At 67.4% G+C, this 53,642-nt stretch carries 64 protein-coding genes and 1 tRNA gene (2 of these 65 cut by a window edge); 38 read left to right on the top strand and 27 right to left on the bottom strand.

Features of this window, described 5'->3' with window-relative positions; genetic code table 11:
- From AB4070_RS06930 to AB4070_RS06855, 16 genes are all read left to right on the top strand, one after another.
- Positions 1–744 carry the 3' portion of a phage portal protein family protein gene (locus tag AB4070_RS06930; protein ID WP_441979461.1) on the top strand. The gene continues 684 nt to the left of window position 1, outside the view, so the window shows 744 of its 1,428 coding nt (coding positions 685–1,428); its start codon lies off the left edge, out of view; its stop codon occupies positions 742–744.
- Positions 741–1,949 carry a head maturation protease, ClpP-related gene (locus tag AB4070_RS06925; protein ID WP_441979460.1) on the top strand — a complete coding sequence of 403 codons (1,209 nt, stop codon included), beginning with the start codon at positions 741–743 and terminating at the stop codon, positions 1,947–1,949. Before AB4070_RS06930 ends, AB4070_RS06925 begins: the two co-directional genes overlap by 4 nt.
- Before the next feature lies 1 nt (position 1,950).
- Complete coding sequence (locus AB4070_RS06920; protein ID WP_441979459.1) at positions 1,951–2,316, top strand: capsid cement protein; 366 nt, start codon at positions 1,951–1,953, stop codon at positions 2,314–2,316.
- 14 nt (positions 2,317–2,330) lie between these two features.
- On the top strand, positions 2,331–3,245 hold the full coding sequence (locus tag AB4070_RS06915; RefSeq protein ID WP_441979458.1) for a phage major capsid protein: 915 nt from the start codon (positions 2,331–2,333) through the stop codon (positions 3,243–3,245).
- Entirely contained in the window at positions 3,245–3,580 is a 336-nt protein-coding gene (locus tag AB4070_RS06910; RefSeq protein ID WP_441979457.1) for a hypothetical protein, read from the top strand. Before AB4070_RS06915 ends, AB4070_RS06910 begins: the two co-directional genes overlap by 1 nt.
- Before the next feature lie 20 nt (positions 3,581–3,600).
- Positions 3,601–3,957: a hypothetical protein gene (locus AB4070_RS06905; RefSeq protein ID WP_441979456.1), complete on the top strand. Its 357-nt coding sequence runs from the start codon at positions 3,601–3,603 to the stop codon at positions 3,955–3,957.
- Complete coding sequence (locus AB4070_RS06900) at positions 3,957–4,298, top strand: hypothetical protein (protein ID WP_441979455.1); 342 nt, start codon at positions 3,957–3,959, stop codon at positions 4,296–4,298. The genes AB4070_RS06905 and AB4070_RS06900 overlap by 1 nt, the downstream gene beginning before the upstream one ends.
- Positions 4,298–4,582, top strand: a complete 285-nt coding sequence (locus AB4070_RS06895; RefSeq protein WP_441979454.1) for an HK97 gp10 family phage protein — start codon at positions 4,298–4,300, stop codon at positions 4,580–4,582. The genes AB4070_RS06900 and AB4070_RS06895 overlap by 1 nt, the downstream gene beginning before the upstream one ends.
- A complete protein-coding gene (locus tag AB4070_RS06890) occupies positions 4,579–5,004 on the top strand; it encodes a hypothetical protein (protein ID WP_441979453.1) in 426 nt (141 codons plus the stop codon). The genes AB4070_RS06895 and AB4070_RS06890 overlap by 4 nt, the downstream gene beginning before the upstream one ends.
- A 64-nt stretch (positions 5,005–5,068) precedes the next feature.
- Complete coding sequence (locus tag AB4070_RS06885; RefSeq protein ID WP_441979452.1) at positions 5,069–5,839, top strand: hypothetical protein; 771 nt, start codon at positions 5,069–5,071, stop codon at positions 5,837–5,839.
- Positions 5,840–6,088: 249 nt separating this feature from the next.
- Positions 6,089–6,466, top strand: a complete 378-nt coding sequence (locus AB4070_RS06880; protein WP_441979451.1) for a hypothetical protein — start codon at positions 6,089–6,091, stop codon at positions 6,464–6,466.
- Entirely contained in the window at positions 6,463–6,822 is a 360-nt protein-coding gene (locus tag AB4070_RS06875; RefSeq protein WP_441979450.1) for a hypothetical protein, read from the top strand. Before AB4070_RS06880 ends, AB4070_RS06875 begins: the two co-directional genes overlap by 4 nt.
- 15 nt (positions 6,823–6,837) lie before the next feature.
- Positions 6,838–10,176, top strand: a complete 3,339-nt coding sequence (locus AB4070_RS06870) for a phage tail protein (RefSeq protein ID WP_441979449.1) — start codon at positions 6,838–6,840, stop codon at positions 10,174–10,176.
- A gap of 11 nt (positions 10,177–10,187) precedes the next feature.
- A complete protein-coding gene (locus AB4070_RS06865; RefSeq protein ID WP_441979448.1) occupies positions 10,188–10,961 on the top strand; it encodes a hypothetical protein in 774 nt (257 codons plus the stop codon).
- Between the two features lie 14 nt (positions 10,962–10,975).
- Complete coding sequence (locus AB4070_RS06860) at positions 10,976–12,046, top strand: hypothetical protein (RefSeq protein WP_441979447.1); 1,071 nt, start codon at positions 10,976–10,978, stop codon at positions 12,044–12,046.
- Positions 12,036–12,713, top strand: a complete 678-nt coding sequence (locus AB4070_RS06855) for a hypothetical protein (RefSeq protein ID WP_441979446.1) — start codon at positions 12,036–12,038, stop codon at positions 12,711–12,713. Before AB4070_RS06860 ends, AB4070_RS06855 begins: the two co-directional genes overlap by 11 nt.
- Here AB4070_RS06855 and AB4070_RS06850 read toward each other — a convergent pair.
- Positions 12,710–13,138, bottom strand: coding sequence for a DUF732 domain-containing protein (locus AB4070_RS06850; RefSeq protein WP_441979445.1), 429 nt, complete (start codon positions 13,136–13,138; stop codon positions 12,710–12,712). The two genes, AB4070_RS06855 and AB4070_RS06850, sit on opposite strands and share 4 nt — an antisense overlap.
- A complete protein-coding gene (locus tag AB4070_RS06845) occupies positions 13,135–13,278 on the bottom strand; it encodes a ribbon-helix-helix domain-containing protein (protein WP_441979444.1) in 144 nt (47 codons plus the stop codon). Before AB4070_RS06845 ends, AB4070_RS06850 begins: the two co-directional genes overlap by 4 nt.
- Before the next feature lie 52 nt (positions 13,279–13,330).
- On the opposite strand from AB4070_RS06845, the gene AB4070_RS06840 reads away from it, so the two are divergent.
- From AB4070_RS06840 to AB4070_RS06810, 7 genes are all read left to right on the top strand, one after another.
- The gene (locus AB4070_RS06840; protein ID WP_441979443.1) at positions 13,331–13,786 is read left to right on the top strand and encodes a hypothetical protein; all 456 of its coding nucleotides are present in this window, start codon (positions 13,331–13,333) and stop codon (positions 13,784–13,786) included.
- Between the two features lie 10 nt (positions 13,787–13,796).
- Complete coding sequence (locus AB4070_RS06835; protein ID WP_441979442.1) at positions 13,797–15,152, top strand: glycosyl hydrolase family 28-related protein; 1,356 nt, start codon at positions 13,797–13,799, stop codon at positions 15,150–15,152.
- Positions 15,153–15,161: 9 nt separating this feature from the next.
- Entirely contained in the window at positions 15,162–16,625 is a 1,464-nt protein-coding gene (locus AB4070_RS06830) for a right-handed parallel beta-helix repeat-containing protein (RefSeq protein WP_441979441.1), read from the top strand.
- Between the two features lie 24 nt (positions 16,626–16,649).
- The gene (locus AB4070_RS06825; RefSeq protein ID WP_441979440.1) at positions 16,650–17,927 is read left to right on the top strand and encodes a hypothetical protein; all 1,278 of its coding nucleotides are present in this window, start codon (positions 16,650–16,652) and stop codon (positions 17,925–17,927) included.
- 163 nt (positions 17,928–18,090) lie between these two features.
- The gene (locus tag AB4070_RS06820; protein WP_441979439.1) at positions 18,091–18,945 is read left to right on the top strand and encodes a hypothetical protein; all 855 of its coding nucleotides are present in this window, start codon (positions 18,091–18,093) and stop codon (positions 18,943–18,945) included.
- Positions 18,942–19,433 carry a hypothetical protein gene (locus AB4070_RS06815; protein WP_441979438.1) on the top strand — a complete coding sequence of 164 codons (492 nt, stop codon included), beginning with the start codon at positions 18,942–18,944 and terminating at the stop codon, positions 19,431–19,433. Before AB4070_RS06820 ends, AB4070_RS06815 begins: the two co-directional genes overlap by 4 nt.
- 2 nt (positions 19,434–19,435) lie before the next feature.
- Positions 19,436–19,771, top strand: a complete 336-nt coding sequence (locus AB4070_RS06810) for a hypothetical protein (RefSeq protein ID WP_441979437.1) — start codon at positions 19,436–19,438, stop codon at positions 19,769–19,771.
- 57 nt (positions 19,772–19,828) lie between these two features.
- Here AB4070_RS06810 and AB4070_RS06805 read toward each other — a convergent pair whose 3' ends face one another.
- Together AB4070_RS06805 and AB4070_RS06800 are read right to left on the bottom strand one after the other, a co-directional pair.
- Positions 19,829–20,104 (bottom strand): hypothetical protein, encoded by a 276-nt coding sequence (locus AB4070_RS06805; protein ID WP_441979436.1) that lies wholly within the window; start codon positions 20,102–20,104, stop codon positions 19,829–19,831.
- Between the two features lie 9 nt (positions 20,105–20,113).
- Positions 20,114–20,437 carry a hypothetical protein gene (locus AB4070_RS06800; protein ID WP_441979435.1) on the bottom strand — a complete coding sequence of 108 codons (324 nt, stop codon included), beginning with the start codon at positions 20,435–20,437 and terminating at the stop codon, positions 20,114–20,116.
- A gap of 655 nt (positions 20,438–21,092) precedes the next feature.
- Between AB4070_RS06800 and AB4070_RS06795 the strand changes: the two genes are divergently transcribed.
- Positions 21,093–21,491 (top strand): VOC family protein, encoded by a 399-nt coding sequence (locus tag AB4070_RS06795; RefSeq protein WP_441979434.1) that lies wholly within the window; start codon positions 21,093–21,095, stop codon positions 21,489–21,491.
- 40 nt (positions 21,492–21,531) lie between these two features.
- Here the strand turns inward: AB4070_RS06795 and AB4070_RS06790 are convergent, their stop codons facing one another.
- Positions 21,532–22,164, bottom strand: a complete 633-nt coding sequence (locus tag AB4070_RS06790) for a hypothetical protein (RefSeq protein ID WP_441979433.1) — start codon at positions 22,162–22,164, stop codon at positions 21,532–21,534.
- A gap of 115 nt (positions 22,165–22,279) precedes the next feature.
- Here AB4070_RS06790 and AB4070_RS06785 point away from each other — a divergent pair, with 115 nt between their 5' ends.
- Positions 22,280–22,558, top strand: coding sequence for a hypothetical protein (locus AB4070_RS06785; RefSeq protein WP_441979432.1), 279 nt, complete (start codon positions 22,280–22,282; stop codon positions 22,556–22,558).
- A gap of 30 nt (positions 22,559–22,588) precedes the next feature.
- Here AB4070_RS06785 and AB4070_RS06780 read toward each other — a convergent pair whose 3' ends face one another.
- Positions 22,589–22,912: a DUF7882 family protein gene (locus AB4070_RS06780; protein WP_441979431.1), complete on the bottom strand. Its 324-nt coding sequence runs from the start codon at positions 22,910–22,912 to the stop codon at positions 22,589–22,591.
- Positions 22,913–23,094: 182 nt separating this feature from the next.
- On the opposite strand from AB4070_RS06780, the gene ppk2 reads away from it, so the two are divergent.
- Together ppk2 and AB4070_RS06770 are read left to right on the top strand one after the other, a co-directional pair.
- Positions 23,095–23,943 (top strand): polyphosphate kinase 2, encoded by an 849-nt coding sequence (ppk2, locus tag AB4070_RS06775; protein WP_441980556.1) that lies wholly within the window; start codon positions 23,095–23,097, stop codon positions 23,941–23,943.
- 65 nt (positions 23,944–24,008) lie between these two features.
- Positions 24,009–24,962 carry an aldo/keto reductase gene (locus AB4070_RS06770; protein ID WP_441979430.1) on the top strand — a complete coding sequence of 318 codons (954 nt, stop codon included), beginning with the start codon at positions 24,009–24,011 and terminating at the stop codon, positions 24,960–24,962.
- Here the strand turns inward: AB4070_RS06770 and AB4070_RS06765 are convergent.
- The 5 genes from AB4070_RS06765 to AB4070_RS06745 form a co-directional block, all read right to left on the bottom strand.
- Positions 24,925–25,644, bottom strand: a complete 720-nt coding sequence (locus AB4070_RS06765; protein WP_441979429.1) for a response regulator transcription factor — start codon at positions 25,642–25,644, stop codon at positions 24,925–24,927. The genes AB4070_RS06770 and AB4070_RS06765 overlap by 38 nt on opposite strands.
- Entirely contained in the window at positions 25,641–26,915 is a 1,275-nt protein-coding gene (locus AB4070_RS06760) for a sensor histidine kinase (RefSeq protein WP_441979428.1), read from the bottom strand. Before AB4070_RS06760 ends, AB4070_RS06765 begins: the two co-directional genes overlap by 4 nt.
- A gap of 9 nt (positions 26,916–26,924) precedes the next feature.
- Entirely contained in the window at positions 26,925–27,740 is an 816-nt protein-coding gene (locus AB4070_RS06755) for an ABC transporter permease (protein ID WP_441979427.1), read from the bottom strand.
- Positions 27,737–28,648, bottom strand: coding sequence for an ABC transporter ATP-binding protein (locus AB4070_RS06750; RefSeq protein ID WP_046746540.1), 912 nt, complete (start codon positions 28,646–28,648; stop codon positions 27,737–27,739). The genes AB4070_RS06755 and AB4070_RS06750 overlap by 4 nt, the downstream gene beginning before the upstream one ends.
- A 96-nt stretch (positions 28,649–28,744) precedes the next feature.
- Complete coding sequence (locus AB4070_RS06745) at positions 28,745–29,371, bottom strand: SOS response-associated peptidase family protein (protein WP_441979426.1); 627 nt, start codon at positions 29,369–29,371, stop codon at positions 28,745–28,747.
- 104 nt (positions 29,372–29,475) lie between these two features.
- Between AB4070_RS06745 and AB4070_RS06740 the strand changes: the two genes are divergently transcribed.
- Positions 29,476–30,387 carry a DMT family transporter gene (locus tag AB4070_RS06740; RefSeq protein WP_282847397.1) on the top strand — a complete coding sequence of 304 codons (912 nt, stop codon included), beginning with the start codon at positions 29,476–29,478 and terminating at the stop codon, positions 30,385–30,387.
- 1 nt (position 30,388) lies between these two features.
- Here the strand turns inward: AB4070_RS06740 and AB4070_RS06735 are convergent, their stop codons facing one another.
- A complete protein-coding gene (locus tag AB4070_RS06735) occupies positions 30,389–30,952 on the bottom strand; it encodes a nitroreductase family protein (RefSeq protein WP_058631000.1) in 564 nt (187 codons plus the stop codon).
- The gene (gene msrB, locus AB4070_RS06730) at positions 30,949–31,353 is read right to left on the bottom strand and encodes a peptide-methionine (R)-S-oxide reductase MsrB (RefSeq protein ID WP_017828933.1); all 405 of its coding nucleotides are present in this window, start codon (positions 31,351–31,353) and stop codon (positions 30,949–30,951) included. The genes AB4070_RS06735 and msrB overlap by 4 nt, the downstream gene beginning before the upstream one ends.
- A gap of 71 nt (positions 31,354–31,424) precedes the next feature.
- Here msrB and AB4070_RS06725 point away from each other — a divergent pair, with 71 nt between their 5' ends.
- The 4 genes from AB4070_RS06725 to groL all read left to right on the top strand — a co-directional run bounded on the left by AB4070_RS06725 (position 31,425) and on the right by groL (position 35,076).
- On the top strand, positions 31,425–32,417 hold the full coding sequence (locus tag AB4070_RS06725) for a DUF2332 family protein (RefSeq protein WP_441979425.1): 993 nt from the start codon (positions 31,425–31,427) through the stop codon (positions 32,415–32,417).
- 9 nt (positions 32,418–32,426) lie between these two features.
- Positions 32,427–32,684: a DUF3263 domain-containing protein gene (locus AB4070_RS06720; RefSeq protein WP_058631002.1), complete on the top strand. Its 258-nt coding sequence runs from the start codon at positions 32,427–32,429 to the stop codon at positions 32,682–32,684.
- 81 nt (positions 32,685–32,765) lie between these two features.
- The gene (locus AB4070_RS06715) at positions 32,766–33,332 is read left to right on the top strand and encodes a LytR C-terminal domain-containing protein (protein ID WP_282847386.1); all 567 of its coding nucleotides are present in this window, start codon (positions 32,766–32,768) and stop codon (positions 33,330–33,332) included.
- Between the two features lie 124 nt (positions 33,333–33,456).
- Complete coding sequence (groL, locus tag AB4070_RS06710; RefSeq protein ID WP_441979424.1) at positions 33,457–35,076, top strand: chaperonin GroEL; 1,620 nt, start codon at positions 33,457–33,459, stop codon at positions 35,074–35,076.
- Positions 35,077–35,139: 63 nt separating this feature from the next.
- Here groL and AB4070_RS06705 read toward each other — a convergent pair whose 3' ends face one another.
- The 3 genes from AB4070_RS06705 to AB4070_RS06695 form a co-directional block, all read right to left on the bottom strand.
- The gene (locus AB4070_RS06705; protein ID WP_441979423.1) at positions 35,140–35,427 is read right to left on the bottom strand and encodes a WXG100 family type VII secretion target; all 288 of its coding nucleotides are present in this window, start codon (positions 35,425–35,427) and stop codon (positions 35,140–35,142) included.
- 122 nt (positions 35,428–35,549) lie between these two features.
- A complete protein-coding gene (locus AB4070_RS06700) occupies positions 35,550–37,244 on the bottom strand; it encodes a sensor histidine kinase (protein ID WP_441979422.1) in 1,695 nt (564 codons plus the stop codon).
- A 61-nt stretch (positions 37,245–37,305) separates the two neighbouring features.
- Positions 37,306–37,998 carry a response regulator transcription factor gene (locus tag AB4070_RS06695; protein ID WP_017828926.1) on the bottom strand — a complete coding sequence of 231 codons (693 nt, stop codon included), beginning with the start codon at positions 37,996–37,998 and terminating at the stop codon, positions 37,306–37,308.
- Positions 37,999–38,161: 163 nt separating this feature from the next.
- Between AB4070_RS06695 and AB4070_RS06690 the strand changes: the two genes are divergently transcribed.
- A complete protein-coding gene (locus AB4070_RS06690) occupies positions 38,162–39,214 on the top strand; it encodes a CPBP family intramembrane glutamic endopeptidase (RefSeq protein ID WP_441979421.1) in 1,053 nt (350 codons plus the stop codon).
- A 10-nt stretch (positions 39,215–39,224) separates the two neighbouring features.
- Here AB4070_RS06690 and AB4070_RS06685 read toward each other — a convergent pair whose 3' ends face one another.
- Genes AB4070_RS06685 through AB4070_RS06675 form a run of 3 tightly spaced genes read right to left on the bottom strand, consistent with a single transcriptional unit; the run spans position 39,225 to position 42,898 of the window.
- Positions 39,225–40,865 carry a DNA repair helicase XPB gene (locus tag AB4070_RS06685; protein ID WP_046746549.1) on the bottom strand — a complete coding sequence of 547 codons (1,641 nt, stop codon included), beginning with the start codon at positions 40,863–40,865 and terminating at the stop codon, positions 39,225–39,227.
- A 37-nt stretch (positions 40,866–40,902) separates the two neighbouring features.
- Positions 40,903–42,612, bottom strand: coding sequence for a helicase-associated domain-containing protein (locus tag AB4070_RS06680; RefSeq protein WP_441979420.1), 1,710 nt, complete (start codon positions 42,610–42,612; stop codon positions 40,903–40,905).
- Between the two features lie 10 nt (positions 42,613–42,622).
- Entirely contained in the window at positions 42,623–42,898 is a 276-nt protein-coding gene (locus AB4070_RS06675) for a hypothetical protein (protein ID WP_046746551.1), read from the bottom strand.
- A gap of 118 nt (positions 42,899–43,016) precedes the next feature.
- On the opposite strand from AB4070_RS06675, the gene AB4070_RS06670 reads away from it, so the two are divergent.
- Together AB4070_RS06670 and AB4070_RS06665 are read left to right on the top strand one after the other, a co-directional pair.
- Complete coding sequence (locus AB4070_RS06670; protein ID WP_045263389.1) at positions 43,017–43,397, top strand: cold-shock protein; 381 nt, start codon at positions 43,017–43,019, stop codon at positions 43,395–43,397.
- Positions 43,381–43,989, top strand: coding sequence for a DUF3027 domain-containing protein (locus AB4070_RS06665; RefSeq protein WP_441979419.1), 609 nt, complete (start codon positions 43,381–43,383; stop codon positions 43,987–43,989). Before AB4070_RS06670 ends, AB4070_RS06665 begins: the two co-directional genes overlap by 17 nt.
- A gap of 10 nt (positions 43,990–43,999) precedes the next feature.
- On the opposite strand, the gene serC is transcribed toward AB4070_RS06665, so the two are convergent.
- Complete coding sequence (gene serC, locus AB4070_RS06660) at positions 44,000–45,112, bottom strand: phosphoserine transaminase (RefSeq protein WP_441979418.1); 1,113 nt, start codon at positions 45,110–45,112, stop codon at positions 44,000–44,002.
- 101 nt (positions 45,113–45,213) lie between these two features.
- Between serC and AB4070_RS06655 the strand changes: the two genes are divergently transcribed.
- From AB4070_RS06655 to AB4070_RS06645, 3 genes are all read left to right on the top strand, one after another.
- Positions 45,214–45,915, top strand: coding sequence for a metal-dependent transcriptional regulator (locus AB4070_RS06655; RefSeq protein WP_045263392.1), 702 nt, complete (start codon positions 45,214–45,216; stop codon positions 45,913–45,915).
- A gap of 360 nt (positions 45,916–46,275) precedes the next feature.
- Positions 46,276–47,031, top strand: a complete 756-nt coding sequence (locus tag AB4070_RS06650) for a M23 family metallopeptidase (RefSeq protein ID WP_282847394.1) — start codon at positions 46,276–46,278, stop codon at positions 47,029–47,031.
- A gap of 309 nt (positions 47,032–47,340) precedes the next feature.
- Complete coding sequence (locus AB4070_RS06645) at positions 47,341–47,838, top strand: HNH endonuclease (RefSeq protein ID WP_045263393.1); 498 nt, start codon at positions 47,341–47,343, stop codon at positions 47,836–47,838.
- A 68-nt stretch (positions 47,839–47,906) separates the two neighbouring features.
- Here the strand turns inward: AB4070_RS06645 and AB4070_RS06640 are convergent.
- The 7 genes from AB4070_RS06640 to AB4070_RS06610 all read right to left on the bottom strand — a co-directional run.
- Positions 47,907–47,979 (bottom strand) — tRNA-Arg (locus AB4070_RS06640).
- 40 nt (positions 47,980–48,019) lie between these two features.
- The gene (locus AB4070_RS06635) at positions 48,020–50,206 is read right to left on the bottom strand and encodes an MMPL family transporter (RefSeq protein WP_441979417.1); all 2,187 of its coding nucleotides are present in this window, start codon (positions 50,204–50,206) and stop codon (positions 48,020–48,022) included.
- 33 nt (positions 50,207–50,239) lie between these two features.
- Positions 50,240–51,133: a prenyltransferase gene (locus AB4070_RS06630; RefSeq protein ID WP_441979416.1), complete on the bottom strand. Its 894-nt coding sequence runs from the start codon at positions 51,131–51,133 to the stop codon at positions 50,240–50,242.
- Positions 51,130–51,474, bottom strand: a complete 345-nt coding sequence (locus AB4070_RS06625; RefSeq protein ID WP_441979415.1) for a lycopene cyclase domain-containing protein — start codon at positions 51,472–51,474, stop codon at positions 51,130–51,132. The genes AB4070_RS06630 and AB4070_RS06625 overlap by 4 nt, the downstream gene beginning before the upstream one ends.
- Positions 51,471–51,818, bottom strand: coding sequence for a lycopene cyclase domain-containing protein (locus AB4070_RS06620; protein ID WP_441979414.1), 348 nt, complete (start codon positions 51,816–51,818; stop codon positions 51,471–51,473). Before AB4070_RS06620 ends, AB4070_RS06625 begins: the two co-directional genes overlap by 4 nt.
- Positions 51,818–53,419, bottom strand: a complete 1,602-nt coding sequence (gene crtI / locus AB4070_RS06615; RefSeq protein ID WP_441979413.1) for a phytoene desaturase family protein — start codon at positions 53,417–53,419, stop codon at positions 51,818–51,820. The genes AB4070_RS06620 and crtI overlap by 1 nt, the downstream gene beginning before the upstream one ends.
- Positions 53,416–53,642, bottom strand: the end of a protein-coding gene (locus AB4070_RS06610; protein WP_441979412.1) for a phytoene/squalene synthase family protein. The gene runs 682 nt beyond the window's last position; the window shows 227 of its 909 coding nt (coding positions 683–909); the start codon falls outside the window, past its right edge — the gene reads right to left on this strand; it ends in the stop codon at positions 53,416–53,418. Before AB4070_RS06610 ends, crtI begins: the two co-directional genes overlap by 4 nt.

The raw sequence follows: 53,642 nt of genomic DNA, 5'->3' as shown, positions 1-53,642 counted from the left end.
CCCATCCCCGAAGGCATGCCATACGACGAGGCGCTCAAGTGGATGGATGAGCAGATTGCCCGCGGCGAGGAGATCGCCAAGGCGGCGCGGTCAGGCGAAGCAGCGGGCGCCGCTGTTGCCCATGGAGCATCGCTCGCATTCGTCGGGGTGACCGGCAAGTTGCCCGACACTGAGGGCCCGATCCGGTACTACGACGAGCAGATCGCCCGCGCGGTCTTGGCGCACTTCCTCAACCTGGGCACCGAGACCGGATCCTGGGCGCTCGGGTCCACCTTCGCGAACTTCTTCACCGACTCGCTCAACGCGGTGGCGCAGCAGGTCGCCGACGTCTTCAATCAGCACGTCATCGAGGATCTCGTCGACCTGAACTGGGGCGAGAACGAGCCCGCTCCGCGCCTCGTGCCGACCGCGATCGGCGAACAGCAGCCGGTTACCGCGGAGGCCATCAAGGCGCTTCTGGATGCCGGCGCGCTCACCAAGGACTCGGCGCTGGAGGAGTTCCTGCGGGCGAAGTACGGCCTCCCCGTGATGGCGACCGACGACGTCGGAGAGACCGACACCGATGCGGAGCGGGCACTTAATGCCGTCGCCGCGGCCCAGAAGGGCTACCTCGCCACCGACAAGCCGCCGCTGCGGCAGGAGGAAGTCCGCGAGCTTGTTCGTCGTGCCGGTGCTGACTGGCTGACGGGCGATGGTCCGGACATCAGTCGCATTCCATCGTCTGAGCCTGAGGAGGCCGCATGAATCCGTTCCGACCCGCAGGGCGCGCGAGCGTCGAGCGGACCCCCATCCGTGCTGAGCTGCCGGCCTCGAAGACGTCGGGGCAGACAGCGACGCTCCGGCTCTACGATCCGATCGACAGCTGGGGGGAGTGGTGGGGAGTCTCCGCGAAGGAGTTCGCCCGCGTGCTCGACGAGCTTCCCGACGACATCACCGAGATCCGGCTGCTGATCAACTCGCCTGGCGGCGAGGTCTTCGAAGGCATCGCGATCATGAACGCCCTTCGCTCGCACCCGGCGAAGATCACGGCAGTCGTCGAGGGCATCGCCGCATCGTCAGCGTCGTTCATCGCCGCGGCCGCCGACGAGCTCGTGATGATGCAGAACAGTCAGCTCTACATCCACAATGCCTGGGCCATCGTCCTTGGCGACGCGGCAGACATGCGCGATGTGGCTGACGAGCTCGAGACGTCCTTCGACCGCAACATCGCGAGCGTCTACGCGGCGAAGACCGGCGACTCGGTCGAGCACTGGCTCGCCGAGATGGACAAGGACCGCTTCCTGACCGCCGAGGAGGCCGTTGCCGAGAAGCTCGCTGACCGGATCGAAGGCGTCGGCGACGCTGCGGCCGCAAAGGCGAAGTTCGACCTGTCGGTGTTCGCGCGATCGGACGGCCGCCGCGCCGCCGCGCGAGCCGACTCTCAGACCCCGGACTCGACCGAGCCGGGTACCCCCACCAAGAAGGAGGCGCTCACGATGAGCGACACCATCAAGGCTGGTCTCAGCGAGCGGCTCGGCGTGACCGATGCCGATGCCACGGATGAGACGCTGCTCGCAGCTCTCGACGAGGCGCTCAACGAGGCCGCCGACACCACACCCGCACCCGCTACCGCAGCGCTGCCCGAGGGCGCGATCGTCGTCGACCGGGCAGCGTACGAGGAGATGCAGCGCGGCGCCGCGTCCGGGCAGACCGCCCTCGACACGATCAACGCGCAGCGCCGCGACGGCGTCATCACCAAGGCGCTCAAGGAGGGGCGCATCGCCCCCTCCGCGAAGGACGGCTGGCGTGCCCAGCTGGACAAGGACGAGACCGGCATCACCGCGCTGCTCGAGTCCTTCCCGAAGAACACCGTGCCCGTCGAGGAGATCGGCGAGTCCGACACCCTCAGCGGTGCGCAGGGCTCGCTCGCCGCGAAGGCCGGCTGGACCACGACCAAGAAGGAGGCCTGAGATGGCTGACTACCTGCCCAAGCACCTGCCCGGCCAGGCGGTGACGTTCACCGCATCTGCCGACGTCACCGGCGGTCGCCTCGTGTCGCTCACCGGCGCCTACTCTGTGGGCCCCGCCGGGGCCGACTCGGCAGCCGTCGTCGGCGTCGCCGGCTTCGACGCGAAGTCCGGCGAGTCCGTCACGGTCTACACCCGCGCCGGCGGCGTCCAGCGCCTCACCGCGTCGGGCGCGATCGCCGCCGCGGCGAAGGTCTCCTCGGCTGCTGCCGGGAAGATCCAGACCATCGGATCCACCACCAACCCCATCGGCCTCGCACTGCAGGCCGCCGCCGCCGACGGGGACGTCATCGACGTCCTGTTCATCTGACAAGGAGACACGACATGGCGTCGTACACATACCCCGTCGCCCGGACGTCGGGCGGCCTGACCCCCGCGGAGACGCACCTGATCCTCCAGGATCCGGAGCTCATCGCGGCACGAGTCGCGGATCTCGCCGATCAGCGGTTCATCGGAGACTTCCTCCTCGCCTCACGTTTCGAAGCGCGTGGCGGCGGAATCTTCTACGAGAACGGCGAGGAGATCTTCCCCGCCGACGCATCCGCCTCGGTCGGCCCGAACGGCGAGTACCCCAAGACGGTGCTCACCTCCGGCGAGATCACTGCCGCGAAGACCGACAAGCGCGGTCTCGAGACCGACATCACTGACGAGCGCATCGCGCGCTTCGGTCAGGGCACGCTCGACCGTGCACTGACGAAGCTGGCGAACGGCGTCATCCGCGATGTCGACCGGGTCGCGATGGCTGTCGTCGCGTCGAAGATCACCGACACCTTCGCCTCGCAGGCGTGGACCAGCATCGCGAACGTCATTGCAGCCCTCACGGCGGCGAAGGCGAATCGCGAGGACCTTGCCCTCGGTCTTGACCTCGACACCGTGGCGCTCTCGGGCGACCAGTGGGCCAAGGTCATGGCGCTGTTCGCTGCCGCAGGCGTGCTGCCCCGCGAGGACGGCAACCCGATCGTCAGCGGACAGTTTCCGACCAACCTGCTCGGCTACACGTGGGTGACCTCGCCGAACATCGTCGGATCCGATCCGCTGCTCGTGGACCGCGAGCAGCTCGGCGGCATGGCCGACGAGGACCTGCAGTCGCCGGACTACGTCCGCTCGGGTGCGTTCAACGTCGAGACCTACACCAACCGCAACAAGACGGACTCGTACACCGTGCGCGCCCGTCGCGTCGTGGTGCCGGTCGTCATCGAGCCGCACGCCGGCCTCCGCATCACGGGGACGACCCTCTGATGGCCGCGGCGAAGAAGGTGCTCAGCGTTACCGGTGCCGTCGCGGTGCTGCGCCTGGAGGACGGTTCCGACCGCTATCTCTACAAGGGCGCGCACGTCGACAAGGGGCTCTATACAGACGCGTCGATCGAGCACGTGAGCGGCCTCGGCCTCGTCACGGAGATCGAGGTCATCGCCGAAGAAGATGCCGCGGTGGAGATTCCCGAGGGCGACCCGTCCGAGGACTGGTCGGGCAAGCAGCTCGACGCGTTCGCGGAGGCGAAGGGCATCGACCTCAGCAAGGCGAAGAACAAGGCCGACAAGGTCGCCGCGATCACCGCGGCCACTCAGGCCTGATCGAGAAGGGGGGCGATGGAGTGATCACGCCTGAGGACATTCCTGGTGTCGAGGAAGATGTGGCGCGGCGGATCATCGTCGCGGCGCTCTCCATCGCCCCCTGCATCGACTCGTTCGCCGACGGGTCGGAAGAGAAGAAGAACGCACTCGCGATCCTCCGAGGAGTCGCGAAAGAAGCACCGGAGCCCGGTACCCGCCGAGTGCGCGGCCAGCGGGTCGGTTCTGCCGGCGTCGACTACTGGGACGCGGAGACCTGGCTACCGCAGGACCGCGCCGATCTTCGATCGCTGTGTGCGGCAGCAGTGACGCCGGGCCTTTCTCGTGGGAGCTTCCCCACAGAACGGCCCATCAGTCGCCTGTGGCCGGAGGCCTACTGATGCGGTACCTCGACTCGTTCACCCGCCAGCGGGCCGAGCGGATTACCGACCCTTACAACCCAGACGCCGAAGTCGACGACTGGGAGGATCCTTACGAGCTGCCGCTCGAGGGCTACTTCGAAACGCAGTCCTCGTCAGAGCAGATCGACGCAGGACGCGAACAGGTCATCACGCTGCGCACTCTCGTACTCAAGGATCCGGATGCCGACGTGCGCCGCGGCGATCGCATCGTCCAGGGCGAAAAGGTGTGGACCGTGCAGGGCTTCCCCGACGCGCCCCGCAACCCGTTTACGAACTGGCGCCCGGGGCTGTGGGTGCGTCTCATCGAGGGGGTGGGCTGATGGCCAAGAACACCCGCTTCGAGGAGAACCCGCGATTCTTCGAGACCGTCCTCCGACAACCGCGCGTCGAGCGTCTCGTCGACGACATCGGCGACGCCGCTCTCGCAAACGCGCAAGCAGCCGCGCCCGTCGACACGCAGGCGTACCGCAACGGCCTGCACATCGAGCACCACGACAGCCGGTACCGTCGCACGACCCGCGTCGTCGGGTCCGACGAGAAGACAATGCTGATCGAGTCGCAGACCGGTAACCTCGCCCGCGCCTTGAAGGGCGCGAAGCGATGAGAGTCCGGCCGCCCAACTACGTCGCTTGGCTGATCGACTACGTCCGCACCGAAGTGCGCAAAGACAACGAGTACGCCGCGGCCGAGGTCGGCAACAAGGAACCGGGCGATCTCACAATCCAGCGGAAGGCTCCGCTGATCGTCATCCGCGACGACCCGGGCAGCCGCCGCGACTGGACAACGTTCGATAGATCGATCGGCGTCACCGTCCTGTGGGGTCCGAAGCAGAACGACAAGCCCGCGATGGATCTCGCGCTGTTCGTCGCCTCGATCGTCTTCGACACCGACCTGCCGCTCGTCGACGGATCCCCAATCGCGTCAGTCGAGATGGACGGCTGCAATGGCCCCTACGCCGTGCCCGACCGTCTCGACGTGGCTCGCATTTACCTGACCGCGCAATACGTGGTCGCCGGCTCGTTCTGAGCCACCTGAACCACCAACCGCTCCCGGCACCCGTCGGGGGCTCTCTCACCATAAGGAGAAGCAGATGACTGCTGATGAGCAGGGAAATGACCTCGGAGCGGTCGGTGTACCGATCACGGGGATGGCTGCGTTCGCGCAGCTGGACGCCGCCAACGTCCTGACCAAGGTGGAGCTGGGCGCGAGCCCGATCGTGCTCCCCGCCGCGTACCGCAAGCTCGGCCTGTACAAGGTCGACGGCGGCCCCGCACCCGGCCGCGAGACCGAGGATCCGATCGAGTTCTTCCAGATCGGCTACACCCTCGCCGGTCAGGGAACGCGCACGGTCGTGATCACGCTCGCCGAGCAGAACGCGAACGTGCAGCGCCTCATCGAGGGCGCGGAACCGGACGAGAACGGTGTCATCGAGGTGTCGGCCTCGCTGCCCGACAACCGGTTCATCCTCTTCACCCTGACCAAGTACCGCAACCGGCTCGAGAAGCGTCAGCTCGGTGTGGCCTCGGTCACCTCGGTGGAGCTCGACCAGCAGGAGCGCGGCTCCGTCGAGGGCGCGGCCGTCACGTTCACCTGGGCTGAGCACGACCTGTTCAACGGTGCTCCGTTCTGGCAGTACGGTCCTGCGGTGCCTGGCTCGACGCCGGCGCCGACGGGTGCGACGGCGGGCACGCCTGGCGCGTTCGTCCCCAACGGTGCGACGGTCCCGGCGAACATCACCGCGCTGCGCGCGCTCGGCAACCTCGGTCAGACGACCGCCTGGACCACCGGGCAGTACATCGTGATCGGAACCGGCCAGGTCTCCTGGGATGGCACCGACTGGAAGACCGGCGCGGCCGCCTGAGCCACGCCCTGAACGACTGGCCGGGGCGCTATCGGGTCGCCCCGGCCAGTCCAACACCCGAACCCGAGAACCGAAGGAGCACCAATGACTCCGTGGGATCTGATCGTGTGGGCGTTCGCCGGAGGCGTCGCCGTCGTGATCTTCAGCGTGGGAGTCGCCATCGCCACGGCAATGGTTTCTGCCGCCCGCGCCCTCACCAAGTAGTCCGCTCAACTCAACCCGACAACCCCGATGAAGGAGACCGCCATCATGGCAACCACCAAGACCCCGCCGGCGCCGACGCCCGAGTACGACTTCGACAGCTGGAACGATGACGTCGAGGAGAAGGCGATCGAATCGCTCAAGCCCGACGTGCGTTACATCATCGTCGAGAAGAAGTTCGTCGGACGGTTCGTCGACGGCAGCATCGTTGAGATCCCGTTCAACCTCTCCGTCGACGACATCAACGAGCTTGAGCAGGTCGCTGCTGGCGACCCCATCGAGCAGCTCAAGCACCTGCTGACGAAGCTCGGCGGCAAGGAAGTCGCCGCGAGCTTCACGAGGCACAATATCGCCGAGACGATGACTCTCGCGACGAAGTACTTCACCATCCTCCAGCGCATCGCTGGAGCGTCCCTCCCGGAATGATCGCCGTCGCCCAGGTCATCCGCGATCACCGCCGCGTCATCGCCCGCACGTTGCGGGAAGAGGCCGGCGTTGGTCTGTCCGATCTGGGCGACGGCTTGTCATGGGGTGAGGCGAAGATCCTCATTGAGGAGTACGCCTCCGACCCCGCTACTCATTTCGGTGCCGAGCTGGCCGGGTGGTCCTATCCGGCATCGACTCGGGAGCTGATCACGCTCGTCGCGACCATCCGGGACGAGAAGGCCGTGAAGAAGCTCATGCCGTGGGCTCTGCAGACGAAGACCGGCCCGAAGGCCACGCCCGACGAGGTCGCGGCGGCCGAGGCTGAGCTGGAAGCGGACATCGTCTTCTCCAGCTGACGAGGGGGTGTGCAGATGTCCGATGAGGTCGGCTCCGGTCACGTATCGATCTTCCCGGTGATGACGGGCTTCAAGGGCAAGGTCGCACGCGAGACCGAGCAGGCAGGCGCGGCCGGAGCGAAGACCTTCAACAAGGGCTTCAAGGGCGCAGGCACGCTCACAGGCCGCACCCTCGGGCGTGAAATGCAGCAGTCGCTGAACTCATCGACCGCAGGTCTCGGTGCCGATGCTCTGAAGTCCCTGAACCGTGAGGTCGCCGCGGCATCCAGCGTCCTGTCCCGTGCGCGGCTGAAGCAGCAGGACGAGGCGGGCAAGGTCCGCGTCGCCGAGACGAAGCTGCAGGAGGCGATCGCCAAGTCCGGCGCTGAGTCCTCGCAGGCTGTCGCCGCGGAGGAGCGTCTCGCCGCGGCCCGTCGCCGCCAGGTCTCCGCCGCTGACGCGGTCACGGCAGCGTCAGCGCGACTCGCGTCGGCGCAGACGGCGGTCGTGAATGCGACCTCCGCTCTTGCTCTGTCGTCCGCGCGCGCTCACTCGAGCCTCCGCGGCGTGGCGGGCGCTCTCCGCGACGGCTGGCAGAACGCCGCTGCGGCCCGGTCAGCCTTCACGGGCGTGATCGGGTCGCTCGCGGGCATCGTGCGCGCCGCCGCGGACATCACCGGCATCACCCGCATCGCGCGGCTGATGGCGGCGCAGGTGTCGCGCGCGTTCACTTCGATGGCGACGATGGTCGGCGGCGGTCTCGCGAAGGCGTGGGCGGCGTCGAAGTCGTGGCTCGGCTCTGTCGCCAACACGGTGCGGGGCGCGTTCGCTCCGATCACGCAGTACGCGGCCGCGCTCGGCGTCCGTCTGGCCTCGCCGTTCGTGAAGCTCGGGTCCCGCGTCTCGTCGTGGATGAGCCCGGTGACCTCGCAGGTCGGTGCCCTGTTCTCGAAGCTGAGTGCCGCTGCAGGGCCTGCCGCATCCCGGCTGCTCTCGTCCTTCGGACGGGGCGTCGCGGGCATCGGCGGCATCACGGCGCGCGCCTTCACCTCGGTCGTCTCTGCAGCGGGCTCCGCTGGCGCGGCGGCCGGGCGGGCCCTCGGCTCAGGAATCCAGACGGTCGCGACCGGAGCGGTCACCGTCGCGGCCGCCAGCATCGGCATCGCCCTCGGCAAGGGTTTCGGTCGTCTCACGGCGATCGACACCGCGCAGGCGAAGCTCCGAGGCTTCGGCAAGGACGCCTCTGAGATCAAGTCGATCATGGCCGACGCGTCCGCGTCGGTGAAGGACACCGCGTTCGGACTCGGCGAAGCCGCGACCGTCGCGGGTGCCGCAGTCGCCGCCGGCATCAAGCCCGGCCAGCAGCTGCAGTCGCACCTGAAGAGCATCGCGAACAACGCCTCCGCGGCGGGGCTCACGATGCAGGAGATGGGCTCCATCTTCAACAAGGCTGCCACTCAGGCCAACGGTGTCCAGAACGATGTGATCGGTCAGCTCGCTGACAAGGGCATCCCGATCTACCAGGAGCTCGGCAAGCAGCTCGGCGTCACCGCGGGCGATGTGTTCGACATGGCGTCCCGTGGCGAGATCGACTTCGCGACGTTCTCGAAGGCCGCGACCGCGGCCGCGGGGACTGTCGCGGACGAGATGGGTAAGACCGTCCCCGGGGCGACGAAGAACTTCTTCGCCGCGATGGGCCGCATCGGTGCGAACGCGCTGGGGGGACTCGAAGAGGGCTCGTTCTATTCGAAGCTCGGCCCGCTGATCAACTCCGTCACGCAGGCTCTCGGGCCGCTCGAGGCGCGCGCGGTCGGTGTCGGTCAGGCGTGGAACTCGTGGGTCGGTCCGGTCATGGACCGGATCGCCGGATTCTTCACCGCGATCGGTGACGGTAGCAGCACCGCGGTGGAGAAGCTCAAGGGCTTCCTGCCGGTCCTCGCTCCGCTCGCGGGCGCGTTCGCTGCCCTCGGCGCCGGCGGGCTCGGCGGTCTACTCGCACGGCTCGGACCTCTCGCTTCGCTGCTTCCCGGTCTGACCGGGGCGCTCGGCCTGCTGGGTGGTCCGCTCGGGATCGCCGCGGCCGCACTCGGTGCGTTCGCGGTTTCCGGTGGAGATGTCAGCGGGCTGGTGTCCGGTCTCACGGCCATGGTCGGTAGCGCGGTCGCAGCCCTGCCCGGGCTGGTGCAGCAGTTCGCCACGTTCGTGCCGCAGATCGTCTCGGCGATCCTCGGCCAGATCCCGGCGCTGATCTCGGCGGGCATCGAGCTGGTCACGGTGCTGATCGACGGCATCGTGCAGTCGATCCCGATGCTCGTGGCCGGCGCGCTGCAGCTCGTGCAGGGTCTCGTCGACGCTGTCATCACGAACCTGCCCGCGATCATCGACGGTGCGATTCTGCTCGTCTCGTCCCTCGTGGCCGGGCTGATCCAGGCGCTGCCGTTGCTCGTGCAAGGCGCGTTGCAGCTCGTGTCCGGTTTGCTCACGGCGATCGTCTCGGCGCTCCCGATGATCATCGACGGCGGCATCCAGCTGCTGCTCGCGCTCGTGCAGGGACTCATCGAGGCGTTGCCTCAGATCGCTCTCGCGACGCTCGAGGTCGTGATGGGCTTGCTCACCGCGATCATCGAGAACTTGCCTCTGATCATCGAGGCCGGCATACAACTGCTGCTCTCTCTGATCACCGGGCTCGTAGCGGCGCTGCCGCAGCTGATCACCGCTGCGATCGATCTCGTGCTGCAGCTCATTACGGGTCTGCTGACGATGCTCCCGCAGCTGATCGAGGCCGGCATCCAGCTGGTCGTTTCGCTCATCACGGGGCTGATCAAGGCGATCCCACAGATCATCGCGATGCTGCCGCAGATCGTCTCGGCGATCTGGGACGGTCTCGCGGGGGTCGACTGGCTCGACCTCGGCGCGCAGATCCTCAAGGGCATTATCGATGGTCTGTTCAGCATGGTCGGATCTCTCGGCGATGCTGTCGGTGACATCGTCGGCACGATCACCGATTTCTTCCCTCACTCGCCTGCGAAGCGCGGCCCTCTCTCGGGCGCCGGGTGGCGGCGGCTGAAAGAGTCCGGCGCGGCCACGTTGGAGCAGTTCAACGCGGGCGCGAAGGACGAAGCGGGCGGATTCGGTGACGCACTGGTCGATGCCGCGGCGTCGGCGTCGAGGCGGGCGCAGCTGACGATGACCTCGGCATCAGCGACCGTCGAAGCCGCTGATGCTCCGCGCCGTCCGGGCGTACCTGGCGACGAGCCGGCGAGCGCGGGCACGCACATCGAGCAGCACAATCACTTCGATCACGAGGATCCGGCAGTTGCCGTCGAGATGGCCGGGCAGAAGCTCGCGTCGCTCGCCAGCAAGGGCCGTGCATGACGGGAGCGATGATGAGTCAGCTACTCGAGATCAACGCGGCCGGCCGGGAGATCCTCGGTCGGCCGCGTGACCTCGCCAAACCCTGGGGGCTCTTCGTCAAGAGGGCCGGGTTCCAAGGGTGGGAGGGCCTTCCCGCCGGTCGGCGGGAAGCCTTGGCCCGGGCGGTCGAGCACGGCGAACACGACGTGCCCACCTACCTCCCGGCGCGAGTGGTCACGATCGACGGGTGGGTGCTCGCGCCGAACGTCGAGGACCTGCAGCACGAGTCAGATTCCTTGACGGGTATAGGCGCTTCCGGCGATCGTCTCAGAGTGCAGATTCAGCACCGAGGTTCGACGCGGTTCGCTGATGCGCGGCGTGCTCTCGCCGAGGTCAGTGATGATCGGGGACAGTGGACCGGCCGCGTGCTGCGCGCACCGTTCCAGCTGCAGTTCGTGTTCGCTGACCCGCGTCGGTACGGCGAGACCAAGTCGTTCCCGCAGACAGGCGCGGCGACAACGATCTCCGCTGCGCACTATGGCAACTTCCCGGCGTTCCCGGTCATCGAGATCCCGGCGGCGCCGGCGGCATACACGATCACGTCCGCGGGGCGAGTGTTCGCAGTCTCGGGGGCGACCGCCGGCGGTACGCACACGGTGGACCTCCGACGCGGTCGCGTCTATCGCAACGGTGTCGAGATGCCCGGTGTCGGGCACGGCGCCCTGTGGGCCATCCCGCCTGGAGTCGCCACCGCATTCACTCTCACCACCGCTGGGCGGGTGAAGGTCACGAACACCTACGTCTGATCGGAGGGCACCGGATGCTGACTCTCTGGTCGCACTACTCGATCACCGGCGACGAGATCGGCAGGGCATGGCCCAAGGACGATGCGAGCTGGGCGATGAACCTCAGCGGGACCGGGCAGTGCACGTTTTCGTTCCGTGTCGACGATGCCGATACCGGCTTGACCCGCGCGGACATCGATCGGCTGTTCACCCCGAACAGCCGATCCCTGTCCCTGCGGTGGGGCGACGCGGATGTCATCGGCGCGTGGAAGATCGACGACTGGGACTACGACGAAGACACGGGCACACTCACCGTCACCGGCGTGCAGATTCGCGGTGAGGCGAAGTGGCGCATGACGTACGGCGTCAACGCCTTCGAGCTCGGCACGCTCACTGTCACGAACCGCTCCGCAAGCGGCGCGGTCCGCGCTATCCTCGCGCGCTTCATGCAGTGGTCAGCGGAGTGGTTCTACCCGATCGACCTGCCCGCTGACGGCGCCGGCACGATCACCGCGACGTGGGAGTTCTGGAAGAAGTTCACCATCGAGGATCTGCTCACCCAGATAGAGGAACTCGGTTACGAGATCGTGCTGCGGCCGTATCTGACCGCGGGGCGGCAGCTTCGCTACGAGACTCTCGTGGCGGCGAAGGTCAGCATCGGGGCGAGCTACTTCCACCTGCAGGCGGAGAAGTCGCCACTCGGCGGGGTGGGGTACAAGCTCAGCGGTGCCGAGCAGCTCACCGGCGGCCAAGGCATGGGATCGGGCACGGGGCAGGACCAGCCCGTCGCCTGGGCAGGTGGCGGGCCATTCTTGATCCCGATCCGTGACGCCAAGCGCACCTTCCCCGACCTCGCCGGCACCCAGCTGCAGGCTGCCACGAATGCGTGGTTCGCGGCAGCGCGGAACCCGATCGTTCAGTGGCGGGTGCAGTCGTTCACCGCTGACGACGAGTTCCCTGCAACGCTCGCGACCGTCGGCCGCGGATGGGTCTTGGAATCGTCCGGGCATCCGGTCTTCCCGGACGGATCTCAGACGCTTCGCGTGATCGCCTGCTCGGGATCTTTCAGCTTTCAGATCAGCGTGGAGGTGCAGAATGCTGCGTGATCTTTCCGACGTCTGGGGGTGGCTCCAGCGGATCCTCCGCCGCCTCGATCGAGTCGAGTCCGGAGCGATGCTCGAGAACGCGTCCATCACGAACGGGCGACTCCGCATCATCGGGGGAACGCTTCGCGTCGACTCTGGCGGCCGCGTGGAAATCGTCGGCACCCTGTCGATCGACGGCACCACCACAGTCACGGGAAACTTCAAGGTCACGGGCCCGTGGCGGCTCGAAGGCGACGGCACGATCACCGGCAACGTCGTCAGTACCGGCACGCTCACATGGAACGGGCCGTGGAACCTCAACGGGGCCGGAAAGATCGCCGGCAACACCGACCTCACCGGTGACCTCAACGTCACAGGCGGAGGGAAGATCAAGGCCGGGAACGTGACGATCGACCCGTCATCCAACGGCGGATCAGTGAAGTTCGGATCCGGACCCGAGGTGTACGCCGCCGGGAGCGAACTCTCGCTCTACTCCGGCATTGGATCCTTCATCACCCTGAACGGATCCTCCGCGAAGCTCAACGGTCCAGGTGCGAGATGGGTTGAAGTCACATCGGCAGCAATCCGTGCGGTGGGCCTTCCGACGATTCTTCGTGCCAACGCGAATAACGCCGTCGTCGGCACGGTGTGGGCCGACGCTTCGGGGAACCTTTTCCGAGTCGTTTAGAGGGTCTCGGGGCAGTAGACGACCTGAGCACCGTTCCGGATCGTCAGGCTGTCCATGTAGTAGCCGGAAACGGCGGGAGTCTCTCCCTCCACGACTCGGACGTCCTCCGGTGCGACACCTGAGAGCACCTGCTCGCAAGCCTGATGCCCGGCCTCTACCAGGCTCGAGTCGCTCGCGTCACCGATCTGCGTCTCGGGGAGAAGCTCTGACCGGACGTAGTCGAGGAAGCGCTGGTCATCGCCATCAACGCCTGGAGCTTCGGCGACGAGCGGCTCGGAAGTCACCACGGGGGCTTGTTCTGCGGACTGCTGAACGGCCGTGTCCGCGTTGTCTGTGGCGCTCCCAGTCGCATCCGCTCCTGCGGCGCACCCTGCAAGGGCGAGCGTGAGAACGGCTGCAAGAGCCGCGACGGCGTAGAGCTTCATGACTGGTTCTCCTTGACGTAGTGGATGAGCGCACGGCGGATGACGACGGAGACGTTCTCGCCGTTCGCCTTCGCCACTTCGGCGGCCTTGTCCCAGATCTCGTCTTCGACCCTGACGGTCCGGTTTTTCGTGTTCCCCATGGAGCCGAGTGTATGTGCACTGTATGTGCAGTGTCAAGATTTTGGAGGGGCCATGGCTCTCATTACTGGTGTTCTCGCGGACTACGAGCGGAAGGCGCTCGCGACGTCGGCGATCGACCGGCATCCGGTGATCGAGTTCCATCCCTCGGGGCCCGGCCTGAAGAGGGCTGGCGGCGTCGTCTTCGCCACCCGCGTGGTGAGCGCCCTGCCGGCCGTCTCGACAGGGGCATGGGAGGCCGATCTCGAACTCACCTCGTTGATTCAACCTGAGGTCTGGTACGAGGTCCTCGTTACATGGCTCGATGACGCTGGGAACTTCGTCTCGGTCGACCGGCTGCCTGGTCGCTTGTACGTCGATTCGCCCGGCCTGTTCGTGGATAAGTATCGGTCGGAGAACGCGCCGTGGTACGCGTGGGTCGACGCGGATGCCGTCATACCGCCCGAGGGGGCGCACCTGGGTGACTGGGTGCTCGATCCCGTGAGTGGCGACCTGTTCCGGGTCGCGTGAGGAGCGCATGATGGCTGTTCTTGTTCCGATCGGGAATCTCAAGGGGCCGAAGGGCGACAAGGGCAACCCTGGCAACCCAGGTATCCCCGGGATGGGCGGTCTGCCCGCTGACGGGGCCGTCGCCGGATTCGTCGGCACGACGTCGGCAACCCGGGACGCGATGCGGGATCGCGACGTGCTTCGCAACGTGCGTGAGTTCGGCGCGCAGGGCGATGGCACGACCGACGACACGGCAGCGTTCATCGCCGCGCTGGCGGCGGGGTCCGTCATGATCCCCGCGGGCACATATCTCATCACTGCGACGATCGACGTTGCCGACGGCCGCACCATCCAAGGCGAGTCCCGTCACTCCGTGACCCTGCTGCACGGCTTCAATGGCGACATGTTCACCCTCGGGACGAACGCGAAGCTCGCAGACTTCACCGCCAACGGTCAGGGTGCGACGTTCACTGGGCGGGGAATGACGGTCTCAGGCAATCGCGCCGCGCAGATGCTGACGAATCTAAAGGTGATCGACTTCGAGGATCCCTGTCTGTACTTCGGAACGAGCGCCGGCTCCCGCGCCATGGTGTCCGGGTGTGAGATGTGGCGTGTCAACGCCTCCACAGGCAGCGGTCGCTTCGCCGTGGTAATCGACCCGGCCCAGCAACTCCTCGCTGTTCCGCGGAAGTTCATCGGCCTCGAGACGGGCGGGCAGTGCGCGATCGATTTCGGTGGATCGAACAACACCGAGGTCATCGCATCGATCCTCGGGGATCTTGGGTTCGACTCCGGCGAAGCGCGCGGTGTGAACATCCTCGGATCCCGGCTCCTCAACGACCTCTACCTCACGGTCGATGGTCACGGCGTCACGATCACCGGATGCGACGTGCTCCCGCAGATCACGATTGCTCCGGGCGCAGACGGCATCGTCATCGGACCGAACGCGTACAACAATCTGCCAGTGATCGACTCCTCCGGAAACTCCCGCAACCAGGTGACGCACCACATGGTCTCCTACTCACCCGAGCTGTCTTCCGGCGGCACCGCGCCAACCCTCGGAAACGGGACGCTGACGGGGAAGTTCTCCCGCTCGGGTGGCCAGGTGCGGGCCGTGCTGAACCTGTTCGTCGGGTCGACTACGAACCTCGGCTCCGGCGAGCTGCGAATCTCACTCCCGACCAAGCGTGGCGACGCCACGGTCGAGACGGTAGGGCGCGCTCGCATCCAGATCGGCGCCACCCAATACTTCGCCGACGGCGACATCCCGGGCGCTGTCGACTATGTGCGGCTGTTCCGCGACGGGTCCGGGTCGGTCACGGCCACATCGCCGGCGACTTTCGCCGCGGGTGACCTGATCCGTTTCGGATTCACCTACAACGTTTAGGAGACCACGATGGCCACACTCGTCCCGATCGGAAACCTTCGTGGCCCCATCGGCCCACAGGGCGTCCAGGGCATCCCCGGAACGGGCGGCCTCCCAGCCGACGACGCGGTCGCCGGCTATCTGTCGACCCCGGGCACGTCAGAGACGCAGCGGGTGGCGGACGCCCGGTACGGAGCGACGATGCACGCCCCCGCGCACGGTGTCGTCGGCGACGGGGCCGCCGACGACGCACCGGCCCTGCAGGCACTGCTGAACACGGCCGCGGCGGTCGGGGCGTCAGTGACCCTTGGCGCCGGGACGACGGTGCGGATCGCATCGACCATCACCCCACCGTCCGGAACGCGCCTGCACGGCAACGGCGCGACCGTGGCGAAGGCTACGACCCTCGCCGCGATCGCGTTCATCATCTCGGCGAAGCAGAACATCCTCGTCGAGAACCTCCGAGTCAACGGCAGCAGGTCGGCGTTCGTATCGTCAGAGCATCAGCACGGCTTCTACATCGTGAACGGCTCCGAGTGCGTCACCCTCCGGGACGTCGAGGTGTACGACTGTAACGGCGACGGCATCTACGTTGGCGACCAGACTGCCCCTTCGAGGAACATCGTCCTCGAGAAGGTCGACAGCCACGGCAACAACCGCCAGGGCATGTCTATCAGCCATGTCTCGGGGTTCAAGGCGACGAACAGCAGATTCACTGCCACCTCGGGAACCAACCCGCAGGGCGGCGTGGACGTCGAGCCCAACGCCGATGGCGTCGTCTGCGAAGACATCCAGTTTGTGAACTGCACCTTCGCAGGGAACGGGCACTTCGGGTTCGTGTTCGCAGGTCGCACCGCACCCACCGCGCGACAGGGCGGTGTCGAGCTCGCCGCTTGCACCGTAATAAGCAACGGCACCGTCGCCGACACGTTCGGTGGGGGAGTGAACCTCCGTGCCGCCCGCGACTTCACGATGACCGGCGGGACGATCCGGGGCAACCAGGGCCCAGGCGTGCTCATCGATTGGACGACGAGCAGCCGGGGTATCAAGTTGCTCGGCGTCACGATCACGGAGAACTCCCGTCACGGCTTGTTCTGCACCTCCGGCGTCGATGACATCGAGATCATCGGATGCACGATCCGCGATAACGGTCACGCTAGCCCGAATACGTACCCGGGAATCATCTTCAATCCGGCGATCGCGTCATCGAACATTCGCGTCGGCGCGAACACCTTCGAGGGCACCAATCAGCGGTACAGCTTCCAGACTGCGACCGCTAATGCGGCAATCAGTCGACTGAGCCTGTTCGCCAACGCCTACATCTCGCACGGCACTGGACCCCGCGCGCTCGCTGACGATACGGCATCGCGTCTGGACCTCGACATGGTGCTCGCGCCATCAGTCACCGGGTCCCGAGGCGGGAACGCCGCCATTACGTCGCTGCTCACGCAACTCGCGGCGCGCGGGCTCATCGTCAACAACACCACCGCATGAATCTCCTATGTTTAGACGGTGACTATGACGACATCGGCGACGTTCCTCCACAGTGATCGCCTCAAACAGGCCGCCCACTGGGGGATTCTTGGTAGCTTCGGTTACCTTTTGATGATCCCGGTGGGGCACACTCCGGTATTGATGGTGGCGTTGTTGGTCTTGGCGGCATCGTCGGCGTTCCTCATCGCCGCCGGCCGGCGCTCGCTCGCACGGGAGCTGTGGGTTCCTGCGATTCTCTCGGTAGCGGTGATTTTGCTTGGTGTCGTCGTCGGCATTGGGAACGAAGGATGGGCGCATTCGCTCATCGCGTGGGTTGCCGCTCCCGTCTTGTTCTGGATGTGGGCCGCAGCTCTCACCGAGGAACTGATCCGCAAGCTGCTGTGGGTGGCCGTGTGGGTGACTATCGCACTGAGCGCGATCACGCTTCTCATCGCATTCACCATCCCGACCGGCTTCCCTGCGTCCGTCCTACATCCGATCTTCGGTGGGAACTCGCGCGGCTTCGCGTTCGGAGCGACCATAGCCATCTACGGGACCAGCACTCTCATGGCTACCGCGCCCATGTGGATCGTCGGCGCGCTACTTCCGCGGAAGAGCGTTCTGCCGGATCGGCGGTGGATAATCGCCGCGGCAGTGTCTGCTCTGGTGGCGACGGTCGTATCATCGCGGCGGGCAACAGTTGTTCTCGCGATCCTGATTCCCATCATCATCCTGATCGCCTACTGGCTCACGCGCGATCGGTCCCGTCGCGTCACGATAAGCACGCGGACACGGTGGTTCATTGCGGGTAGTGCAGCCGTGCTGATCGCCGCAGCGATCGGAGCCTCGTTCACAGTTGTCGTGCGGCGCACAGTTCTCGGCGTCGTCGGACTCGCCACGGGGAAGGCGCAGACCCTCGACGAGAGGCTACGGTTCGAGCAGCTGCCACGACTCTGGGATGAGTTTCTCGCCTCCCCGATTTGGGGTCAGGGAATCGGTATGACGATCGATGGCTACACGCGGCACCCAACGCGCGCGTGGGTGTTCGAGATGCAGTACAACCTGCTCCTCGCACACATCGGCATCCTCGGCGCCGTCATGCTCATCGCCACCGTGGTTCTCATCCTTCGCGCTCTCTGGAGGGCTGCCAAGGCGCGGCCAGACCTGCGGCCGGTGTTCGCGGTCGTCTCGGCCGCAGCGCTCTCGATTCTGGTCGGCAACGCGCTCAACCCGATACTGCAAGCTCCTGGCCACTTCTGGTCGGTGTTCCTACTCATCGCCTGCATCAATGTCGCGCTGCTCTCCAAACGGCAGGCCGACTGATCCAGTCGAACACTCCTCGAAACCCTCACCTTTCGGTGGGGGTTTCGTCGTTAACAGACCGCTCACCCGAAGGTACTCGCGAGCTTCACGGGTGAGAGGTGGCGGACCGCCGGCCAAACCAGCGCGTCGCGGCCACCCCACAACTAGAAGGCGAGTGATTCTCATGGGCGGCACTCTGATCAAGACCGACCTCGGCCACGGCCGCGGCTGGGCGTCACCGAAGGCCGCTGCATCGATCCGCCGGATCGATGCGCAGCTCGGGCGGATCGCCGACATCAACGAGGCCGGACGTTCGCCAGAGCAGGCGAACAAGAACCGCGCCGCCTGGCTCGCCTACGAGCGGTACCTCAACGGTGGGCCGTGGGCGCCGAAGGCGCCCTACGCACTCGGCGCCGATCAGTCGGTGCACTGCTGGGGCAACGCCGCCGACTCCGACGACTGGTACAACGCCCACGCCGCGGCGGTGTGGCGTGACAACGGGTGGAAGCAGACCGCCCGCTACTTCGACCGCAACGGCCGTCCGACGGCGAAGGACGAGCCCTGGCACGGCGAGTACTTCGAACACCTCGACAACCACCGCAACGACCCTGCGCCCAGCGGAGGCGCAGCCACCACACCGCCTCTGGAGGAGGACGAAATGCTCGTACTCAAGATCGATGCCGGGGTCCAGGGAACGCACGTCTGCACCCTCGCCCCCAAGACATTCAGCCACGTCATCAAGGAGGACAACGCCGAATGGGTGAAGAACGTCATCCGGGCCGACGACAGGTACACCGATATCGTCCTGTCGCAGCTTCCGGTGCTGCTTCGCCGGTACGGGTGTGACCTGCACATCTGGGACATCCGAAACGGCCAGTTCGTCGTCCTCGACCCGCTCACTGGAGTCGCAAGCTCCGGCGCGGTCTGGACAGTCGAGAACGTGATTCGCTCCTCGGTCGAGCAGATCAAGATCACCTCTGCAGCTACCTCTGCGTACGTCGAGCATCTCGCCAAGTCGGTGAACGGCACCGCAGCATGACCTCGCCGCCCGCCGTGGCCGAAGGCCACCAGACCACTCACTCAAACCGCATCGGCTGGGGATGGTGGCTCACGGCAATTGTCGGTCTTTCGGTCGCGGTGGCAGTCGTCGCTGTCGCGCTGATCGCGTCGCTCCGCTCAGGCCGGGAGATCGACCCGAATCAGGTCATGCTCGCCCTCATCGCGCTCCTCGGAAGCCTCGGGGCAGTCATCATCCCCAAGCTGAACGCAGTCGGGAAGAACACGTCCCAGACAGCCGAGCACGTCGTCAACTCGCACTCGCAGAAGAACCTTCGCGACGACATCGACGAGATCAAGCGAATCGTCAAGGCGACCGAGTCGCGGATGCACGGCGTCGAGCAGAGCCAAAACTTCCAGGCCCGCGACATCCTCGGCATCCGCCAGGAGATAGGCCAGATCCGCCAGACCGAACGCGACCAATGGGACGCGATCGAAAGCACCGCCGGCAAGCACCGGCAGAAGGAGTAACCATGGACATCGTCCTCCCCACCATCCCCGCCGGCGTGCTCGTGCTCCTGGCACTGTTCGCCCCGTACGTGATTGGCGTGCTCAACGGTGTGCTGCCGTTCATCACGAAGCCGTGGCAGAGGAAGGCGCTCGCGATCGTCGTCGCGGTCGTGCTCGCGCTGGTCGTGCTCGCCTTCTACTTCGTCTATACCGGCGACGTGCTCCCGGACTGGCCGGTGCTCGTGCTGCTCGCGGTCGTCGTCGTACAAGCCTCCTACGCGCTCATCACCAAGCCCACGGCATCTGTCGTTGAGCGTCGATTCACGCCCGGCGAGACCCTGCGCCGCGATACCCGCTGACGCCCGAACGCACGAAGACCCCCACCGGCTCCGGCCAGGTGGGGGTCTTCCGTCGTTTCAGGCGGTGTAGATAGAGAGCATCCGCCAGCCCTCCGGCACCTGCGCCTCGAGTGCCGCCATGTCGGCGGCTTCGATCTCGCGTTGGCCGTCCCGACGTTCGTATCGGCCCTCGACGGAGCGCACCGGCGTTCCGTTGGTCATGGTCGGCACGGCAGAGACGAGCTCCCAACCTTCCGGCGCCTGCGCGACGAGCTGCGCGCGGACGTCCGCGAGGTCTTCGCCCTTCAGTGTGACCGTGTGGGTCTCGATGGGGCGGATGAGTCCGATGAGCATCAGACCAGCCTAGGAGGCTTCGTCGTCGGCGAGCACCACAGCATTACCCCACACCCAGCACCGGAACGTCTGGTCCTCGGCGCGGAACTCGATTCCGGCGGCGAGGGGCGTGGAGCGGACGAGCTTCGCGTCGACACGCACAGCCTCGGGACCGAACCTTACCCACGCGCGGACACGCTTCGGTCGCGGGTAGATCGTCATCGGCTGCTCGCGGACGTCCATCTCACGGTCGGTGAGTGACTGCAGCGGGCCGTGTTTCACGGCCTCGAGGATCGACCGCGCCTGCGACTGCATGTCGCGGTAAGCGGAGAGCGTCGCCCCTGGGTTCCCCATTGCCGGTGTGTTCCTTCCTCCGGCCGAGAGGTTCGATTCTACGACGCCTGGATGGAACCATGAGGTCATGACTGAAGTGAACTACTCAAGCATGGGGGAGTCATCAGATGAAGCGTGGTGTAGATCGAGTGTCGAGGCGCGTGCCGTCCCGCGGCTGGGTAGAGCCGCGCCGGTTTGGTTGTCGCCAACGGAGGTCTGCGCCCTGTGGCCCGGCATGACGGTCACGAAGCTGCAGAGAATGCGAGATGAGGGGCGGGGTGCTGCGTACTACAAGGTCGGGAAGACGATTACCTATGGGCTCGAAGAGCTCACGGAGTTTGTTCGGCAGCATCGAGTTGGTACCCGCGATCAACCGTAGCTTTCGACTTGCCTCGGCTATCGACGTGCGCTCGGGTCCATGGTTTAGTCGTGGTTTTGGACGCGTACATAGCCGTACCTAGTTGTACCGACTCCGCGGAATCGCGCGGAAGGTGCACGTAAGTACATGCATAAACACCCCATCTTTCAAACGGGGGTTACGGGTTCGAGTCCCGTAGTCGGCTCCGCACACGAAGGCCCGCATCCCCTTGGAACACCGGGGATGCGGGCCTTCGTCGTCGCACTGATCGTGACCGGGGCGTGGACGCGAGCCCGTCCTTGACAGCAGGATGGGCGCATGACTCTAGGCGACCACCCGGTGAGGGCTTCGATCGGCGTGAAGGACATCAAGCGGTCCGCTTCCTTCTATGAAGGCATACTGGGGCTCGTGCCCGCGAGCATCGGCCCGAGCGCCGACATCGAAGGGGGCGCCCGTTTCTACGCGTGCGGGCAGGGCACCATGCTCAACGTCTTCGAGACCCCTACGGCGGGGTCGACGCACTCGACGGTCGCCACTTGGTACGTTGACGACCTCGATGCGATCGTCGCCGAGCTGACGGTGGCCGGCGCTGTACTCGTCCGCTATGACGGTTTCGATCAAGACGAGCGAGGGATCGGCCCCCGTGCCGGCGGGGGGCGCATCGCCTGGGTGGAAGACCCCGACGGGAACACCCTCGCCTTGGAGACCGACGACTAGGAACGCGTCACCCGTGTCGTTCCGCCTTCCGGCGCGGAGTTCAGCTGCAGAACCCGGTTGCGGGGAGCGTGTCCGTGACGGTGATGCCGCGGACGAACGGCTCGGCTTCGGAGACCTCGAAGACCATCCACCGAGGACTCGCGCCGACGACGTAGCCGGAGGTTTCCGGCGCCGCATCGAATGCCCCGTCCGGTTCCGCGGTGGTGAGCTCGTCCAACGTCGATCCCAGGCCGATGCCGCTCTCCGTGAGAGGTGAGGTCGCCACGGGGCCCGACAGGGGGACATCGCCCGGCACGCGAACGCTGATGCCACTCACGCCGCTCTCTCCGGGGTGACTGATGATCCCGAAGCCGGCCTGTGCACCCTCCGCCGTCTCGTAGAACTCCAGGCCTTCGCATCGGTCGGTCAGGGCGAACGTGGGGCTCAGCGCATCGGCGATCGACTCCGAACCGAGCTGTGCGCGGCCGACCCCCTGGTCGGTGATGAGCCAGGTCGACGTGTCCGCCGCGTCGAAGCTCGGCGTCGACGACGGGGCCGGGCTCGGGGCAGCGGTCGGAGTGTTCGAGGCTGTCGCAGACGGCGTCGGATCCGCGCTCGGAGCCGAGCATGCGACGAGGGTGATGGACAGGGCCGCGGCTGCGGCGAGGCTGACGAGCCGAACGGAGTTGCGCATAGGTCGAGCATAGGAGCACGCGAGGGATAGCCCGGTGACCAGGCGCTTCCCGCGAGGGTGTCGTCGGTCGCACGGCCGGCATCGGAGTGGAGCGCGGGCGTCCTAGTCTGGTCTGATGCTCAAAGGACTGATCCGCCCCGTCGAAGCCCACAGCGTGACTCTCAAGGGCGAAGACCTCGTCGAGGTCCGCGCGCAGCTCACGGCTCAGGCTCCCGAAGGCTGGGACCTGGTGTCGGCCATGGCGACGATGGAGAAGGCCGGGTCGATGCGCTCTGTCGAGGGCAAGTTCCTTCGCCGCGACGGGATTCGCGAGATCGAGGCCGACGACATGGCCGCGCTCGAGGCTCAGGTACCGGAGGGATGGCAGTTGCTCTCCGTGTGGAAGATGGACTGACGTCTCCCTGCGTGTTCGGAGCGGGTGAGTTCAGCTCGCTCCGTCGATCTGCGGCGCCTCGACGACCTCTTCGATCAGGCTGATCCCGCCTGTCGAGCTCGCCGATTGCATGAGGTCCTGAATCCACTTCGGGTTCAGCTGCGGCGCCTCCGGCTCGTCGAAAGTGAAACGGAGCGGAATCGACGGGTGTAGCCAGATCGTCGAGCGCCCGGGGGAGTCGCTGTCGGGGTGACGCCACGACAGGGTGAAGCTCTCGTTGCGGCGCAGCTTCGTCGCGATGACCACCTTCAGATGTGCGAGCGCGCGGTCCTCGATGTGGATCGCATCGCCGTTGCCGTACTGGATCGTTCCCATGGGTGAAACCCTATCCGTCGACACCTCTCACCCGCTTCTGCCATCAGCGGCACGCGGACGCGAGACCATTCCGGAGTATCGCACTAGACGGTGATATGTTACTGACTGTTGAGTTTCCTGGTGGTCCTACGGATGCGCCAGGTCGAAGACGGCGCAGGTGGCCGACTCCCCGCCGCGGCCACCTGCGCTTGCCTCCTGAAGGCGGGATCCCTGGAGCGCTCATGCCGGAAGCGACGACGCCGGAAGGGCGGCGCGATGTCACGGAGAAGCTCGCCCGCGCCGCGTACGAGCGCGAGAAGCGGCTGCTGCAGATCGAGCTCCTGAAACTGCAGGCGCACATCAAGCGCTCCTCCGAACGGGCGCTCATCCTCTTCGAAGGCCGAGACGCCGCGGGGAAGGGGGGTGCGATCACACGATTCATGGAGCATCTGAATCCGCGCGGTGCGCGTGTGGTCGCCCTCGACAGGCCCAGCGACGTCGAGCGCACGCAGTGGTACTTCCAGCGCTACGTCGCGCACCTGCCGTCGGGTGGCGAGATCGTCTTGATGGATCGTTCCTGGTACAACCGTGCGGGCGTCGAACGGGTGATGGGGTACTGCTCGTCTGCCGAGTACGAGGAGTTCCTCCAGACGGCACCGCAGTTCGAGCGCATGCTCGTCGGCTCGGGCATACGTCTCATCAAGCTGTGGTTCTCGGTCAGCGAGCACGAGCAGCGTCGACGGTTCGCCCAGCGGGCCGAAGACACTGTCGGACAGTGGAAGCTGAGCTCCACCGACGTCGCGAGCATCGACCGATGGGACGACTACACGGCGGCGGAAGAGGCGATGTTCCTTCAGACCGACACCTCGGCGCTTCCGTGGCTCGTCATCAGGTCGGACGACAAGAGACGGGCGCGACTGGAAGCGATGCGGTGCGTCCTCACTCGCTTCGACTATCCCGGCAAGGACCCCCTCATCGCTCACGCGCCGGATCCGCTGCTCGTCGCCCGTCCGTCGCAGGTCTACGGTGACAGCGAGACGCCGACGCCGTGACGGCCCCCGACGCAACACAGCGTCATCCGGGAATGTGGACGATGGGCTCGACTGTTGTGATCGTCATGACTCGCATCGGAACAAGTGACCTCGACGTCCTCCCCCTCTCGCTCGGCGGCAACGTGTTCGGTTGGACAGCCGACCGCGACACCTCGTTCGCCGTGCTGGATGCCTTCGTGGACGGCGGCGGCGACTTCATCGACACCGCCGATTCGTACAGCGCCTGGGTTCCGGGCAATGAGGGCGGCGAGAGCGAGACGATCATCGGCGAGTGGCTCGCGTCTCGGAAGCCCGCAGGGGTGGTCGTCGCCACCAAGGTGAGTCAGCACCCGGAGTTCCGCGGTCTGGCCGCCTCGAACGTCCGTCGCGCCGCCGAGGCGTCGCTGCGGCGTCTGGGCGTCGATGAGATCGACCTGTACTACGCCCACTTCGATGACGCGTCGGTTCCGCTGGAGGAGACCGTCGCAACCTTCGGACAGCTCGTGGACGACGGTCTCGTGCGTCACGTGGCGGTGTCGAACTACTCCGCCGATCGCATCCGCGAGTGGATCGAGATCGCCCGGCGTACTGGGGTGGCGCTCCCCGTCGCAGTGCAGCCGCATTACAACCTCGTGCACCGCAACGAGGTCGAGGACTCGATCATCCCGGTCGCCGAGGAGTTCGAACTCGGACTCGTGCCCTATTACTCCTTGGCGAGCGGCTTCCTCACGGGCAAGTACCGGTCAACGGAGATCGCGGGCCAGGATTCGCCGCGCGCGCAGGGAGCGGCGAAGTACGCGACCGAGGCGGGACTGCGGATCATCGATGCCCTCGAGGAGATCGGGGATGCGCACGATGCCTCCATCGCCGCGACCTCCCTCGCCTGGCTTCGCGCGCAGCCGACGGTGGTCGCCCCGATCGCGAGTGCGCGCAGCGTGGAGCAGGTTCCCGATCTTCTCGCCGGGGCGCGCCTCGAACTGTCGAGCGAAGAGGTGCAGCGGCTCAATCAGGTCTCGGAGTGGACGCCGACGAACGCGTGATCCGCGGGCTCTCGTCGCCGACGAGACCGAGCCGGTGCGCCAGGATCACCGCGTGGATCCTGTCTCGGGCACCGAGCTTCGCGAGGACCCGACCGACGTGCGTCTTCACCGTGGACTCGCCGACGTAGAGCGTCTGAGCGATCTCCGCGTTGGTGAGGCCGCGGCCCATCGCGACGAAGACATCCCGCTCGCGCTCGGTGAGCGATTCGAGAGCGGCGCTCTCGGCGGGTGCCGGAGCCGCGGCGGCGCCGAGTTGCGGCGTCACATGTTCCAGCAGCGTTCTCGTGATGCGAGGGGATAGCGCCGCGTCGCCACGATGCACGGCGCGTACGGCGGAGATCATCTCGTGTCGCTGCGCGTCCTTCAGCAGGAAACCGCTCGCCCCCGCCCGGATCGCCCCGAACGCGTACTCGTCCAGATCGAACGTCGTCAGCACGAGCACCTTGGTCTGCGGACGGTCTCGGATGATCGCCTCCGTGGCGGCGATCCCGTCGAGTTCCGGCATCCGGATGTCCATCAGCACCAGGTCGGGGGCAAGCACGGCGCTCTGTGTGATGGCCGCCTTGCCGTCTCCTGCCTCGCCGACCACGACGATGTCGTCCTCCGATTCGAGGACCATCCGGAACCCGACTCGGATGAGCTGCTGGTCATCCACCAGCAGCACCCTGATCCTCTGCGTCATCCCTCTTCCTCTCTCGTCTGCGCCCGTGCAACGGACGTGCCCCCCGATGCGGGCAGGACCGCCCGCAGGACCCATCGTCCTCCACCTGCCGACGCCGACTGCACCGTGCCGTGCACGTGGGCGGCGCGCTCCGACAGCCCACGGATGCCGAACCCGTCCGAACCGATCGCGCCGGAGACGCCGTCGTTCACGATCTCGATCGTCACGGCGTCGCTCGTGTACTCCAGGCGCACACTGATGCTCTCGGCCGTCGGGGCGTGACGCATGGCGTTGGTCACGCCCTCCTGGACGATCCTGCCGATCGCGTGCGCGACAGCGGGGGAGACCTCCGTCTGCCCGACCACGGTGAGCGTCGCCGGGTAGCCTGCGCGCTGAGCGGCTTCCACGGTGTCCCGTGCGGGCACCGGCTGCATCGGGGCCAAGGGCAGCGGGGACTCGTCGTCGCGCAGCACCCCGAGCATCGCGCGCATCTCGGTGAGTGCGCCTCTGGCGGTGTCCGCGACGTGCGCCGCGGCTTTCTGAGCCTGTTCGCGGTCGGGAGTCGCCGCCGCTCCCTCGGACAGCGCGACGATGACGGTGAGCGAGTGGGAGACGATGTCGTGCATCTCCCGTGCGATGCGTGCTCTCTCCGATGCGGCCGCGAGCTGCGCCTGCTGGTCGCGCTCGATCAACAGCTGGCGCGAACGGTCGATGATGGCGAGGAGATAGCGTTTGCGGCCACCCACGTTCACGCCGACCAGGGTGCCGATGAGGCCGAGCGCCGCGTAGCCGAGGGCGGTGTCGATCCCGACTTGGAGCACGGTGGCCCCGCTCAGCATGAGCACCGTGGTGAGCACGAGGAACCAGGCAGCGCCGATCCCGTAGCAGATCCACGCCAGGCGGGCGGAGCTGTAGACCGCGATGCCGTAGCAGGCGACGAGCAGGAGGACGATGCCGCCAGACATGCCGGTGAAGAGCCCGACGGTTCCCAGGATCACGGCGGCGATGAAGGGACCCAGCGGCGCTCGACGGCGCCAGAGCAGGGTGCTGCATCCGATCGCGACCATGACCAGGGTGGCGATGTTGACGGCGACGTACGTGGCCTCGGGAAGCGTGCTGCGTGGATAGGGCGCGGCCGGAGTGAGCGTCAGGAACAGGCAGATCAGCGCGATCAGGATGTCGGCGAAGAGCGGGTGACGAGCCCAGAACCGTCGGAAGAGACCCGGGGCACGCGGAAGCCGCAGCTCCTCGTCCTCGCGGATCGAGTCGCTGCGGCTTCGCGTTCTGCTCACAGGCCGACTTTACGCGTCGCGCGTGCGCAGCACGCCCCACGCGACCAGGGCGCCACCGGCGACCCAGCAGCCAAGCGTCAGGAACGCGACGGGGGCGTCGAGAGCTGCCGTCTCACCGGGCATGATCGCGGACTGCGCGGCCGCCACCGGGAGGTACGCCGATGCCTCGGTGACCCATGCCCAGGCGTCCCCGGCGAAGGAGAAGAAGCTTGCGACGATCGGCAGGACGAACAGCACGCCGACGGTCGCTGCGATCGCTCCGGCACCTGAGCGCAGGATGAAGCCGAACGAGACTCCGATCAGCGCGAAGACGGCCATCGCGAGCGAGGCGACGACGATCGGAAGCAGCGATGCGGACGGGTCCGACCAATCGATGCCCTGATCGCGCGGCGCGACGATAAGCGTGACCGCGAGCGCCGCGACAGCGAAGATCACCAGCGACGAGACGAACATGAACGCGGCGAGCACCGTCGACTTCGCCGCCAGCACCGAGCCGCGGACCGGGTTCGCCGTGAGCGTCGAGCGGATCATGCCCGTCGAGTACTCACCGGTGACGGAGATGGCACCGATGATGCCGGCGAGCAGCATGGTGAACTGGATCGGCATGATGACGGCCTGGATCGGTTCGAAGTCCGGCATGTCGAGGGCTTGGGCGATGAGCACGGCGATCGCGACGGTCAGCGCTGCGGCGATCCCGATGGACCACCACGTCGAGCGCAGTGTGGCGAGCTTGATCCACTCGCCGCGCAGTGCGCGCACGAACGTCAGATTCCGACCGGTGTCGACGCGCGGCCGCGTGGGTGCGGGGGCTTGTGTCGTGGTCATGAGATCTCCTTGGTGCGGTACTCGACGGAATCGCCGGTGAGGGCGAGGTAGGCGTCTTCCAGCGAACCGGTGGTCGGGGTGAGCTCGTGCAGCGGAATGCCGCGGTCGGCGGCGAGGTCGCCGATCCGCGCAGCGGGCAGGCCCACGATGTCGAGGAGATCGGGGGCGGAGCTCGCGATCTCCACGTCGGGTCCGCCGACGGCCGCAGCCAGGTCGGCTGGTCGCGGGGTGCGCACCCGCACCGTGTTCCTTGTCCATGACCGGACAAGATCTGCGAGCGGTGCATCGGCGAGTACGCGCCCACGTCCCATCACGATGACGTGATCCGCCGTCTGCGCCATCTCGCTCATCAGGTGGCTCGAGAGGAGCACGGTGCGCCCTTCCCCTGCAGCATGACGGACGAACTGACGCACCCAGCGAACGCCCTCGGGGTCGAGGCCGTTGACCGGCTCGTCGAGGATCAGCGTGTGCGGATCGCCGAGCAGCGCCGAGGCGATGCCCAGCCGCTGGCCCATGCCGAGCGAGAACCCTCCCGCACGTTTGCGGGCCACGGATCCGATGCCGGCGAGGTCGATGACCTCGTCGACGCGCGAGGAGGGGATGCCGTGGGTCGCTGCCATCGCGCGGAGGTGGTTGCGGGCCGTGCGGCCGGTGTGCACCGCCTTCGCGTCCAGAAGCACTCCCACCTCCGTCAGCGGGGCGCGGAGCTTGCGGTACTCGCGACCCGCGACGGCGGCGCGCCCCGACGTGGGACGGTCGAGGCCGACGATCATCCGCATGGTGGTCGACTTCCCCGCGCCGTTCGGGCCCAGGAAGCCGGTGACACTGCCCGGCTGGACGGTGAACGACACGTCGTCGACGGCGGTCTTGTCTCCGAACCTCTTGGTGAGGCCTTCTGCTGTGATCATGAGGACAACGTTACGGAGCGACGCCGGGAGCGCGCGTCCCCCTCAGGTACACATGTGCTGCCGAGGCGTCCGACCGAAGGCGGATACATCGGTGTGTCAGCTACGCGGACGAGCGCGCACCCTCGCGGCCATCTCGTCGGAGGCGATGATCGCCTCGTCGATGATCTCCCGCGAACCCGGAGCCGTCAGCCAGTCGTGGCTCAGCGATGCCGGGATGAGCAGCGGCATCCGGTCGTGGAGATCGACGAGGTGCGGAGGCGCGGGGCGCATCACGATCGAATAGCACGTGTACCACTGGTCGTCGGCTGTGCGGCCGCGTTGCGTCACGGCGGCCATGCCGAACAGGGTGCCGTCGTCGACGATGAACTCGTTCCACTGCCGGGACGGCTTCTGCATCTCGTACCAGCTCGTTGCCGGGACGATCCCCCGGGACTTCGCGCCGCCGGGGCGCTCCTGCAGGCGCTCGGAGCGGGTGTTTATCGACGGGAACTTCGCCGGCTCGCCGTTCACGAGGAAACCCCACCATGCGGGTTCCAACGTCGGCGCTGTGTCGGGCTGCACGATCAGCGGATTGAGGTTGCGCAGGTTCTTGCCGGTGGGACGGACGGTCTCACCCGCGTTCTCCTGCGCCCAGACGCGCAGGCCCTCGAGCACCGCGTCGTCTGCCGCGGCGAGGAGCTCTGCATCGGTGAATCGGGGATCGAGACCGTAGCTCGCGCACATGCCGTCAGCGTAGCGCGGGGCGCCGACATCCTGGTGGGAGGGAGCGGGGGCAGCATCTCGGGTAGGGTCGACGGGTGCCAGAGCCTCGTCGAATCCCCGCCCCGGTGGCACTCGGAGGGGCGGTCGCGATCGGGGTGATGACGGCGATCCAGGCGCGGATCAACGGCGTGCTCGGGGTGCGTGTGGACGACGGCATCGTCGCCGGCTTCCTCTCCTTCTCCGTCGGCCTGCTGGCACTCGCGATCGTGATCTCCTGCCTCCCTTCGGCTCGACGGGGAGTGGCTCGACTCTGGAGCGGCGTCCGGCAGCGCACGATCCCCTTCTGGATGCTCCTCGGAGGCGCCTGCGGGGCACTCACCGTCTCCACCCAGGGGCTCACGGCAGGAGTCCTCGGCGTCTCGCTGTTCACGGTCGGAGTGGTGGCGGGACAGACCGTGCACGGTCTGGTGCTCGATCGCATCGGATTCGGACCGGCCGGCGTCGTCGCGGTCACGCCGGGACGTGTCCTGGGAGGCGCGCTCGCGCTCGCCGCCGTCGGCATCTCGCTGTCCGGGGACGTGCTGGCATCCGCGCCGCTGTGGATGCTGCTCCTGCCGTTCGCGGCCGGGGTCGGCATCGCGTGGCAGGCAGCGACCAATGGACGTCTGGCCCAGCGCGCGCGCTCACCTCTGGCCGCGACCCTGATGAGCTTCGTCGCCGGAACCGTGGTCCTCGCGCTGGCGTCCGGCGTGAGCATCGCGTTCCGTGGCGCACCCGCCGCTCTCCCCGCCGAGCCGTGGCTGTACCTCGGAGGCTTCCTCGGCGCCGCCTACATCCTCCTCGGCACGTTCATCGTGGCGCAGACCGGGGTGCTGCTTATGGGCCTGGGGTCGGTGCTCGGTCAGCTGACCACGTCGGTGGTGATCGATCTGGTGTGGCCGCCCGCAGCAGGGCCGGCGCTCTGGCAGGTGCTCGCGATGGTCGTGGTCGCCGTCGCGTCTGTCGTGGTCGCGGTGCCGTGGCCTCGCCGTCGCTGAACTACTTCTTCTTCGCCTTCTTGGCTGACGGCTTCGGCATGCGCGTGACGAGCTTGCGGGCGTCGACGGTCTTGCGTCGTCCCGGTTTCTTGTGTTCGGGCTTGCCGCCGACGTAGAGCCAGCCCAAGAGCTCCTCGTTCTTCCCGAGCCCGTGGGCCTTCGCCACTGCTTTGGCTCGGGTGTAGTGGCCCGTGCGCCAGATGACGCCCCACCCGGCCTCGTCGAGGAGAAGGCTCAACGTGTGGGCGACCCCGGAGGCGACGGCCTCCTGCTCCCATCGAGGTACCTTCTCGCTCTTCTGGTAGCTCGCCACGACGGCGATGAGCAGCGGGGCGCGCAGCGGCTTCGACGAGGGGGAGGAGTCGCCCTGCGCCTTCGCGATCGCGGCGCCGAGCACCTCCCGATCCGCGCCGCGCAGCTCGATCAACCGCCAAGGGCGCAGCGACGAGTGATCGGCCACGCGACCGGCGGCCGCGACCAGCGTGAGCAGCTCGTCGCGGGTGGGCGCTGTGTCCTCGACCTTCGACCAGGACTGCCGTGCGCGGACGGCGTCGAGCGCGCTCACGACGCGTCGGGCGTGAAGTTCAGCGCGATGGAGTTCATGCAGTAGCGGTCGCCGGTCGGCGTCCCGAATCCGTCGGGGAAGACGTGACCGAGGTGCGACCCGCAGTTGGCGCAGCGCACCTCCGTGCGCACCATCCCGAGGCTGTCGTCCTCGATGAGCTCGACCGCGTCAGGGCGGATCGACTCGTAGAAGCTCGGCCAACCGCACCCGGAGTCGAACTTCGTTCCGCTCTTGAAGAGCTCGGCGTTGCAGGCACCGCAGGTGTAGAGGCCGGCGCGTTCCTCGTCGAGCAGCTCGCCCGTCCAGGCCCGTTCGGTCGCGGCCTGACGCAGCACCGCGTACTGCTCCTCGCCGAGCTCCTCGCGCCATTCGTCTTCGGTCTTGTCCACGCTGTACGACATGTGTCCTCCTGAGTCGCTTCCATTCTCTCCCGGGAGACGACGTCTCGGGTGCTCAGCGTCAGAATGGGACGATGACCGATGCCGTGCAGGACCGCTACGCACGATTCGCCCGCGACGAGGCGCCCGGGCGCAGCGCCCTCTACGCAGAATGGGCCGCCGGTGTGGCGGCCGACGACGAGGTCAGCAGCACCCTCGGGCGGATCCCGGAGAACCGCCGGCAGCCGCCCCTCGTGTTCGCCGTGACGCGCATGCTCGGCTCCGGACTCGGCGGGTACGCACAGTGGCGGGACTTCGTGCTCCGCAACGCCGACACGGTGGTCGGCGAGTGCGCGAATCGCAGCCTCCAGACCAATGAGCCCCTCCGTCTCGCGCCGCTGCTGCCCGTGCTGTCGGAGATAGCCGGCCCGATCGCGCTGCTCGAGGTCGGAGCATCCGCAGGGTTGTGCCTCTACCCGGACCGCTACTCGTATCGGTTCGTCGCGGAGGATGGATCGATGAGGAGCGCCCTCGATCCTGCGGACGGACCCTCGACCGTCGTGCTGGAGAGCCGGGTCAGGGGTGCGCTGCCCCCGATGCAGATGCCGGAGGTCGTCTGGCGGGCGGGCGTCGATCTCGCGCCGCTCGATGCGACGGACGAAAAGGATCGGCGCTGGCTGCGCGGGCTCGTGTGGCCGGGAGAGGAAGGGCGAGAGGAGCGCATCGATGCCGCGCTCGATATCGCGGCATCGGACCGGGCTCTGATCGTCGCCGGCGATGCCCTCGAGGAGATCGATGCGCTCGCCGCGGCGGCGCCGAGCGGGGCGACACTGGTCATCACCACGCCCGGTGTGCTGGTCCACATCCCGAGAGCGCGGAGGGAGGCGCTGGTCGCGCGCATCTCCGCTCTGGACGCCCGGTGGGTCACGATCGATCCGCCCGGTGCCCTCGACGTCTGGGAGCCACCGGTCGAAGGTGACCACTGGCCGGGATTCGTGGTGGCGCTCGACGGACAGGTGCGTGCGGCCGCAGACCCGCTCGGGGGCTGGTGGGAGTGGCGGACGGCTCCGTCGTCGGATGCGTCCTAACCTGGACTCATGCTCGGAGATCTCACGGAGCGCGATCGCGCGATCCTCGCCCTGGAGGTCGCTTGGCCACGCCATGGGTCGGCCAAGGAAGAGGTCATCCGTGCTCAGCTCGGGATGAGCGCCGCCCGCTACTACCAGCTCCTCGGACGCCTGATCGAGTCGGAGGCGGCCCTGGAGTACGACCCCATGCTGGTGCGGAGGTTGCGCCGGATCAGGGATTCACGCGCCAGGCAGCGGTCGGCTCGGATACCGGGCTTCGTCGGCTGAAACGACTCGTCGAAAGCTCTCGGAACGAGCAGCACCGCGCCGGAGAACGGATTGCCAGGAAGGTGCCGCTAGCATCGAGGGGTGTCCAAGCCCTCCCGCGATCGCTTCGATGACGTTCCCCGTTCCACCGGACGGGTGGGAGCGCACCGCGCCGAAGCTCCGGGGATGAACGGCTGGGTCGTGCTGCTGTGGTCTTTCGTCGCCGCCCTCGTGCTCATCATCGCCGGCATCTTCGGATCGCTCGTGGTGATGGGACGCATCTCCCTCTTCCCCGAGGCCGCGCCCAGCGCCGTTCCCTCCCCGGTCGAGACGGGCGTGGTGGACACCTCCATCTCCGTGATGATCCTCAACGGCACGCCCGAGGAAGGGCTCGACACCCAGATGCGCGACCTGCTCATCAACAACGGATGGGCGTCGGAGAACGTCTTCGCCGGCGACAGCTCCAGCCAGGACTTCGCCACCACGACCGTGTTCTACGTCAACGACGAGGACGAACTCGCGGCGATCGGACTGGCGAACGTCCTGGGCGGCGCGGCCGTGCAGCAGAGCGACTACTACTCGGGTCAGACCGAGGAGGGCAACAAGCAGTTCACGGTGGTCATCGGCCTCGATCGGTCGAGCTCCGCCGACGAGACGCCCGCCCCCTGACCTCGGCCGATGCCGTACCTCCGGCGGCTTGCACTCGAAGGTGTCGAGTGCCAGAATGGCGTTAGCACTCTCTCACTCTGAGTGCTAAACCCAACGTCTACGTCCAGGAGGGACGAAAAAACTCATGGCAAAGATCATTGCTTTCGATGAGGAGGCCCGCCGCGGCCTCGAGCGCGGCCTGAACATCCTCGCCGACGCGGTCAAGGTCACCCTCGGCCCGCGCGGCCGCAACGTCGTTCTCGAGAAGAAGTGGGGCGCCCCCACCATCACGAACGACGGCGTCTCCATCGCCAAGGAGATCGAGCTGGACGACCCGTACGAGAAGATCGGTGCGGAGCTCGTCAAGGAGGTCGCCAAGAAGACCGACGACGTCGCGGGTGACGGCACCACCACCGCCACGGTCCTCGCTCAGGCGCTGGTCCGCGAGGGTCTGCGCAACGTCGCAGCCGGCGCCGACCCCATCTCGCTCAAGCGCGGCATCGAGAAGGCCGTCGCCGCGATCACCGAGGAGCTGCTCGCCAGCGCCAAGGAGATCGACTCGAAGGAGCAGATCGCCGCCACGGCTTCGATCTCCGCTGCCGACCCCGCCATCGGCGAGTTGATCGCCGAGGCGATCGACAAGGTCGGCAAGGAGGGCGTCGTCACCGTCGAGGAGTCGCAGACGTTCGGTACCGAGCTCGAGCTCACCGAGGGCATGCGCTTCGACAAGGGCTACCTGAACCCCTACTTCGTCACGGACCCGGAGCGCCAGGAAGCGGTCTTCGAGGACCCGTACATCCTCATCGCGAACCAGAAGGTCTCCAACATCAAGGACCTGCTGCCGATCGTCGACAAGGTGATCCAGGACGGCAAGGAGCTCGTCATCATCGCCGAGGACGTCGAGGGCGAGGCTCTCGCGACGCTCGTGCTGAACAAGCTCAAGGGCATCTTCAAGTCGGTCGCCGTCAAGGCTCCGGGCTTCGGTGACCGCCGCAAGGCGCAGCTGCAGGACATCGCGATCCTCACGGGTGGCCAGGTCATCACCGAAGAGGTGGGCCTCAAGCTCGAGAACGCCACGCTCGACCTGCTGGGTCGTGCGCGCAAGGTCATCGTCACCAAGGACGAGACCACGATCGTCGAGGGTGCGGGCGAGGCCGAGCAGATCGAGGGTCGCGTCACGCAGATCCGTCGCGAGATCGAGAACACCGACAGCGACTACGACCGTGAGAAGCTCCAGGAGCGCCTGGCGAAGCTCGCCGGTGGCGTGGCGGTCATCAAGGCCGGTGCCGCGACCGAGGTCGAGCTCAAGGAGCGCAAGCACCGCATCGAGGACGCCGTCCGCAACGCGAAGGCAGCCGTCGAGGAGGGCATCGTCCCCGGTGGTGGCGTCGCGCTCATCCAGTCGGGCACCAAGGCCCTCGACGCTCTCTCGCTCTCGGGCGACGAGGCGACGGGCGCGAACATCGTCCGCGTCGCGATCGAGGCTCCGCTGAAGCAGATCGCCATGAACGCCGGGCTCGAGCCGGGCGTCGTCGCGAACAAGGTGTCCGAGCTCCCCGCGGGCCAGGGCCTCAACGCAGCCACGGGCGAGTACGTCGACATGTTCGGTGCCGGCATCATCGACCCGGCCAAGGTGACCCGCTCCGCGCTGCAGAACGCAGCGTCGATCGCGGCTCTGTTCCTCACCACCGAGGCCGTCGTCGCCGACAAGCCGGAGAAGACTCCTGCACCGATGGGCGACCCGTCGGGTGGCATGGACTTCTGATCCTGCACTCATGACAGAACGCCCCCGGCTTCGGCCGGGGGCGTTCTGCGTTCACGGCGCGTGTCAGCGGAAGAGGCTGGCGGAGTACTGATCGGCGTCCGCGTACTGGGTGGCGACGGAGCCGAGCGAGGTGCCGATCGATTCGAGGACCTGTTCCACGTGGATCTGTGCACCCTGCCACTGCTCGGCGCAGTTCTGAAAGGCGTTGGACGCGGTGCCCGACCAGGTCGACTGCAGTTGCCGGAGCTGAGACATCAGGGTCGCAGACTCGCTCTGGAGGCGCTCGATGGTGGCGCGCGTCGTACCGTGAGCGGCGTGGACGGCTTCGGTGTCGACGGTGAAGACAGACATGGGAACTCCTTCTCGTAGGAGTTCCGAGGCTAGGCGGGGCTCGGCCGGATGAAGATCCGCCAGGGGGTAAGGCGCCGCGCTCTGTGCGCAACCCGGGGAACGCGACCCTCCGTGCAGTGACGTCAGGGGAGGTCGACGCGATCGAGCGGCTGCGTGTCCTCCAGGAGGTGCGCAGGCGTTGCCCGTGCCGGCGCGAGCGGAAGTGTCACGGTGAACGTCGCGCCGCCGCCCGGCGTCTCCGACACGTCGACACCGCCGTGAAGCGCCTTCAGGATGGACGCGACGATCGCGAGTCCGAGGCCGGAGCCGCCGGTCTCCCGCGCGCGTGAGGTGTCGGCCCGCCAGAAGCGCTCGAAGATCTGCTCACGGATCTGCGGCGGGATGCCTTCGCCGTGGTCGACGATCGCGATGCTCGCTGTGCCCGCGGCACGGTCGGAGTCGACGACGATCTCGATGGGGCCGTCGTCGGGGGAGAACCGACGCGCGTTGCCCAACAGGTTCGTCACCACCTGACGCACCTTGTTCTCTTCGCCGAGCACGATCGGGGGCGTGCGCACCGGGAGGTCAGGGACCTCGGTGAAGTCGATCGCCGGAGCCTTCTCCTGCTGACGGGACCGTCGGCGAAGGCGGGAGAGGGTGGCACGGGAAAGCCCACGGGGAGTCGGCTGCTGGGGAGGTTGAAGGGGCGGGATCTCATGCAGGGGGATCACGGTCTTGCTGTCGGCCGTCCTGTCGATCACCGTGACCGTCCTACCGGGGGCAGCGGCTCGGAGATCGAGCGCTGCATCCCGCGCGATCGGTCGGAGATCGAGCGGCACGATCTCGGGCTCGCGCTCCTCATCCAGACGCGCGAGGGCAAGGAGGTCCTCCACCAGGACGCCCATCCTGATGGCCTCCTTCTCGATGCGCTCCATGGCCCGAGCGGTGTCCTCCTCGCCCTTGATGGCGCCCATCCGGTAGAGCTCGGCGTAGCCCCGCACGCTCACCAGCGGGGTGCGCAGCTCATGGCTCGCATCCCCGATGAATCGCCGCATGTGCTGCACGGTGCGGTCCCGTTGGGCGAGTGAGGCGTCGACACGATCGAGCATCGTGTTGATGGCGGTGTTGAGGCGACCGACCTCTGTCGTCGGTTCGAGGTCGGTCAGGCGCTGACGGAAGTCGCCGGCGGCGATCGACATGGCAGTGGCCTCGACCTGACCGAGACGGCGGAACGTGAGCGTGACGAGCCCGCGAGTGAGGAGCGCGGCGATCAGGATGGTGATCAGGGCGATCGTGATGTAGATGCCGAAGTACTGGCTGATGATGCGATCGGCGGGAGCGAGGGGGAGGGCCACCAGCTGGATGCGCAGGACCCCGCCCTCCGAGGGGACGACGGCGACCGCGGCGTGGAACAGCTCCCCGTCGGCTCCGGTCATCTCGAGCGGGATCTGGTCGGTGTTAGCCGTCGCCTTGGCGAGCGAGTACTCGGAAGGGAAGAGGGGAGCTTGGCCGGACGTGCCGCGAGCAGTCGCACGCAGTTCGCCCGTCGCATCGTAGATCGCGAAGGAGAAGTCGCGCGGCTGCTCGTCGCGCGGGCTGTATGTGGTGACGCCGTCGACCGTCACCGAGTCGAAGTAGCGCTCGACCAGATCGCTCGACACCAGAGCGGGCAGTTGCGCGTCGATGTTCGCGACCAGGGCGTTGCGCAGGATCGGCACGGTGCCGATGCCGGCGATGAGCAGTCCGAGCGCGAGCACCGCGACGGTGACGCCGGTGACCTTCGCGCGAAGACTGATACGCCGCCACCAGCTGGTGACCGCATCGGGCTTGTGCGCCATGCGGTCCTCCTCGGTGCGGCGACACCACCGCGGGACGGTGGCGATGATGGTGCGGTGGTCGTCAGACCGTCTTGCCGACCTTGAGCATGTATCCGAAGCCGCGCTTGGTCTGGATGAGCGACTCCTCGGTATGCGGATCGATCTTGCGGCGCAGGTACGAGATGTAGCTCTCCACGATGCCGGCGTCGCCGTTGAAGTCGTACTCCCACACGTGGTCGAGGATCTGCGCCTTCGACAGCACGCGGTTCGGGTTGAGCATCAGGTAGCGCAGCAGCTTGAACTCGGTCGGGCTCAACTCGATCGGCTCCTTGCCGACGTGGACGTCGTGCGTGTCCTGGTCCATGGACAGTTCCCCGGCGCGGATGATCGATTCCTCGTCGGCCTGCATCGTGCGGCGGAGGATCGCCTGTGCCCTGGCCACGATCTCGTCGAGGCTGAAGGGCTTCGTGACGTAGTCGTCGCCGCCCGCGTTGAGGCCCTCGATCTTGTCGTCGGTGCCGTCCTTGGCGGTCAGGAACAGGATCGGCGCGGTGAAGCCGGCGCCACGGAGACGCTTCGTCACGCTGAAGCCGTTCATGTCGGGCAGCATGACGTCCAGGATGATCAGGTCCGGCTCCTCTTCGAGGACGGCCGAGATCGTCGCGGCGCCGTTGGCGACCGTCTTCACCTGGAATCCGGCGAAGCTGAGACCCGTGGAGAGCAGGTCACGGATGTTGGGTTCGTCGTCGACGACCAGGATGCGCGGAGCAGTCATGTCCCCATTATGGTGACTCCGGCCATGTGGATGCTGACTATTGTGCGGAACGGCGTCGACTCGCGCGATCGCGCCGGCCCTCATGAGCCGTGTATCGGCATCGAGGAACGGGATCGTCCCGCGGTCGGATGCGCCGCATAGCCGGACCCGGGAGGATCGAGGTATGAGCGCTCACGAGGACGACGTCGCCGCCCCCGAAACTCCCGCCGCACTGGCTGATCGCCCCGGCGAGGATGGAGCCGATCGCCCCGACGGCGAGGAGCTCGCCTACCATCGGCTGGCGCACCTGCGGCCGCGGTACCGCTGGTGGCGCATGCTGCTCACGGGGCTCGTCGGCATCGCTCTCTATGTCGTGATCCTGCTGATCGTGATCGTGCCTCTCGTGATCATGTCGATGTTCGTCCCCGGGTGGCGCGTCGAATCGGAGGTGCTCCTCAGCACCACGCAGTTCTTCGATCTCGATCGGCCCTGGCTCCTCGTCGCGCTGGTCCTTCCCCTGATCCTGATGATCCCAGCGCTGCTGCTGGCGTCACGCCTCATCGAAGGGCGCGGGGTGGGACTGCTGTCCTCCGTGACCGGACGTCTGCGCATGGCATGGCTGGGGAAGAGCCTCCTGCTGGCCCTGGCGGTGTTCCTCGTCTACTTCGCCGTCGTGTTGGGCTGGTCGGCGCTGAGCGGCGATGCGGTGACGGCCGACTTCTCCCACCCCGGGCTGTGGACGATGGTGCTGCTGGTCCTGCTGCTGATCCCGTTCCAGGCCGCCGCGGAGGAGTACGTCTTCCGCGGGTACCTGATGCAGTTGGTCGGTGGCTGGCTACGTCACCCCGCCTTCGCCATCCTCCTGCCTGTGCCGATCTTCGTCCTCGGTCATGGGTACGACGTGTGGGGCGCGGCCAGCGTCGGGATGTTCGCGATCGTCGCCGCATGGCTGACCTGGCGAACGGGGGGACTCGAGGCGGCGATCTCGCTGCACATCGTGAACAACGTGCTCATCTTCCTGCTCGGCTCCGTCACGCTCGTCGATGCCAACGCGACCTCGGGAACGGCTGTCGATCTGCTCGCCTCGGCGCTCGCGATGGTGGTCTACGCCGTGCTCGCGGACCGATGGGCTGCCCGGCTCGGTATCGCGCGGACAGCGTGGCGCGCGAGTCCGGTACACGCGTCAGGGACCCATCAGCTGGGTACGATGCTCCACGGACGCGCCGCACGCGGGTGACCGCGGAGCGTCAGGCGGCGATCGCGTCGGAGTCCATGATCGTGTAGCTGTACCCCTGCTCGGCGAGGAAGCGCTGACGGTTCTGGGCGTAGTCCTGGTCGATCGTGTCGCGGGCCACGAGGGTGTAGAAGCTCGCGGTGTGCCCCGACTGCTTCGGGCGCAGCAGTCGGCCCAGACGCTGGGCCTCCTCCTGACGGGAGCCGAACGATCCCGACACCTGGATGGCGACCGAGGCCTCGGGGAGGTCGATCGAGAAGTTCGCGACCTTGGAGACCACGAGCAGCGAGATATCACCCTCCCGGAACGCGCGGTAAAGCTCTTCGCGCTCATCGACCGGGGTCGCACCCGTGATCTGCGGGGCGTTCAACGCCTCCGACAGCGACTCGAGCTGGTCGAGGTACTGCCCGATCACGAGGATGCGCTCACCCTCGTGCTTCGCGATGAGTTCCCGCACGGCTGCGACCTTCGCCGGAGCGGAGGCCGCGAGGCGATAGCGCTCGTCATCGGTCGCGGCGGCGTACTCCAGACGGTCGCTCGGCGGCAGGTCGACCCGCACCTCGTAGCAGGCGGCGGGGGAGATGAACCCCTGCGCCTCGATCTGCTTCCAGGGGGCGTCGAAGCGTTTCGGCCCGATCAGGCTGAACACATCGCCTTCGCGACCGTCTTCACGCACGAGGGTGGCGGTGAGGCCGATGCGACGACGCGCCTGCAGGTCGGCGGTGAGCTTGAACACGGGGGCGGGGAGGAGGTGGACCTCGTCGTACACGATGAGGCCCCAGTCGAGGGCGTCGAGCAGTGCGAGGTGCGCGTATTCACCCTTCCGCTTCGCCGTGAGGATCTGATAGGTGGCGATCGTGACGGGCTTGACCTCCTTGGCCTGCCCGGAGTACTCGCCGATCTCCTCGGGGGTGAGGCTGGTGCGCTTGAGCAGCTCGTCGCGCCACTGCCGAGCCGACACGGTGTTCGTCACGAGGATGAGGGTCGTCGTCTTGGTCGCGGCCATCGCTCCGGCACCGACGATCGTCTTGCCGGCGCCGCAGGGGAGCACGACCACGCCAGAGCCGTCCTTCGAGAACGCGTCGACGGCATCCTGCTGGTAGGGGCGGATGTGCCAGCCATCCTCGGCGAGGTCGATCTCGTGGGGAGTTCCTGGGGTGTAGCCCGCCAGGTCTTCCGCCGGCCAGCCGATCTTGAGCAGCTCCTGCTTGATCTGACCGCGTGCCCACGCGTCGATGACGAACGTCTCGGGCGTCGGGTGCCCGATGAGCAGGGGCTGGATGCGCTTGTTGTTCGCGACCTGTGCCAGCACGGCGGGATCGGAGGAGCGCAGGATCAGGGTGCCCTCGTCGTCGCGCTCGATCACCAGCCGGCCGTAGCGGTTCACCGTCTCCCGCAGATCGACCGCGACGGACGGCGGGACCGGGAAGCGGGACCAGCGATCGAGCGTCTCGAGCATGTCTTCTGCGGTGTGCCCTGCGGCGCGGGCGTTCCACAGACCGAGCCGCGTGATGCGGTAGGTGTGGATGTGCTCGGGAGCGCGTTCCAGCTCGGCGAAGATCGCCAGTTCGTGGCGGGCGCTCTCGGCATCGGCGTGGGCGACTTCGAGCAGCACGGTGCGATCGCTCTGGACGATCAAAGGGCCATCAGACATAGCTGACCAGTTTAGCGGTCGCCCGATGCGCAGGGCCTCATGGGGCGACGATCGTCGCTGTGAGGATGCTCGAAACCGGCAGCGTGCGTTCGACGTCCGCTGCGCGGTCGCGTCCGCGGAGTCTGCCTCCACCGAGCCCCGTCGCCTCCAGGAGCAGGTCCCTGGTCGACCCGTCCGGCATCCCGACGGTGACCTTGAGGACGGACTTCGCCCGCACCGCAGCTTCGAGTTCGCGATCGAGCCATGCGGCATCGGCGTCAGGCCCCTGGTGTGAGCGCAGGCGCGCGATCAGAGGAGCCAGTCCGGTGGAGTCGTCGGTCGACGCCGGCGCGGGCGGCGCGGGGTGTCGTTCTCTGACGAGGAGAGCGCCATCGGAGCCGACGAGCGTCGCCGGGTATCGTGCATCGGTGAGCGCCCAGTACACGGTGTCGCGGCCGACGCGGGTGGTCAACGAGTCGACGTGCGCGGCGAGACCGAGCGGGCGCAGTGTCTGATCGACGGTCATCGCCTGGAGGAGATGGCTGTCGGCGCTCTCGATGCGCGTGCGACCCGTCTCCTCATCGGTCGAGACGCGGACCAGGCCGTGTCGCTGGGCGGTCTGGGTGAGGAGGTAGCTGAGGGGCTGCGGGATTCCCGTGAGCGAGACGGAGGAGAGGAACTCGAGGATCGACTGCTCCGTCTCGCCCACGACGAAGGCGTGCGCCACTGATTCGGCGGTGAAACGGTAGGACGATGCCTGCGCGGCGGACTCGCGGACGGCGATTGTGCGCAGCCGCACGTCGAGCGCAGGCTCCAGCGGGCCGGGCGCGATCGCCGTCAGGTCGTTCTGCAGGAAGATGCGATCGACCTCGGCGGGCAGCAGGGCCACCAGTGCGCCGGCATCCGCGGGGCCCCCGCTCCGCAGGCTCACCGCCCACTCCGGTTCGGTCCCATCCTCCGCGATCAGCCCGAGAAGCGCTGCCGCGTCCTGCATACCCCGAGAACGATCGGGCCACGCGGGATCCCACGGGTGGGCGAGAGGCCACAGCTGAGGGGGGATCCAGCCACCCGTCTCGGACCGGACGCCGCGGGGAAGAGCGTCGCGGAATGCCGTCGCGAGGACGATCCAACGATCCGCCGCGGACGAGCGCAGCCAGCTCTCGGCGGAGAGGCTCGACCGCAGCCGCCGGTCGGTCGACACGGCGAGGCCCGCCTGGAGGGCGATCGCGGCGAGAGCATCGACGATCTCCGCAGGCACTCCGGCCTCGGCGAGCTGGCGCTTCTCGCCGGCGCTCACACCGCCGCCTGTCAGGAGGGCGAAGGGATTCTCCCGCGCGATCAGCAGCACATCCGCGAGCACGGCCACCGTCGTGAAGGCGCGCTCGGCGGCATGGGCCGCCGCGGCTGCAGATGAGGGAGCGACGGCGGAGGCCGGGGCCGTCCGAGGAGCTGAGCGGCCTGTGAGGGCGGCCGCGACCGGCGGATACGGCGATCCATCGGGACGCAGCAGCGCAAGCGCTGTCAGCTGTTCCCGTTCGGGCCCGGCGTCCCCGCCGGAAGCCGCCGTGAGGAGCGCGGTCGCCTCGGTCGCAGTCAGCGAGGGGAGGACGCGGGAGATCGACGCGGGATCCAGAAGCGCTTCCGCGGCATCGAAGAAATCCTGCCAATTGACGTCAGGGCGCACCCCACGTGCGGCGAGGAGTCTGCAGAGCTCATCATCGCTCGCCGCAGCCAGCCAATCCGCCAGCGGTCGCGCGTGAGTGCTCATGGCCGATGCCTCATGAACGCGAAGACGCGCGACCCTTCCGGATGAAACTCATCGTGAGGAGCGCGATGATCATGAGGAAGGCGACGGGCAGGCCCCAGTAGGGGATCGCCGCGACGATCGGCCAGAGGCCCTCGCCGAACGCGGTCTGATCCATCCCGAGCGCGGTCCCGATGATGATCGCGAAGAAACAGACCACCGATGCCGCCGCGATTCCGAGCGCGGTGAACGCCAGGATGCGATCCAGCCGCCGGATGGGAACCTCCGGTTCGGAATTCTTCGTGCTCATCCGCACCAGCCTACTCGCACCGAGGCCTTCGGCTTCGCGCGCGTCGTGACCGGTAGGCTGGGGGCACGCGCATGAGCGCGCCCACTGTTCTGCACGACGATCTCAGCGAGGTTCTCCCATGCCCACCGGCAAGGTCAGGTTCTACGACGAAGACAAGGGTTTCGGCTTCATCGCCAGCGATGACGGCCAGGATGTCTTCCTGCACGCCTCCGCGATGCCGGCCGGCACCGCGGTGAAGGCCGGTGCGCGCGTGGAGTTCGGCGTGGCCGACGGCAAGCGCGGGCTGCAGGCGCTGTCGGTGCGTGTGCTCGAGGCGCCTCCCAGCCTCTCCAAGGCCAAGCGCAAGCCGGCCGACGACATGGCGATCATCGTCGAGGATCTCGTGAAGCTCCTCGACGGCATCGGCGGAGACCTTCGCCGCGGTCGCTACCCCTCCTCCGGTCAGGGCCGCAAGATCGCGGCCGTCCTGCGTAAGGTCGCTGATGACCTCGAAGCCTGACGCCGACGCGCGTCTTCTGGACGCCCACGATCTCGCGCTCGCCGCGCTGGCCGAGATCACCCCGGTGTCCACCGTCGGCCCCGCCGCCGGATACACCGCCGAGGAGGACGGCTCGGTCTCGCTGCGCTTCGAGAACCGACTCGCCGGCTACCCGGGGTGGTACTGGACGGTGACCGTCGCCCGTGTCGAGGACGAGGAGCCGACGGTGCTCGAGGTCGAGCTCCTTCCCGGTGACGGTGCCCTGCTGGCCCCGGAGTGGGTTCCGTGGGCCGAGCGCCTGGCCGAGTACCGCGCGCACCAGGTCGAGCTCGCCGAAGCGGCTGCGGCTGCCGGCGACGACGTGGTGACAGACGACGGCGAACTCGTGGACGACGAAGACGGCGTGCTCGACGATGACGACGACCTCGACGACGATGATGACGACGTCGAGGTGGACATCCTCCACGCCGGGGACGTGGACGGTGTGGACATCGACGAACTCGATGAAAGTGCCGTCGACGACGAGTCCGACGGGTCGGAAGAGGAGGAGTCCGAAGACGACGACGCCGACGCCCTCGATGAGGACGCCGGCGAGGTCGACGAAGAGGAGTGACTCCGAGCGCTCAGCCGCCCAGGTTCTCCAGCACGAACTCGATCGACCTGGTCAGCTGACGCACGTCGTCCGGCTCGATCGAGACGAAGGTCGCCACCCGCAGCTGGTTCCGCCCGAGCTTGCGGTACGGCTCCGTGTCGACGATGCCGTTCGCCCGAAGTACCTTCGCGATCGCTGCCGCGTCGATGCTGTCATCGAAGTCGATCGTCGCGACCACGGGGGAGCGGTGCGCCGCGTCGGCAACGAACGGCGTGGCAACGGACGAGGCCTCGGCCCAGTCGTAGAGCACGGCGGACGATTCGGACGTGCGCGCCGCCGCCCACGTGAGGCCGCCGTTGTCGAGGATCCAGCGAAGCTGGCTGTCGAGCAGGTGCAGGGTGGTGAGCGCCGGGGTGTTCAGCGTCTGGTTCAGCCGCGAGTTGTCGACGGCGTTCTTCAGGCTCAGGAACTCGGGGATGTAACGACCGGATGCGGCGATGCGATCGATGCGCTCCACGGCAGCGGTCGAGACGGCGGCGAACCACAGACCGCCGTCGGAGCCCAGGTTCTTCTGCGGTGCGAAGTAGTAGACGTCGGCCTGAGCAGCGTCGAAGTCGATACCGCCGGCGGCGCTCGTCGCGTCGATGACGGTCAGCGCGCCTTCAGCGACGATGCGCTGGATCGGAGCCGCGACGCCGGTCGAGGTCTCGTTGTGCGGCCAGGCGTAGACGTCGACACCCTCCACGGCCTCCGCAACGGTCAGCGAACCGGGCTCGGCCTTGCGCACATCGGGTGCTTCGAGCCAGGGAGCGCCGGCGGAGGCGGCGAACTTTCCGCCGAACTCGCCGAAGACGAGGTTCTGGCTGCGCTTCTCGATCAGTCCGAAGGCCGCCGCGTCCCAGAAAGCGGTCGAGCCGCCGTTGCCCAGGATGATCTCGTATCCCTCCGGCAGGCGGAACAGAGCCGCGAGCTGCTCGCGGACGCTGCCCACGAGGTTCTTCACGGGTGCCTGACGGTGGGAGGTGCCCAGGATCGAGGCTCCCGACGAGAGCAGCGCCTCGAGCTGCGCGGGGCGCACCTTGGAGGGACCGCAGCCGAAGCGGCCGTCGACGGGCAGGAGGTCACGCGGAATCTCGATCGCCATGCGTCGATTCTAGGGGGCGCCCGGCGTGCCGCAGGACGGCTCGCGAGTCCGATGTCGCCGCGGGAATGTAGGCTTGCCTAAGAACCTCGGAGGGCCCGCACATGACCGATCTGATCGACACCACGGAGATGTATCTCCGCACCATCCTCGAACTCGAGGAGGAGAACATCGTTCCGCTGCGCGCGCGCATCTCCGAGCGTCTCGGCCACTCCGGCCCGACGGTCTCGCAGACGGTCGGGCGCATGGAACGCGACGGTCTCGTGATCGTCTCGGAAGACCGCACGCTCGAGCTCACCGACGCCGGTCGGCGCAAGGCGGTCGACGTGATGCGCAAGCACCGTCTCGCCGAGCGCCTGCTCTCCGACGTGATCGGACTCGACTGGGCCTTCGTTCATGAAGAGGCCTGCCGCTGGGAGCACGTCATGAGCGAGCAGGTCGAGCGTCGCCTCGTCGAGCTGCTCGGACATCCGACGGAGTCTCCGTACGGCAACCCCATCCCCGGACTCGATCAGCTCGGTGACCTGCCGGCGCGCACCTTCGACGAAGGCGTCATCGGACTCGTCCAGCGTCTGAACGCCGCCGGCGAACCCGTCGAGGGCACGGTGCGTCGCCTCGCCGAGCCGGCTCAGGTCGACCCTGAGCTGCTCGAGCAGCTGCGCGATGCCGGAGTCGTCCCCGGAGCTCACGGTGACTTCCGGTTCAGCGAGGGCTACGTCCTCATCCAGATGGACGGCAAGGACGATGGACTCGAGCTCCCCGTCGAGCTGGCATCGCATATCTTCCTGGTCGGCGAACCGGCCTGATCCCGCGAGAATTCGCGGGTAAAAACGTCGTGGAAGGAGAGCGGCGTCGCCCTCTCCGAGAATTGCCAGTTTCCCAGGGTGACATGATCGTTATCTTCCGGTAACCTCGGTCAGGTCGCCAGCGAAGAAGCCCGCTGGAGATGAACCCGCGAAGATCGCCTTCCAGGCTCGTCGTCTTCTCGGTAAGAACGCACAAAGTACCCGAGCTACATTCGTGCCACGAGAGCAGAGTGCCGACGAGCCAGCGCTGACCCGAACAGCGTGAGGGCCCAGGAGGACCAAGTTTTGGCCGCAGACATCGAATCGCCCGCGAAGAAGACATCTGAAGACCGAGTACCCGCCCGCCGCACCGGCGCGCGGATGAGTGCTCGAAAGGCTGTCAAGCCTCTCCGATCCATCGCCATCTTCGGGGCGGTCGGTGCACTGGTCACCGGAATCGCTCTGCCCGCGTTCGCGTCGTCGAAGCCGAGCGAAGCAGCGCCCACGACCCTCCAGCAGCTCGCCGCCGTCGATGCGCAGTCGCTCGTCGTCGCCTCGCAGGCGACTGCTGCTCCGATCGCACGCGGCACGTTCAGCGCGACCACGCCCGAGGAGATCGAGAAGAAGAAGGCAGAAGAGGCTGCTGCCGCCCGTGCAGCCGCTGCTGCCGCGACCGCCTCCGCGGCCGGCACCTCCTCCTCGCGCTTCAACACCGCGGGCTACGCGCTCACCTCGCCCGGTTCGGGCGAGGTGCGGTATCCGCTCCCCATGGGCTCCTGGAACGTCAGCCGCACGGTCGGCGGTGGACACAACGGTGCAGACATGCTCGCACCGGCCGGCACGCCGATCTACGCCGCTGCTGCCGGAGTGGTCCGCGCATCGGCCGAGAGCATCGGCGGCTACGGTGTGGCGGTCATGCTCGACAGCGTGGTCGGTGGACAGCGTCTGCAGACCACCTACGGGCACATGCTTTACGGCTCGCGTCAGGTTCAGGTCGGGCAGTCGGTGTCGGCAGGACAGCTGATCGGCTACGTCGGCAGCACCGGTCGCTCCACCGCGAACCACCTCCACTTCGAGGTCTGGATCAACGGCGGGCTCGTCGAGCCCATGTCGTGGCTGTCGGTCAACGCCGGCTGATTTCCAGACACGCTCCGCTCCATTCACCTCCCGTTTCGCCCTGCACCCAGGGAGATGGGTTAGCCTGATCCCGTTGTCGTACAGGTGGGAGAGGCTGATGGAGCGAATACCGAGCATCCGAACCATGGATGCCCTCGGTCGTCACGTCCTTCTGCATAGCCCGCAGGGATGCCACGGCGTTGCCGTGCGCGAAAGGCGCTGTCTCTAGACGGCGCCTTTTTTCGTCCTCGCGATCGATCTGCCTCCTGCGCGACCTCGTGTGAGTCGAGAGTGCCGGGAAGCCGTCCCGGCGGATCGAGAGGATGACGAATGCGCACACTGGTCCTGAATGCCGGATACGAGCCGCTGGCGATCGTGTCGTTCAAACGAGCCCTGGTGCTCGTGATGAACGACAAAGCCACCGTGATCGAACGCGTCGAGGAAGACCCCGTCTGGGGCTCGCACGGCGTCTATGACCGCCCCGCGGTCATCATCCTGGCGCGCTACGTGCGCGTCCCCACCAGCAGACGCGTGCCCGTCACCCGGCGCGGCGTACTCCGTCGTGACGATCACCGGTGCGGCTACTGCGGGAAGTCGGCCTCCACGATCGACCACATCCTGCCGCGTTCGCGCGGAGGAGCGGATTCCTGGGAGAACCTCGTCGCGTGCTGCCTCCGGTGCAACAACGTGAAGAGCGATCGCACGCCTCAGGAGATGCGCTGGCAGTTGCGCTTCACCCCTCGACCCCCGCACGGTACCGCCTGGACGGTGCGCGGAACGGAACGCAGCGACCCGCGGTGGGAGCCGTATCTCGCGCTTGCCGCCTGACCGGGGCCAGATGACGAGCGCCTGAGACGACGAAGAGGGGCCACCCTTCGGGCGGCCCCTCTTCGTCGTGCCCGCGACAGGATTCGAACCTGCGACCTGCCCTTTAGGAGAGGGCTGCTCTATCCCCTGAGCTACGAGGGCGTGCATCCAGTCTAAGCGACCGGATGCACGTCGCCGCGTCTCAGTCCTCTCCGCGACGCCATAGCTTCGAAGGCCACCAGATCGCCTTGCCGATGTCGTAGGTCAGTGCAGGGACCAGCAGCGAGCGCACCACGAACGTGTCGAGGAGCACCCCGAACGCGACGATGAAGGCGAGCTGCACCAGGAACAGGATCGGAATCACCGACAGCGCGGCGAAGGTGGCTGCGAGCACGAGGCCCGCCGAAGTGATCACCCCACCCGTGATCGAGAGTCCGCGCAGGATGCCCTCCCGCGTCCCATGTGCCTTCGACTCCTCACGGACCCGGGTCATCAGGAAGATGTTGTAGTCGATGCCGAGCGCCACCAGGAAGACGAATCCGAACAGCGGGACGGCAGGGTCGGCGCCCGGGAACTGGAAGATCCCGTTGAAGACGAGCGCCGAGATTCCCATCGCCGTGCCGAAGGACAGCACCGTCGTGAGGATCAGCAGCACCGGCGCGAGGATCGAGCGCAGCAGCAGCATCAGGATCAGCATGATCACGACGAGGATGACCGGAATGATGAGATTCCTGTCGTGGATCGACGCGTCGTTGGTGTCGATCGAGGTCGCCGTGACACCGCCGACCAGCGCATCCATGGCGTCGAGGTCCTTGCGGAGCTCTCGCACGGTCGAGGCCGCCGCCTCGGAATCCGCCGCATCGGTCAGGGTGCCCTGCAGGAGGACCTCGCCCTTCACGGTGGTCGGTTCCGGGGCGGGCGTGCCGGGAGGGCCGACGGCCGTGATGCCGTCTTCCGTCACGGGTGCCGAACCACTCGGGGAATCGGCCGCGGTGACCGTGACGCCGTCGACGCCGTCGTTGGCGAGGAGCACGTCGGCCGCATCCTGGAGCTGATCTTCCTTCACGACGACGTACACGGGGCTTCCGGATCCGCCGGGGAAGTGCTCGCCCAGGGCCACCTGGCCGTCGCGCGCTTCGGAGGCGCCGAGCACCAGGTCCGACTGCGGTACGCCTTCGGCGTCGAGCTGCGTGATTCCCGCCGCCCCGGCGAGCAGCACGAGCGTCGTCACGATCCAGATCACCCGAGGGCAGCGCTTGATGAGGCCGGCGAGCCGCGCCCACAGGCCCGTGGTGCGCATGCCGTGCTCAGCGGCCACCACCTCGGGTTCGAAGCGTGGGCGTCGCGGCCAGAACACGGCGCGACCGAAGAGCAGCAGCAGCGACGGCAGCAGCGTCAGTGCCGAGAGCATCGCGAACACGATGCCGATCGCCGCGACCGGTCCCAGAGTGCTGTTGGACTTGAGGTCGCTGAGCAGCAGGCACAGCAGGCCGGCGATCACGGTGCCGCCCGAGGCGACGATCGGCTCGACCGAACCCTTCCACGCCGCCATCAACGCGGTGCCCTTGTCCTGTGCGACGCGCAGTTCCTCTCGGAAGCGAGCGACGAACAGCAGGGCGTAGTCGGTGGCGGCGCCGATCACGAGGATGAACAGGATCCCCTGGGTCTGGCCGCTGAGGAGCAGTACCTCGAACTTCGCAAGCCACCAGACCACCAGCAGTGCGACGCAGAGCGCGAACAAGCTGGTGGACAGGACCACGAGGGGGAGGAGGAACGACCGGTAGACCAGCACCAGGATCACGAGGACGGCGAGGAGCGCGACACCGAGCAGGAGCCCGTCGATACCGGCGAAACCGGCCACCAGGTCGGCGCTGAAACCGGCGGGTCCCGTGATGTAGACCGTGACCCCTTCGGGCACGGCGGCGCGCAGTTCGTCTCCCAGGGCAGTCGTCACATCCGCGAGCTCGGCGTCGGAGTCGATCGGGATGAACGCCTGCACCGCGCGTCCGTCGTCGGAGGGGAGCGCGGGGGAGACGTCGTCACCGACGCCCTCGACCGTCGGCGCATCCGCGACGGCGGCGGAGATGGCCTCGAGCTCGGACGAGGTCAGCTCGTCGTCGGCGGTGAACACGGCGATCGCCGGGATCGAGTCGCTGTCGCTGAACTCGCCGAGGAGCTTCTGCACCTGCGTCGCATCCGCCGATTCCGGGAGATACGTCGTCTGCTCATTGGACGACACCTCGTCGACCTTGCCGAACAGCGGTCCACCCAGTGACGCGCCCACCAGCCATACGAGGATCAGGGCGACGGGGAGGAGGACGCGCACCCAGGAGTGTCGTCGAGTGCGCTCTCTCGGCGGCGGGGTCTGCGCGGTGTCGGGGCGGGACATCGGGGTCCTTTCGGGGTGCTTCGGAATGGGCGGTCAGGAGATCCAGGCGAGGATGAGGATCATCGTCGCGAGGAAGCCGGCGAAGTAGTTGAGGGCGATGAAGCGTCGCCAGGCGCGGTTCGTGGAGGCGGAGCTCTCGTCCGTCACGTTCCACCACGGTGCGGCATTCAGCACGTAGGGCAGCGCGAGGACGGCGGCGAGCGGACCGGGCCACGGAGTCCACAGCATGGCCGTGCCTGCGATCACCCACAGCACGAGCGACAGGCGTACGGTCGCCCGTGCACCGATGACTGTGGCGATCGACGAGATGCCGCCCTCCCGATCGGGGCCGATGTCCTGCACGGCGCCGAACGCGTGGGCGGCCATCCCCCAGAGGAAGAACGCACCGAGCGTGATGACGGTTCCGGTCGTCGCCGACGCTCCGGCCAGGGCGAGGCCGACGATCGCGGGACTGACGAAATGCGTGCTGGAGGTGACGGAATCGAGGAACGGACGCTCCTTGAACCGGAGGAACGGCGCGGAGTACGCGATGACCGCGAAGACGCTCACCGCGAGCCAGGCCGTCGAGGCCGGGTTCCCGACGATCACGAGGTAGACGAGGAAGGGGATGTTCGTCGCCGCAGCCGCCCACAGGGTCGCTCGATGGATGCGGGGTGCGAGCAGCGCTCCCTCGATGCCTCCCTTGCGCGGGTTCGCCAGATCGGAGGCGTAGTCGAACACGTCGTTGATCCCGTACATCGCGAGGTTGTAGGGGACGAGGAAGTACAGCGTGCCGAGCACGAGCGTGAGGTCGATGTCTCGCGTGCTGAGGAGGTAGGCGGCCGCGAACGGGAAAGCCGTGTTGATCCAGCTGATGGGGCGCGACGACAGCACGATCTGGGCGATGTCCCGTGCGATGCCGTTCGACGGTGCGGTGGCTCCGCTCAACGTCTTTCCTCCTCGTGTGTCGGTGTCCGTCCGCGGGATCGCCGAAGGGCGCGCATCGCCGTCCACGCCGCCGGAAGGAGCAGAGCGCCCGCCAGCGGGTAGGCGAAGTCCTCGATCGGCGCGAGCCCGACGTGCACTCCGAGCAGGGGATCCTGGGCGTAGTGGAACAGCCCGCTCGCGATCATCGCGGTGTCGAAAGCCGCGGTGAGGAGGAAGAGCACGAGGATGGTCAGCAGCACGGACGCGGGGCGTGGTCCGCGACCGCGGGACGCGAGCACGAGCGCCGCGCCTGCAACGGCGGCACCGGCGACGAACCAGGCGGAGAGTTGGAGGTAGGTCATCTTCCCTCCCTCTGCGCCCTTGCGCGTGCACGCCGTCGGGCGAGGACACGCGTCGCCCCGGTGTAGATGATCATGGTGCAGACGACCAGGAACAGCAGGAAGACGGGTTCCTCGATGGGCAGCTCGGGAGCGAGCACCAGCCCCGTCGCGATCGCTCCGTCGCCGCGGAAGAAGATCCCGTTCGCGATCCCGGCCACATCCCAGACGAGGAAGAACACGAGTCCGAGCGCCGTCACGACGGCAGCGGAGACCGCGTCGCGCCAGAAGAAGAGCCGGAACCGCCAGTCCAGCAGCAGCATGCAGCCCAGCGACACCAGGAGGGCCGCCAGATACACCGCACCCATCAGGACGCCTCCGTCCCGACGGGGGAGTGTGCGGGAACGGGGAGCGGCCCCGGCGAGTGGTCGCCCCGGATGCGTTTGAGGACGACCTCCGCGCTGATCAGACACATCGGAACCCCCACGCCCGGTGCCGTCGTGGCTCCCGCATAGAACAGGCCCTGCACGCGCTTGGATGCGTTCTGGGCGCGGAACATCGCGCTCTGCGAGAGGATGTGGGCCGGGCCCAGCATCCCGCCGCGCCAGGAATGATAGTCGTCGCGGAAGTCCGCGGGCCCCGTCGTCTCCCGCACGACTATCCGCTCCCGCAGGTCCGGGATGCCCGCCCAGGTCGCCACTTGATCGATCGCCGCATCGGCCGCACTTTCGATCGCAGGGGATCCGTGTCCGTCGGCCCCACCGTGGCCGAGATCGACGTCGGCGGGCACCGGGATCAGGACGAACAGGTTCTCATGGTCGGCGGGAGCGACGTCGGGGTCGGTCGCGCTCGGCCGGCAGACGTAGATCGATGCCGGGTCCGGCACTGTCGGGCTGGAGCCGAAGATCGCGTCGAAGTTCGCGTCCCAGTCGTCGGTGAAGAACAGCGAGTGGTGGGGAAGCTCGGGCAGTGCGCCGCGCACGCCCAGCATCACGAGGATCCCGCCGGGTCCGCTGGTGCGTCGCGCCCACCACGATTCCGGATAGGTCTGCAGCGAGGCAGGTAGCAGGGCGGTCTCGGTGTGGTGCAGGTCGGCCGCTGAGACCACCACGTCGGCGCTCTCGATGTGCGAGGCACCGGACTCGTCGAGCCAGCCGACGCCGGTCACGCGCGTGCCGTCGGCGCCGTCCTGCGTTCGTATCCCGGTCACCTGCGCCTCGGTCACGATCCGAGCTCCCGCGTCGCGTGCGAGCACCTCGATCCGTTCGATCACGCGCCAGAATCCGCCCTGAGGGTAGCTGACGCCCTGATCGAGGTCGAGCGCACTCATGAGGTGGTACATCGCGGGAGCGCTTCGGGGATCGGTTCCGAGGAACACCGCGGGGTAGCCCAGGATCTGGCGCACGACCGGGTGGTCGAAGCGCCGCGCGGCGAAGGACTGCAGGCGTGTTCCGAGCAGGGCGCCCAGCCGGGGCAGCGCGCGGACCACCTCCGGCGCGAGGAGCGACCGCATGCGCGTGAACGGGTTGTAGAGGAAGTACTTCCGGGCCATCGCTCCGGCATCCTGCGCGGAGTCGAGGTATGTGTCGAGCGCTGCCGTTGAGCCGGGTTCGAGCGCTTCGAACAGCCGTGTGACCTCCTCCCGTCCTGCGGGCACGGTCACCGCTGCCGGGGAGGCGTCCGCCGCTCCGGGGGCTCGGAAAACGCGGTAGCCCGGGTCGAGCCTGACCAGGTCGAGCTGCTCCGAGGTGGTGGTGCCCATCATCTCGAAGAAGTGATCGAAGACTTCGGGCATCAGGTACCACGATGGGCCGGAGTCGAAACGGAACCCGTCGCGTTCGATCGTCCCTGCTCGGCCGCCGACACGATCGTTCTTCTCGAGCACGACCACGTCGTGTCCGTCCCGTGCGAGCAGTCCTGCCGTGGCGAGACCGGCCACACCGGCGCCGATGACGACCACCCGGCTCATCGGTCGCGCTCCAGCGCCGTGACGAGGACGGATCGAGCCGCGAGGGCGGCCTTGATCGGATCGGGAACGCGCACCCGACGCCGGTAGAGGACGTCGGCGGGAGTCGTGGACACCCGCCGAGTGAGCGCGGCGAACAGCGCCAGGGCACTGCGAACGGCGGCGCGCGCGTCCTTGGGCAGCAGCGGGATCGCGTCGCGCGCGTCGGCCAGCTGCCCGAACACGG

The sequence above is a fragment of the Microbacterium sp. 2RAF4 genome, assembly GCF_052115285.1.
Lineage (GTDB): Bacteria > Actinomycetota > Actinomycetes > Actinomycetales > Microbacteriaceae > Microbacterium > Microbacterium oxydans.
Note: the sequence above shows the minus strand (reverse complement) of the source record. Positions and strands in the feature narration are given on the sequence as shown.

Bases quoted from the DNA above. Each gene is read 5' to 3' on its own strand.
- AB4070_RS06925 (WP_441979460.1), top strand. From the start codon at position 741: ATGAATCCGTTCCGACCCGCAGGGCGCGCGAGCGTCGAGCGGACCCCC.
- AB4070_RS06920 (WP_441979459.1), top strand. From the start codon at position 1,951: ATGGCTGACTACCTGCCCAAGCACCTGCCCGGCCAGGCGGTGACGTTC.
- AB4070_RS06915 (WP_441979458.1), top strand. From the start codon at position 2,331: ATGGCGTCGTACACATACCCCGTCGCCCGGACGTCGGGCGGCCTGACC.
- AB4070_RS06910 (WP_441979457.1), top strand. From the start codon at position 3,245: ATGGCCGCGGCGAAGAAGGTGCTCAGCGTTACCGGTGCCGTCGCGGTG.
- AB4070_RS06900 (WP_441979455.1), top strand. From the start codon at position 3,957: ATGCGGTACCTCGACTCGTTCACCCGCCAGCGGGCCGAGCGGATTACC.
- AB4070_RS06895 (WP_441979454.1), top strand. From the start codon at position 4,298: ATGGCCAAGAACACCCGCTTCGAGGAGAACCCGCGATTCTTCGAGACC.
- AB4070_RS06890 (WP_441979453.1), top strand. From the start codon at position 4,579: ATGAGAGTCCGGCCGCCCAACTACGTCGCTTGGCTGATCGACTACGTC.
- AB4070_RS06885 (WP_441979452.1), top strand. From the start codon at position 5,069: ATGACTGCTGATGAGCAGGGAAATGACCTCGGAGCGGTCGGTGTACCG.
- AB4070_RS06880 (WP_441979451.1), top strand. From the start codon at position 6,089: ATGGCAACCACCAAGACCCCGCCGGCGCCGACGCCCGAGTACGACTTC.
- AB4070_RS06875 (WP_441979450.1), top strand. From the start codon at position 6,463: ATGATCGCCGTCGCCCAGGTCATCCGCGATCACCGCCGCGTCATCGCC.
- AB4070_RS06870 (WP_441979449.1), top strand. From the start codon at position 6,838: ATGTCCGATGAGGTCGGCTCCGGTCACGTATCGATCTTCCCGGTGATG.
- AB4070_RS06865 (WP_441979448.1), top strand. From the start codon at position 10,188: ATGAGTCAGCTACTCGAGATCAACGCGGCCGGCCGGGAGATCCTCGGT.
- AB4070_RS06860 (WP_441979447.1), top strand. From the start codon at position 10,976: ATGCTGACTCTCTGGTCGCACTACTCGATCACCGGCGACGAGATCGGC.
- AB4070_RS06855 (WP_441979446.1), top strand. From the start codon at position 12,036: ATGCTGCGTGATCTTTCCGACGTCTGGGGGTGGCTCCAGCGGATCCTC.
- AB4070_RS06850 (WP_441979445.1), bottom strand. From the start codon at position 13,138: ATGAAGCTCTACGCCGTCGCGGCTCTTGCAGCCGTTCTCACGCTCGCC.
- AB4070_RS06845 (WP_441979444.1), bottom strand. From the start codon at position 13,278: ATGGGGAACACGAAAAACCGGACCGTCAGGGTCGAAGACGAGATCTGG.
- AB4070_RS06840 (WP_441979443.1), top strand. From the start codon at position 13,331: ATGGCTCTCATTACTGGTGTTCTCGCGGACTACGAGCGGAAGGCGCTC.
- AB4070_RS06835 (WP_441979442.1), top strand. From the start codon at position 13,797: ATGGCTGTTCTTGTTCCGATCGGGAATCTCAAGGGGCCGAAGGGCGAC.
- AB4070_RS06830 (WP_441979441.1), top strand. From the start codon at position 15,162: ATGGCCACACTCGTCCCGATCGGAAACCTTCGTGGCCCCATCGGCCCA.
- AB4070_RS06825 (WP_441979440.1), top strand. From the start codon at position 16,650: ATGACGACATCGGCGACGTTCCTCCACAGTGATCGCCTCAAACAGGCC.
- AB4070_RS06820 (WP_441979439.1), top strand. From the start codon at position 18,091: ATGGGCGGCACTCTGATCAAGACCGACCTCGGCCACGGCCGCGGCTGG.
- AB4070_RS06815 (WP_441979438.1), top strand. From the start codon at position 18,942: ATGACCTCGCCGCCCGCCGTGGCCGAAGGCCACCAGACCACTCACTCA.
- AB4070_RS06810 (WP_441979437.1), top strand. From the start codon at position 19,436: ATGGACATCGTCCTCCCCACCATCCCCGCCGGCGTGCTCGTGCTCCTG.
- AB4070_RS06805 (WP_441979436.1), bottom strand. From the start codon at position 20,104: ATGCTCATCGGACTCATCCGCCCCATCGAGACCCACACGGTCACACTG.
- AB4070_RS06800 (WP_441979435.1), bottom strand. From the start codon at position 20,437: ATGGGGAACCCAGGGGCGACGCTCTCCGCTTACCGCGACATGCAGTCG.
- AB4070_RS06795 (WP_441979434.1), top strand. From the start codon at position 21,093: ATGACTCTAGGCGACCACCCGGTGAGGGCTTCGATCGGCGTGAAGGAC.
- AB4070_RS06790 (WP_441979433.1), bottom strand. From the start codon at position 22,164: ATGCGCAACTCCGTTCGGCTCGTCAGCCTCGCCGCAGCCGCGGCCCTG.
- AB4070_RS06785 (WP_441979432.1), top strand. From the start codon at position 22,280: ATGCTCAAAGGACTGATCCGCCCCGTCGAAGCCCACAGCGTGACTCTC.
- AB4070_RS06780 (WP_441979431.1), bottom strand. From the start codon at position 22,912: ATGGGAACGATCCAGTACGGCAACGGCGATGCGATCCACATCGAGGAC.
- AB4070_RS06770 (WP_441979430.1), top strand. From the start codon at position 24,009: ATGACTCGCATCGGAACAAGTGACCTCGACGTCCTCCCCCTCTCGCTC.
- AB4070_RS06765 (WP_441979429.1), bottom strand. From the start codon at position 25,644: ATGACGCAGAGGATCAGGGTGCTGCTGGTGGATGACCAGCAGCTCATC.
- AB4070_RS06755 (WP_441979427.1), bottom strand. From the start codon at position 27,740: ATGACCACGACACAAGCCCCCGCACCCACGCGGCCGCGCGTCGACACC.
- AB4070_RS06750 (WP_046746540.1), bottom strand. From the start codon at position 28,648: ATGATCACAGCAGAAGGCCTCACCAAGAGGTTCGGAGACAAGACCGCC.
- AB4070_RS06745 (WP_441979426.1), bottom strand. From the start codon at position 29,371: ATGTGCGCGAGCTACGGTCTCGATCCCCGATTCACCGATGCAGAGCTC.
- msrB (WP_017828933.1), bottom strand. From the start codon at position 31,353: ATGTCGTACAGCGTGGACAAGACCGAAGACGAATGGCGCGAGGAGCTC.
- AB4070_RS06725 (WP_441979425.1), top strand. From the start codon at position 31,425: ATGACCGATGCCGTGCAGGACCGCTACGCACGATTCGCCCGCGACGAG.
- AB4070_RS06720 (WP_058631002.1), top strand. From the start codon at position 32,427: ATGCTCGGAGATCTCACGGAGCGCGATCGCGCGATCCTCGCCCTGGAG.
- groL (WP_441979424.1), top strand. From the start codon at position 33,457: ATGGCAAAGATCATTGCTTTCGATGAGGAGGCCCGCCGCGGCCTCGAG.
- AB4070_RS06705 (WP_441979423.1), bottom strand. From the start codon at position 35,427: ATGTCTGTCTTCACCGTCGACACCGAAGCCGTCCACGCCGCTCACGGT.
- AB4070_RS06700 (WP_441979422.1), bottom strand. From the start codon at position 37,244: ATGGCGCACAAGCCCGATGCGGTCACCAGCTGGTGGCGGCGTATCAGT.
- AB4070_RS06695 (WP_017828926.1), bottom strand. From the start codon at position 37,998: ATGACTGCTCCGCGCATCCTGGTCGTCGACGACGAACCCAACATCCGT.
- AB4070_RS06690 (WP_441979421.1), top strand. From the start codon at position 38,162: ATGAGCGCTCACGAGGACGACGTCGCCGCCCCCGAAACTCCCGCCGCA.
- AB4070_RS06685 (WP_046746549.1), bottom strand. From the start codon at position 40,865: ATGTCTGATGGCCCTTTGATCGTCCAGAGCGATCGCACCGTGCTGCTC.
- AB4070_RS06680 (WP_441979420.1), bottom strand. From the start codon at position 42,612: ATGAGCACTCACGCGCGACCGCTGGCGGATTGGCTGGCTGCGGCGAGC.
- AB4070_RS06675 (WP_046746551.1), bottom strand. From the start codon at position 42,898: ATGAGCACGAAGAATTCCGAACCGGAGGTTCCCATCCGGCGGCTGGAT.
- AB4070_RS06670 (WP_045263389.1), top strand. From the start codon at position 43,017: ATGCCCACCGGCAAGGTCAGGTTCTACGACGAAGACAAGGGTTTCGGC.
- AB4070_RS06665 (WP_441979419.1), top strand. From the start codon at position 43,381: ATGACCTCGAAGCCTGACGCCGACGCGCGTCTTCTGGACGCCCACGAT.
- serC (WP_441979418.1), bottom strand. From the start codon at position 45,112: ATGGCGATCGAGATTCCGCGTGACCTCCTGCCCGTCGACGGCCGCTTC.
- AB4070_RS06655 (WP_045263392.1), top strand. From the start codon at position 45,214: ATGACCGATCTGATCGACACCACGGAGATGTATCTCCGCACCATCCTC.
- AB4070_RS06650 (WP_282847394.1), top strand. From the start codon at position 46,276: ATGAGTGCTCGAAAGGCTGTCAAGCCTCTCCGATCCATCGCCATCTTC.
- AB4070_RS06645 (WP_045263393.1), top strand. From the start codon at position 47,341: ATGCGCACACTGGTCCTGAATGCCGGATACGAGCCGCTGGCGATCGTG.
- AB4070_RS06635 (WP_441979417.1), bottom strand. From the start codon at position 50,206: ATGTCCCGCCCCGACACCGCGCAGACCCCGCCGCCGAGAGAGCGCACT.
- AB4070_RS06625 (WP_441979415.1), bottom strand. From the start codon at position 51,474: ATGACCTACCTCCAACTCTCCGCCTGGTTCGTCGCCGGTGCCGCCGTT.
- AB4070_RS06620 (WP_441979414.1), bottom strand. From the start codon at position 51,818: ATGGGTGCGGTGTATCTGGCGGCCCTCCTGGTGTCGCTGGGCTGCATG.
- crtI (WP_441979413.1), bottom strand. From the start codon at position 53,419: ATGAGCCGGGTGGTCGTCATCGGCGCCGGTGTGGCCGGTCTCGCCACG.